The organism is Streptomyces sp. NRRL WC-3742, assembly GCF_000720635.1.
Classification (GTDB): domain Bacteria; phylum Actinomycetota; class Actinomycetes; order Streptomycetales; family Streptomycetaceae; genus Kitasatospora.
Map to the genome: position 1 here is coordinate 1 of NZ_JOCF01000055.1, position 54,209 is coordinate 54,209.

A 54,209-nucleotide genomic window follows, 5' to 3' on the forward strand; every position below is an offset into this window, starting at 1 on the left:
TCCCCCACCACCCCCCGCCGCTCCACCTCCGCCTCGTCCGCCGCGCGTGAACTCCTTTGCGCCACAGTCCCGTTCGCCCCTTCCGCCTCCCGGCCCCGGATGACAGGCTGGACGGACGACCAACGGGGGAAGGAGAACCACGGTGAACCGCACCATCGGCAGGACGCTCACTACCGCCGTGCTCGCGACGCTGGGCACGATCCTGCTCGCCGGACCCGCCATCGCCTCGAGCCACGGCGAGCTCGTCCACGAGAACCCGCGAACCACCGCAACGGCCGCCTCGATCGGCCCCGACGGCATCGAGTGGCCCGACGACTGACGCCCGACCACCCCGGCCCGGGCCGGGTAGACGAACGGCGCGCCCCGCAACCGCGGGACGCGCCGTTTCGCCCCGCCCCGCCGTCAGCCCTTCGGGCCGGTGGACTGGACGACGTCGAAGGACCAGAGGGTGGAGCCGGAGGCGGCGGGGCGCTTGGGGGCCTCGGCGTCACCGCCGTGCTGGTGGGCGGCCTTCATGGGGCCCTCCATCCACGCCTGGAAGGACGCCTCGTCGCGCCAGCGGGTGTAGACGAGGTACTGGTCGGTGCCCTCGACGGGGCGGAGGAGTTCGAACCACTCGAAGCCGTCGGAGTTCTCGACGGAGCCGGCGCGGGAGGCGAAGCGCTGCTCCAGCACCTCGCGCTGCTCGGCGGGGACGGTGAGGACGTTGATCTTGACTACGCTCATGGGCTCCATCCTGCCCCACCGAACAGCGGCGCGGTCAGGCGATCCAGGCCGGGAGGACGCGCTGGTCGTCGCGGGGGGCGAGGTCGCAGGCGCCGGGCGGGGTGACGGCGTCGGGGTTGTAGGCGTAGGAGGGGGACGGGGAGGTGACGACGGCGGTGAAGCCCTCGGCGGTGATGATCTGGCGGCGGACGTCGGCGGGCAGGACGAGGGTGTCGCCGGCGCCGACGGTGAGGGTCTCGCCGTCCAGGTCGACGGTGGCGGTGCCGGCGAGGAAGGTCCAGATCTGCTCGGTGTCCATGGCGTGGACCGGGCCCTTGCGGTCGGCGAGCATCTCGACCCGCCAGAGGGCGAGGGCGGTGGCGCCCTGGGTGGGCGAGGCGTAGGTGGTCATGACGCCGTTCGGGGTCTCGGTGCGGCGGGCGTCGTTGTCGCGGATGACGGTCATGGCTTGGCTCCCCCTAAGATGGTCAATGTCGTTGTCTATATAGTCAATGAGGTTGTCCATCGTGTCAACACCCGATCCCACCCCGCCCGGCTTCGAGCTGCCGCTGCGCCTGCTCCTCGCCTTCCGCACGATCATCGACGAGCTGCACGAACGCATCGCCCGGGAAGGCCATCCGGACCTGAGGCCGATGCACGGGTTCGTCTTCCAGGCGATCGGCCCGCACGGCACCACCGCCGCCGACCTGGGCCGCACGCTCGGGGTCTCCAAGCAGGCGGCGGGCAAGACGGTCGAGGCCCTGGAGAAACTCGGGTACGTCGAGCGCGGCAGCGACCCCGCCGACACCCGGCGCAAGGTGGTCCGCCTCACCGAGCGCGGGGTGGACTGCCTGGCGCGCTCGGCGCGGATCTTCGACGAGCTGCGCGCCGAGTGGGTCGCCACGCTGGGCGAGGAGCAGCTGCGCCAGGTGGAGGACGGCCTGCGGCGCCTCGCCCCCGGTGACCCGTTCCGGCTGGACACGCCCAGGTGGTTCGGCGGCTGAGGCGGTCAGAACGAGCGGCCCTCGCCGCGGTACGGCGGTTCGAAGGCGGGGCGGTCCGGCCGGTCCCGCCGGTCGGCGCAGAGGGCGCCGCTGAGCCGGGTGAGCAGGTCGGCGAGTTCGGCGTGCCGGCGCTCGTCCCAGTCGCCGAGCAGCTCGGCCAGCTGTTCGCGCCGCGCGGCGAGCAGCCGCAGCGCCGCCTGCTCGCCCGGTTCGGTGAGCCGCAGCGGCAGTCCACCGGTGCGAGCGGCCAGGCCGCGGCCCTCCACCTCCCGTACGGCCTCCTCCACCACCGCGACGGGGACGACCCGACGCTCGGCCAGTTCCGCCGGTTCGACGGACCCCTGGTGGTGGATCTGGAGCAGCAGCCAGCTGGAGGCGGGCAGCAGGTCGAGCCCGGCGGTGGCGGTGATCCGGCGGAAGAGGTCGCGGCGGGCCTCGCGGGTGCTGAGCACCGACAGGGCGCGGGCGATCTCGTCCAGGGAGGAGCGCTCCACCGGGTTGACGGCGATGGACTCGCTCAGGTCGGGCGCGGTGACGGTGGTGCGCAGCTTCTGCTCCCGCAGGAACAGCGACAGCACGAAGGCGACCACCGCGACGGGCACCGCGTACAGGAACACCCGGGTGATGGACTCGGCGTACGCGTGGTGGACGCCCGCCTGCGCGGCGGCCGGCAGGCCCGCGATCACGCGGGGGTCGGCGGCGACGGCCTCCGGCGAGAACCCTGGCGGCAGCGGCAGCCCGGCGAGGGCGTCGGCCATCCGGGAGCGCAGGCCGCTCGCGAAGACCGTCCCGAAGATGGAGACGCCGAAGGAGGCGCCGATGGAGCGGAAGAAGGTGGCGCCGGCGGTGGCGACCCCGAGGTCCTCGTAGCCCACCGAGTTCTGCACGATCAGCACCAGCACCTGCATCACCAGGCCCAGCCCGAGGCCGAACACCAGGAAGTAGAGGCTCATCTCGCCCGTGCCGCTGTGCTCGTCGAGCCGGGAGAGCAGCAGCAGGCCGACCGTCGTCACGGCCGTCCCGGCGATCGGGAAGACCCGGTAGTGCCCCGTGCGGGCGACGATCTGGCCGGAGCCGATCGAGGTGAGCAGCATGCCGAGCACCATGGGCAGCATGTGGATGCCGGACAGGGTGGGCGAGACCTGCTGGACCACCTGGAGGAAGGTCGGCAGGTAGGTGAGCGCGCCGAACATCGCGAAGCCGATGACGAAGGAGATCACCGCGACCAGGCTGAACGTCCGCGACCGGAACAGCCGCAGCGGCAGGACGGGCTCGACGGCCGTGCGCTCGACGAGGACGAAGGCGAGCAGGAGCACCAGCCCGAGCACCCCGAGGCCCACGATCTGCCAGGAGCTCCAGGCCCAGGTGGTGCCGCCGAGGGAGGTCATCAGCACCAGGCAGGTCGCGACGCCGGCGATCAGCGCGGTGCCGAGGTAGTCGATCCGGTGCTCGCGCCGCACCTCCGTGCCGTGCAGCACGGCGGCGATCACCACCAGGGCGACGGCCCCGATCGGCAGGTTGACGTAGAACACCCAGCGCCAGCTGAGGTGGTCGACGAAGAGCCCCCCGAGCAGTGGCCCGAGCACGCTGGTCACGCCGAACACGGCGCCGAAGAGACCCTGGTAGCGGCCGCGGTCCCGGGGCGGGACGAGGTCGCCGACGATGGCCTGGGAGAGCACCATCAGCCCGCCGCCGCCGAGGCCCTGGAGAGCACGGAAGGCGATCAACTCCCCCATGTTCTGGGCGATTCCGCACAGCACCGAGCCGAGCAGGAAGATCACGATGGACGCCTGGAAGAAGCGCTTCCGGCCGTACATGTCGCCGAGCTTGCCCCACAGCGGGGTGGCGGCGGTGGAGGCCAGCAGGTAGGCGGTGACCACCCAGGAGAGGTGCTCCAGGCCGCCGAGGTCGCTGACGATGGTGGGCAGGGCGGTGGAGACGATGGTCTGGTCGAGGGCGGCGAGCAGCATCGCCAGCAGCAGGGCGCCGATCGGCACCCAGAGCCCGGGGGTGACCGTGTCCGGCGGGCCGGGGTCGGGGGCCGGGCCGCGGTCGGAGGCGGCGAGCGAGTCCGTCATGGCGTCTCCGGCGGGTCACAGGTCACGGGTCACACGGCACGGGCGGATGATCACTCCCAGCTCACCATGCTGGCAGATATGTCCCGTTATGCGCCGCCCGATTGAGCCGAACGTAAGCGAACCGGGCGTCGGACGATCACCGGCGATTCACTCGGGGCCAAACGCCACCAACCGGCACAACACCCCCGCCCGGTACCGGACGCCCCTGTCCCGCCCCGGGAGCGTCCTGCATAATCAGGGCGCGTTCGCGCGCCGGGAACCGCCCGGGGCGCCGCGGAAACCACCCGAGCTCCGAGGAGGACCGGCCGATGCCGGACCAGCACTGCCCGACGTGCGGCGCCGCACGCTCCACCGGGTGCGGCTGCGTCCCCGGCCACGGTGTCCCCGGCCACGGCGCCCACGACGCCGACGGTGTCCAAGGCGTCCAGGGCGTCCAGGGCGTCCAAGGCGGCGTCCACCCTGACCCGGGCCTCGACGAGACCGCCGTCCTGCCGCACCTGGAGGGGCCGCCGCTGGTCCGGCCGTACGTGCCGGAGGTCTTCGGACAGGTCGCCGAGGAGCCCGCGGCGGACGCCGCCCCGGTCGTCGACCCGTTCGCGACCAGCGTGCTGCCGCCGGTCCCCCCGGGGCCGCCCGCAGGCCCGGCCGGTCCGGGAGGCGGGGAGGAGCTCGGCTTCTTCCCCTTCGACAACGCCCCGACCGTCCCGACCGCCCCGGAGGGCGGCGGCCGGGCCGCGAGACGGGCGGCCGAGCAGCGCCCCCTCGCCCAGCGCAAGGTACTGCTCGCCGGGGTCGGGGCGGGCCTGGTGGCGCTGACCATCGGCGTCGCCTACGCGGTGACGCCCTCCTCCGCGCCGACGCGCCAGGCGGAGCCGCTGCCGACCACCACCCTGGCGCCCGCCCCCTCCGACCCGCCCACTCTGGCGGCGCCGACCCCCTCGGCGCAGCCCACCGGCGAGGCGCCGAGCCCGTCGGCCACCCCGACGACACACAAGCCGAGCCCGACCAAGACAGTCACCCAGGCCCCGGCCCCGGTTTCAACGCCGACCCCCGCCCCGACTCCCACGCCGACCCCGACCCCGACGCTCACCACCACCACCCCGACGCCCGAGCCCGCGCCCACCCCGCCACGCGTGCTGAAGTACGGGATGAGCGGCCCCGACGTCACCGCCATGCAGCAGAAGCTCGCCAAGGTCATCTGCTGGGCCTACGTGCCGGTGAACGGCACGTACGACGACACCACCGTGAACACCGTCGCCTATTTCCAGGACATTCAGGGCGTCCGTGGCGACAAGCAGGGCGTCTTCGGCCCCAACACCCGCGCCGCGTTGGACGGCCGCCCCGCCGCCTGCTGACGGACCCCCGTCAGCCCGTGATCGCCCCCACGAGGCTGAAGCCCGCGAGCCCGACCATGATCGCCGCGGCCACCCGCACGATCCACTTCATCGGCACGACCTTCAGCAGCTTCTGACCGCCCACGATCGCGATCCCGCCGACCGCGCACAGGCCCAGCCACGAGCCGAGGCCCACCGCGAGCAGGTCGCCGTACTTGGCGGCCAGGTTGGCGGTCATGATCTGCGTCAGGTCGCCGAACTCGGCGATCGCGACCACGACGAAGCTCGTCCCGGCCACCTTCCAGAAGCTGTTCGAGGACGGCTCCTTGGCCCCGTGCCCGTCCTCCTCGTCACCCCCGCCGTGGAAGAGCAGCATCGCCGCGCCCACGAGGAACAGCGCGCCGGTGACGCCCTGCACCCAGCGGTGCGGCAGCAGTGAGAGCAGGTGCCCGGCGGCGAGGGCGATGACCACCTGGACGAGGAAGGCGGCGGCGACGCCCGCGAACACGTATCGGGCGCGGTACTTGGTGCCGAGCACCAGGCTGGCCAGCGCGGTCTTGTCCGGCAGTTCGGCCAGGAAGATGAGGCCGAAGGTGAGAGCGGCAACGGTCAGGCTCATGAATGGGGTCCTCGGTCGGGCTGCCGGGCTCCGGCGGCTCCCTCGGGGGACGCTTCGGCCCGACAGCACTGGAAATGGTCACAGCACTGCGGCCGAAGGTCTCGCCGACACCGCCCGTACGGATGCAGGTGCCCCGGGCGCCGGGCCCCGGGGGGCCAGTATGTCGACGGTCCGGTGGAGGGCTACTCCCCTTCAACGCGAACCAGCCTACCGGACGGTGCCGGGCTCCCCCGCCTGTACCAGTCCCCGCCCGACCAGCTCCAGCACCACCACGATCGCCACCGCCTCCACGGCCAGCAGCCCGATCAGCACGAACAGCTGCACCGCCCCGGCCTGTACGGGCGAGGCGCCGCCGATCAGCATGCCGACGAAGGCGCCGGGCAGGGTGACCAGGCCGACGGTGCGGGTCTGGTCCAGCGCGGGGACGAGCGAGGTCGCCGCCGCCGTACGGCAGATCTCCAGCCGGGCGTCGCGCCCCTCGAAGCCGAGCGCCAGCGCCGCCTCCACCTCGCCGCGCCGCTGCCGCAGCTCGTCGAGGGCGCGGCGGCCGGCCAGCGAGGTGGCGGTGAGCGCCCCGCCGATGAGGATGCCCGCGACGGGGATGACGGACAGGCCCTTGAGCGGCAGCAGGCCCGCGCCGAGCAGCAGGGCGAGCACCGGCAGCACTCCGGCGCCGATCGGGGCGGCCGCCCAGACCCAGCCTGGGCCATGGGTCATCCGCCGCCCGGCGGTGCGCACCGCGACGGAGAACATCAGCAGCACGAACAGCGCCGACCACCAGAGCGAGCCGACCACCCAGGTGATGACCGCCGCGACGCCGGCCAGCTGCACCACCGCCCGCAGCCCGGCCCGCAGGACGGCGTGGCCGTGGCCGAGCAGGCCCCACCCGGCGACGGCCACGGCGGCCAGCAGCAGCAGCGCGGTGACGACGCCGAGCAGCGGGGTGACGGGCAGCAGCTGCCCGCCCCCGGAAGCCGGGGAAGCCGAAAGGCGCATCAGATCCAGCTGGTGAACCACATCCGGTCCTGCCAGGACGACATCGGGATCACCTCCGCCGTGTACAGCGGGTAGAAGAACGCGAAGCAGCCGACGATCGCGAACACGATCAGCCCGGCGCCGATCGCCCCGTACCGACGGCGCTCACGGCTGCACCCGGGCGGGCCGAGGATCGCGCCGAGCAGCTGGGCGACGGCGAGGCACAGGAACGGCACCAGCACGACCATGTAGAAGGAGAAGATCGTCCGCTCCTGGTACTTGAACCAGGGCAGGTAGATCCCGGCGACGGCGCAGAGCACGGCGCCCGAGCGCCAGTCGCGGCGGAAGAACCAGCGCCACAGCAGGTAGGCCAGCGCGAAGCAGGCCGCCCACCACAGGAACGGGGTGCCCAGGCCCAGGATCTGCGAGGCGCAGCCGCCGGAGGCGGTGCAGCCGCGCTGGCCCTGGGGCACCTGCTCCCAGTACATGGAGACGGGGCGGCCGTCGACCAGCCAGGCGAAGGGGTTGGACTGGTAGGTGTGGGGCTGGACCAGGCCCGTGTTGAAGTCGAACATCTGCGCGTGGTAGTGCCAGAGGCTGCGCAGCGGCGCGGGCACCCAGCCCATCGGGACCTGCGGCAGCGGGATGCCGAGGAGGCTGTCCGGGGAGAGTCCGTCGCGGCCGTCCGCCCAGTGCCGGTCGTAGCCGCCGTCGGCCCCTCCCGAACCGCTGGCGAGCCAGCCGCTCCAGGAGCCGACGTACACCATGAGGGCGGAGCCGACCATGGCGAGGAGGGCGGGTCCGGCGTCCCGGCGCAGCATGGAGCGCCAGGGGCGGCGGGCGCCGGCTCCCCTGCGGCCGGACTGGTCCCACAGGACGGTCAGGACGCCGAAGGCGGCGAGGATGGGGGCGCCGTTCCACTTGACGGCGCAGGCGGCGCCGAGGAGCAGTCCGGCGGTGATGCGCCAGGGGCGCAGGCCGAGGCGGACGGTGTCGCCGTCGGTGTCGCCGTCGGCGGCCAGGGCGAGCCGGGCGCGGGCGTGGTCGCGGTCGATCAGGAGGCTGCCGAAGGCGGCGAGCACGAAGAACATCTGGATGCCGTCGAGCAGGCCGATCCGGCTCATGACCAGCTGGAGGCCGTCGACGGAGAGCAGCAGCGCGGCGGTGCAGCCGATGAGGGTGGAGCCGAAGAGGCGGCGGCCGATGCGGGCGAGCATCAGCACGGTGAGGGTGCCGAGCAGGGCGGTGACGAACCGCCAGCCGAAGGGGTTGAGGCCGAACAGCTGCTCGCCGACCGACATCACCCATTTGCCGAGTGGCGGGTGGGCGACGAACTCGGGTGCGGAGTTCAGGGGGATGCTCTGCGGGACGGCCAGGATGTCGGTGTTGGCGTGGTCGGGCCAGGTGCCCTCGTAGCCCTGCTGGAGCAGCGACCAGGCGTCCTTGGGGTAGTACGTCTCGTCGAAGACGAAGGAGTCGGGCTTCCCGAGGTGCCAGAAGCGCAGCAGGCCCGCGAAGAGGGCGACGGCGATCGGGCCGGTCCAGTCGGCGTGCCGGGTCATCCACGGGGGCAGTCGGCGCGGGGCCGGGGCCGGTGCTTCGGCGGCCGGGGCCACCGGGGGGTGCGTGAGCGCCGCTTGGGTCATTGCCTCGCCGATTCGCCTGTCTTCGCCGGGTCACGCCGGTCCGTGCCAGGGCCGGACGGGCGACAGGCACCGACACTATGTGCCGGTGCCCGGGAAACCAAGCGCGACGGGCTCCGACCAGGTGACCTGGTCGGAGCCCGTCTCGAACACCCTTGCGCGGGGTGCGGTCAGGCGGCGGTCACTCGGCGGTCACGCGGCCGTCTGCAGCTCGCGGACCTCGACCGCCGTGCGGACCACGGCCGGGGCCGCGTTGTCCTGCTCCGGCGTCAGGTGGGTGCGCAGGCGCAGCGCCAGCCAGACGATCAGCAGGGTGCTGCCCGCCATGGCCGCGAGGTAGAGCGGCCAGGTGCCGGAGCCGACCATCAGCACGCCGACGGCCGGGCCGACCGCTACGGCGATCTGCTTCACCAGGGCGTACCCGGCGTTGTAGGTGCCGAGCAGCCGGGACGGGGCGAGGTCGGCGACCATCGGGCCCATGGTGGGCGCGAGCAGCGACTCGCCGACGCCGAACAGGGCGTAGACCGAGACGACGGCGACGGTGGCGGCCATGGTCTCCGTGCGGATCAGTCCGGCGACCAGGGCCATCGCCCAGGCGCCGAGCCAGACCACGGCGGCGGCGGCCATCGCGGTGGTGCGGCGGCGGCGCGCGGTGATGCGCACCATGAACATCTGCAGGATCACGATGGTCAGCGCGTTGGCGCCGATCGCGAGGCCCAGGGTGGACGGGGCGGTGCCGACGGTGTCGGTGGCGAAGGCCGCGACGCCGGACTCGAACTGGCCGTAGCAGGTGAAGAAGATCAGCCCGGCGAGGATGCTGAGCCGCACCATCGCCTTGTCGGCGAGCAGGGCGCGCAGGCCCGTCGGGCCGCCCTTGTTCTCCTGGACGGCGGACAGCTGCGCCCGGGGCATCCGGGTGGTGCCGGTGATCAGGGCGAGGCCGAGGAACGTCGCCGCCTCGATGGTGAACAGCCGGGTGAGGCTGGCCGGGTCGTCGACGTTCACGATCTGGCCGCCGACCAGGGCGCCGATGCCCATGCCCAGGTTGACGAGGGTGAACTGCAGCGCGAAGGCGTGCGAGCGCGTGGCCGCCGTCGAGCTGCGGACGATCATCGTGGCGAGCGCCGGCTGGCAGGTGGTGACACCCGCGCCGAACAGGAAGGAGGAGACCAGCAGCGCCGGGGTGCCGGTGGCGTGACCGAAGGCGAACGCGCCGACGGCGGCCACGCCCGCTCCCGCGAGCAGCACCGGGCGGGGGCCGTACCTGTCGATGCCCCGGCCGGTGATCGGCAGCACGGCGAGCGCCGCGAGCGCGAAGACGGTGAAGACCATCCCCGCCGCCAGCGATCCGAGCCCGCGCACCTGGTCCACGTACACGAACATGTACGGCATCGTGAACCCGCCGCCGAACGCGCTGAGCGCGTTTCCGATCTGGACGCGGCGCAGCGGGCCGCCCGCTCCACGCTGCCGCCTCTGCTGCTTCACCGTGCCGATCACCGTGCACATCCCTTCCTGGTTCGTCCGGTGTTTCCCCTGGAACTCTTAACCCCAGAAGATTTCAGACCTAAACTGTGACGAGATAAAGTCTTAGCACCGGAAGAGTGCGGAGTCAAAGGCTTAAGGGGTGCACGCTCGTGCGACACTGGTCCGCATGACTACGGACAAGCCGGCGACGACGGCCGACAAGCCCGCGCCGGTCACCCCCCTGGAGTTCGGCATCGCGGAGCAGGTGGCGCTCTACCAGCGGGAGTTCCCGATGGTGGACCCGCAGGTCGAGACGATCGTGCAGACCCTCAACCGGGTCTCGCGGCGGATGGGCGTGGCCTACGACCGGCAGCTGACTGTGCTGGGGATCACCTCCGCCGAGTGGGAGGTGCTCAAGGCGCTCGTGGTCTCCGGCAGCCCGTACCGGCTGGGCCCCGGCGAGCTCGCCAAGCGGCTCGCGCTCACCCCGGCGGCGATGACCCACCGGATCGACCGGATGGTGGCGGAGGGCCTGGTCACCCGGGAGCGGGACGAGTCCAACCGGGTGCGCGTGATCATCGAGCTGACCGAGCTCGGCCGCGACAAGTGGCTGGAGTCGATGCGGATGGCGGCGGTCTTCGAGGAGGAGCTGCTCCAGGACATCGCCGGCGAGGAGCGCGCGGTGCTCTCGGGCCTGCTGGCCCGGATGCTGCTGCGGATCGAGGAGAGCGGGCCCGAGGCGCCGGGGCGCTCGGCGAACCTCTGACGAACGGAAGACGAACGGAAAAGGGTCCGGCCCGCCGGGGGTGATCCCCCGGCGGGCCGGACCGTTCACTGCTCAGGTGCGGTGCGAGGGTCCGTCAGCCCTCGGCTCCGGTGGGTCAGCAGGGACCGTTGTCGGTCCAGACGCCCCACTGGCCGCTCAGGCTCGGGTCCTCGCCCTGGGTCCACCACTTGTTGGTGTAGTAGTGGCCCTTCCACGAGACCTTGGTGCCGCCGGCCGCGTAGACGGTCGCGGAGTTCCAGGCCGGGGCGGCCGTGCAGGTCGGGTTGCCGGTGGGGGTCCCGGTCGGGGTGCCGGTCGGCGTCCCGGTCGGGGTGCCCGTGGGCGTGCCGGTCGGGGTCCCGGTGGGCGTGCCGGTCGGGGTGTCGGTCGGCGTCGCGGTCGGGGTGCCGGTCGGCGGGGCCGGGCAGCCACTGGCGGAGCCGTTGACGGCGGTCACCATCTTGTCGAAGAGGGTGGTCCTGGTCCCCAGGTCGTACAGCGAGAAGGCGAAGGCGCCGCCGAGGCCGTTGCAGTGGGCGTAGTCGATCTTGGCCTGGATCGAGCGGCTGTCCTCACCGCTCCAGAACGTGGTGCCGTCGTAGAAGTACGTGGCCTTGGCGTCGTCGTCCCAGAAGGTCTTGGACGGGTTGTCGACGAAGCCCGCGAGCTCCTTGTACATCTGGATGCCGGCGACGTTGCCCGAGTTCGCGGCACCGGTCGCGGGGCTGGCGGCGGGCTGGAAGAGGCCGTTCTTGCCGTTGTTCTGGACGCCGGTCCAGCCGCGGTAGTAGAACGGGACACCCATGTTGATCTTCTTGGCCGGGAAGCCGCCGGGGATGCCGTAGTCCGGGTCGCCGACCGTCCACGCCTTGATGGCGTTGTCGATCGAGTACTTGCCGTGGCCCGGCTTGGCCGGGGTGGACGGGTCGTTCGGGCCCGAGTACAGGGCGGACTGGTGGTTGGTCGGCCCCTGGGCGTCCCAGCCGCCGTGCAGGTCGTAGGTCATGACGTCCATGAACGTGAGGTACTGACCGATCTTGTCGGTCTCGACGTTCATGATCTTGTCCTGGCCCGCGCCGACGGCCGCGGTCAGGTCGTAGGTCTTGTGGTCCGTCTGGCCCTGGGCGTCGAGCTGCTTGCGGAACTCCGCCAGCAGCAGGGTGAAGTTCTGCTTGTCGGCCGGGCTGGAGAGGTTGCCGGTGTGGCCGCCGCCGCCCGGGTACTCCCAGTCGAGGTCGAAGCCGTCGAAGATGCCGGCCGCCGTGCCGGGGCCGCCGAAGCCGCCCTCGGAGGGGATGTTGCCCTTGATGAACATGTCGATGCAGGAGGACACCAGGTGCTTGCGCGACGCGTCGGTGGCGGCGGCCGCGGAGAAGTACTTGGAGTAGGTCCAGCCGCCGATCGACATCAGGACCTTGAGCTTGGGGTTCTTCGCCTTCAGCTTCTTGAGCTGGTTGAAGTTGCCCGCGACCGGCTGGTTCCAGACGTCGCCCACGCCGTCGACGGAGATGTCCGCGCCGAAGCTCTTCTGGTAGTCGGCGAACGAGTCGCCGGCGCCGTCACCCGCGTTGGGGTTGTTGTCGTTCCCGTCGGCGGCCTTGTTGGCCTCGAAACAGCCCAGGTCGGTCGGGTGGATGTTGGCGAACGAGTACTGCATGTAGTCCAGCTGGCCGGCGACGCCGGTGTCCTGGATGGTCTTCGGGTAGTACGCGTTCAGGTAGATCGACCACTGGTCGAAGTAGGCGACCTTGAGGCCGCCCGAAGTGGCCGGCGCGCCGGTGGAGTTGGTGGTGGCGGCGTTGGCCGAGCCACCGCCGGTCAGCGCGAGGCCCGCGCCGAGCAGCAGGGAGGCGGCGGTGCCGGCCGCGATGGCGGCCAGGCTCTTGGGACGGCGCCGGCGGCCGTCCTGGGGAGCCGGCGTCCCGGCCCTTTCGATGCGTGAGCGCAGCATGGGTGCGTGACTCCTGGTTGTGGGGGTGCCGTCGCCCCGGGGGCGCGCGTCCGGGGTGGGGCCGGACGACAGGGGCATGACAGATCAGGGGTGGGGAGTGGAGAGCGATCAGGTCTTGACGGACGGACATCGGGATGTGCCGAACCGGCGCCCCCGGCCGTGAGGCCGTTGACGCCGGTTCAGGGGCTCCCTGCACCTGGGCATAAAAATGGACTAGACCAACTCCCCCGTCAAGAGGTGCCGTTGGGCCTTGAGCCGGGCTTAAGGTTCCGCCCCGGCCCCGCCCCCGGCCCCATCCCCGCCCCCACCTGCGCCCACCTGCGCCCGGACAGGGCCAAGTGCCGGCCGGTCCCGGCCGGTCTCAGTAGCGGACGGCGTTCACGACCTCGGCCTTCACCGTGCCCGACAGGTCCCGGTTGCTGCGGGCGGTGGCCTGCGCGCTCTGGCCCGCCGCCACGTCGTTGACGGTCACCGCCGCCGCGTCGAGCACCTTGCCGGACTCGTCGGTGAAGTTCACCTGGATCACGTACCGGTACGACTGCTGCCCGTGGTTGGTGACGGTCAGCGCCGCCTGCGCCTTGCCGTCCGAGCCGGTGCTCACCGCCCCGACGGCCACGTCCCCCTTGGCGTCCAGGCCGCCCTTGATGCCCTCGATCGCCGAGGAGGCGGCCGACACCGCCGCCGAAGCCTCCGCCTGGGCCGAGGAGATCAGCGCCCCCGCCCCGCCCGCCGCCGAGGCCAGCGCGGAGGCGGCGGAGGCGGCGGCGCTCACGCCCTTCTCGATCTCGCCGATCGCCGAGGAGGCGGTACTGCTCGCCGTCTTGCCCGAGGAGCAGCCCGCCAGCACCGCCGCACCGAGCACCGCCGTGGCCAGCACCCCGGCGACGGCCCTTCGGCGGCGCAACACCGGTGCGTCCGGCGGCCGTTGGGTGACGCGCGGAAGGCGGGCCCGGGTGGGCGGCTGGCGGTCCATGTGGTCCTCGTTCCTTCGGAGACTGGTTGAACGCACGGGTGGCGAAAGGGAGTCGGCCGGGGCTGAGAAAGCCCGGCGCTACGAGAGCCCGGTGCTGCAAGAGCCCGGAGCTACGAGAGCCCCGAGCCCTCCTGCTCGTCCGCCTCCACGGCGGCCCGCTCCTCGCGCAGCCGCACCACGTGCCGGCGGCGGGCCACCACGCCGTACGCACCGGCGGCGCTGGCCAGGAAGGCCGCCAGGCCGACCCAGGGCCGGTCGAAGACGTGGCCGGTCAGGTGGTCCAGGGAGTAGCGGCCCGGGCCGGCCAGGCCGATCGCGAGCCCGGTCGCACCGAGGAAGGCCGGGTACTCGTAGCCGCCGCCCATGGCGAAGAAGCCCGCCGGGGCGTGCACCGCCACCGCGCCGGCCATCGTCCCGGCCACCACCGCCCCGGCCGCGGGCGTGGCCAGCCCGGCCACCAGCAGCGCACCGCCGCCCGCCTCGCCCAGGCCCGCCGCGATGGCGCTCTCCCGGGCGGGGTGGAAGCCCATGTGCTCCATCGCGGCGGTGGTGCCCTCGAGGCCGCCGCCGCCGAACCAGCCGAACAGCTTCTGGGCGCCGTGGGCGATCAGCACCCCGCCGACCGCGCCGCGCAGGGCCAGCAGGCCCAGGTCCTTACGGTTCAGGCACATGTCGCGTCCTCGTTTCCGTGCGTCCGTGCTTCCGTACCGGAGTCGTCCTGCCTCCATGGCACCCGAGCACGCCCACGCGTTCGACCTGGGGCCGCCATCCGGGCGAATCCGCCGCCGCACGGGAATGGACCGCCCGCCCCCGCCCCGCCCCGCCCAAGGGGCTTCCTCAGGGGGCTTCTCAGGGCCTTCTCAGGGGGCGACGACGGGGCGCCAGGGCACCGGGCTGGAGAGGATCATCGAGCTGGACGGCTGCCCGTAGCCGCCGAGCCGGTCGCACAGCGCCTCGAAGTCCGCCATCGTCGGCACCGCGACCAGCAGCACGCAGCAGGCACCGCCCGTGACCCGGTGCAGCTGCAGCACCTCCGGCCAGGTGGCCACGTCCGGGTCGCGCAGGACGCAGCGCGGCCCGTAGCACTGGATCTGCACCAGCGCGGTGATCGGCAGCCCGGCCCGGGTGAGGTCCACGTGGGCGTGGTAGCCGCTGATCACGCCGTCCGCCTCCAGCCGGCGGACCCGTTCGGCCACCGCGGGTGCGGACAGGCTCACCCGGCGGGAGAGTTCGTTGTACGAGAGCCGGGCGTCGCCCTGCAGCTCGGCCAGCAGGCGGCGGTCGACGGCGTCCATGAGGGGCTCCCTGAGGGTGCGGACCAGCGGTTTTTCCGTTCGTAAAGGGAATCCGCGAAACGCCTCGTGAACGGCAGCCCCGAGAGCGGTTGCGGTGCCCGTCGACCATTCAACCGGGGGGTGGGACCGCCGCACAATGGGCCTCGGTGGGAACCGGGCCGTCCGTCCGGTCCGCCGACGCCGGGCCATGGCGCCCGGACGGATCAGGAGGGATCGGGATGGGGCACGACACGGTGGAGACACCCAGCCTGTCATTCGGTCGGGGCGGCGAGCCGGGTCGGGGCACCCCGTACGCCCAGTACGTGCGACTGGAGGAGCTGCACAACCTCCAGCACCCGCGCAGCAAGGAGCCGGCCGAGCTGTCCTTCATCGTCACCACCCAGGTGATGGAGCTGCTCTTCGACCTGCTGCGGCACGAGTGGACGATCGCCCGGCAGGCGCTGCGCGAGGACGACCTGCCCTCCGCACTGGCCGCACTGCGCCGGGGCACCCACGCGCAGAACGTGCTGGTGGAGTCCTGGGACCTGCTGGCGACCATGACGCCGCAGGAGTTCAACTCCTTCCGCTCGCTGTTCGGCGAAGCCTCCGGCTTCCAGTCGGCCGCGTTCCTGCACCTGGAGTTCATGCTCGGCAACAAGAACGCCGCGCTGCTGGCGATGTACGCCTCCATGCCGGAGACGCAGGCCGGCCTGGAGGAGGCGCTGCGCTCCCCGGGCCTGTACGACGAGGCGCTGGCCCTGCTCGCCCGGCACGGCCTGGACGTGCCCGCGACGGCCTCCGCCGAGCGCCACCGCCCGTCCGAGGAGGTCGCCGCGGCCTGGCGCCGGGTGTACACCGAGCCGGAGTTCGCCGACCTGCGGCCGCTGGGCGAGGCGCTGCTGGACGTGGCCGAGCGGGTGACCCGCTGGCGCCAGCGCCACCTGTCCTCGGTGAAGCGGACGATGGGCGGCAAGCCCGGTTCGGGCGGCTCCAGCGGGCTGGCCTGGCTGCGCAAGTCCGCCGAGCAGGACGTGTTCCCGGAACTGTGGGCCATCCGGGACGAGCTGTGAGCGAGGGGAACGGGACCATGACGTTGACGACGCGGACCACGCGCGAGGAGTGCGCCGCACTGGACGCCGCCGACCCGCTGGCGGCGTTCCGGGAGGAGTTCGCCCTGCCGCCCGGGGTGATCTACCTGGACGGCAACTCGCTGGGCGCCCTGCCGGTGCGCACCCCCCAGCGGGTGGCGCAGGTGGTCGAGCAGGAGTGGGGCCACGACCTCATCCGCAGCTGGAACGACGCCGGCTGGTTCGAGCAGCCCTACCGGCTGGGCCGCCGGCTCGCGCCGCTGATCGGCGCCGGCCCGCAGGAGGTGGTGGTCTGCGACACCACCTCCGTGAACCTGTTCAAGGTGCTGTCGGCCGCGCTCGCGCTGCGCCCCGGCCGGCGCACGGTGCTGGGCGACGGCGAGGCGTTCCCGACCGACCTGTACATCGCCGAGGGCGTGACGGGCCTGGTCGAGGGCGCGCGCCAGGTGCTCGTACGCCCCGAGGAGCTGGACGCCCACCTGGACGCCGACGTGGCCGTCGTCGTGCTCTCGCACGTGGACTACCGCACCGGCGAACTGCTGGACATGCCCGGCATCACCGCCCGGGTGCAGGCCGCGGGCGCGCTGATGATCTGGGACGTGTGCCACTCCGCGGGCGCGCTGCCCGTCGAACTCGGCGCCGCGGGCGCGGACTTCGCGGTCGGCTGCACCTACAAGTACCTCAACTCCGGCCCCGGCGCCCCGGCCTTCCTGTACGTCGCCGAGCGGCACCTGGCCGCCGGGCCCACCCAGCCGCTGAGCGGATGGTTCGGCCACGCCCGCCCGTTCGCCTTCGAGCCCGGCTACGAGGCCAAGCCCGGCATCGGCCGGTTCCTGACCAGCTCGCCCTCCCTCCTCGGCCAGGCCGCCCTGGGCGTCAGCCTGGACGTGTGGGAGCGGGCCGACCTCGCGGCCATCCGGGCCAAGAGCCTGGCGCTGACCGACCTGTTCGTCTCGCTGGTCGAGGACCTGGACGGCGTGGAGGTGGTCACCCCGCGCGAGCACGCCCGGCGCGGCAGCCAGGTCGCGCTGCGGCACGCGGACGGCTACCCGGTGGTGCAGGCGCTGATCGCGCGCGGGGTGATCGGGGACTTCCGCGCGCCGGACCTGATGCGCTTCGGCTTCACGCCGCTCTACCTCTCGTACACCGAGGTCTGGGACGCGGCGCGGCACCTGGCCGAGGTGCTGGAGAGCGGCGAGTGGCGCGAGGAACGGTTCTCCCGCCGGGGCGAGGTGACATGACCGGAGCCGCCCGGTCCCGTCCGGCAGGTGACGTGACGGAGGTCATGGCCGTACGGTAGTTCGACGCCCATCACCCTTGGGAAACCTCCCTTCTGACCGTTCGTCGGCCACAGGGGAGGTTTCACCATGAAGATCGAACTCGGACCGCTCGGCCCGAAGCCCTCCGAACAGATCCTCGGGCTGATCCTGCTCTTCACGATGATGGCCTTCCTGGGCCTGCGCCTCCTGCCGCGCATCGAGCGCCTGCGGGCCGAGCGCTGGGACGCCACCGAGGGCCGGGTCGAGCGCGCGGAGGAGCTGCTCGCCGAGGCGGAGTCCGTCCGGCAGGCCCGGCTCGAGGAGCTCGTGGCCGCCCGGCACGAGGCCGCCCGCATCCGCCAGGACTACGCCGAGCAGGGCGCCGCCTCGATCGCGGCGGCCCGCGCGGAGGCCCTGCGCGACCGGGAGGCGCTGCTCGCCGCCACGCACGCCGCGCTCGACGCGGACCGTGTCCAGGCGAACGCCCGACTGCGGGAGGACGTCGGCGAGTTGGCCGTCACCCTGGCCGGCCGGGTGGTCGGCGAGCCGGTGCACGCGGTGGCCATCGAGCGCCGTACGGTGGACCGCTTCTTCGCGGACCGCTGAGGCCGCGCCGCTCGTCACGTCGCAGTGGAGGGCCTGGTCAGTTCGCCGACCAGGCCCTTCAGCACGTCGAAGGCCGGCTTGCGGGAGTAGTCGTCGCGCAGCAGCCCGAAGTGGTGGAACAGGTCCGCGCCCGCGCTGTCCGCGTCCCGCAGACCGAAGAACCCGTAACCGGTGACGCCGAGTTCGGCGGCGAGCCCGGCCACCGTCCGGACCACCAGCTCGACGACCTCGGCCTGTCGCGCCTCACTGCGCCCGGGGCCGGGGCCGGTGGGCCAGCCGTTCTCGCAGATCCGCACCGGGACGTTCGGTGCGATGCCCGCCTTCGGGAGCGCGTCGTTGCGGAAGCTCTCCACCAACCACCGGACGGCGCCCGCGAGTTGCTCGCCCGACACCGGCCGGAACACGTCGGGGAAGAAGTCCAGGCCGACGTAGTCCAGCGCCCGGTGGAAGCGCTCGTCGGCGAGTTCGCCGATCTCGGGCCAGAAGGTGTCGGCCGGGTCGAAGGCCGGCACCGCGTTGAACCCGACCGCCAGGTCGGTGAATCCGCAGGCCAGCGCCGCGTCCTTGGCCGCGACCACCCCCTCCACCAGGGCCCGGCGCACCCCCGGCACGCTGCCGTCCAGGACGGGGAGGTCCGCGTTGGGCTCCTCGCAGATCTGCAGGGCGGCGATCCGGGCGCCCTCGGACCGGACGACGGTCCGGATGAAGTCCAGCCAGCCGTCCAGCTCGCCGCCGGGGCCGCCGGGGCCGCGGTACTGGAGGACGAGGTCGAGCTTGCGGCCGTCGCCGAGGTACTGCTCGGGGCGGGCCGGGGTCGGGTCGTCGGCCGGGTAGGAGCGGTAGGCACGGACGGTGAACCGCGGTGCACCGCCCTGGAGTTCGCGCAGCGCATCGGTGATCCGCGCGGGGTCGTCGGGGCTGACGGGGTCGATCAGGCCGGTCTCGCTGCCGAGCCGGCCGCCGGGGTAGACGCCGAAGGTGAAGCCGTCGCCGAAGTAGGTCATGGCGACACCGTACTCCAGATTTTTGGTGTCACTGCAAGTTTGGAGTGACACCATGGATGGCGGATAGACTCCGGGCATGGGACTTCGCGAGACCAAGAAGCAGCAGACCCGGCTCCTGCTGGCCGACACGGCCATGGGCCTGTTCGCCGAACGCGGCTTCGACAAGGTCACCGTCACCGAGATCGCCCGGGCCGCCGGAGTCGCACCCACCACCGTCTTCAACTACTTCCCGACGAAGGAGGACCTCTTCTTCGACCGGGAGGACGAGGTGGTCGCCCGGCTCGCCGAGGCCGTCCGCCACCGACCGCCGGGCAGCTCCGCCGCCCGGGCCGTCCGGGACGACCTGCTGGCGGCCATCGCGAGCGGCGAGCCCACGGTGGGGCTCAACCCGGGGATCGCCACGTTCTGGCGGATCGTCGCCGACAGCCCCGCCCTGCGCGCCCGGCTGCTGGACCTCGGCGAACGAGCCGAAGCCGCCCTCGCCGAAGCCCTCGCCGAGGAGACCGGCACCGACCCCGCCGACCCCCTCCCCCGCCTCACCGCCGGCGCCCTCGCCGGCGCCCACCGGGCGGCGCTCGCGGAGATCCGCCGCGCCGTGGTCGGCGGCGAGGCGCCCGCCACGCTGCGCCCCCGGATCGAGGCGGCGGTGGAACGGGCCTTCGCCCTCCTCGGCGAGGGCCTCGCCGACTACCCGCCGGCGCGGCGCTGACCGTACGCAACGGCGCAGGCCGCCCGGGTCGGTGAGGACCCGGGCGGCCTGTGCGTTCAGCGTGTTACGGCCGGTCGGCTGTTACGGCCGGTCAGCTGTGGCGACCACGGCGGCGGGCAGCCAGCACGGCCAGACCACCGAGGGCGAGCAGACCCGCGCCCGCCAGGCCGAAGATCATCGGCGTGTTGCCCGCACCGGTGGACGGCAGCTCACCGCCGCCACCGTGGTGGTGGCTGCTCGGACCTGGGGCCGGGGCCGAGCTCGTGCTCGTGCTCGTGCTCTCACTCGCGCTCGGCGAGGAGGACGGCGAGGTCGACGGGCTCGGCGACGGGCTCGGGGAGGAGGAGGGGCTCGACGACGGGCTCGGAGAGGAGGACGGCGACGAGGACGGGCTCGGCGACGGGGAGGACGACGGGCTCGACGAAGGCGAAGGGCTCGGCGAGGAGGACGGGCTCGGCGAGGGCGAGGACGACGGGCTCGGCGACTCCGACGGCGAGGAGGACGGCGACGGGCTCGGCGACACCTTGCACTCCGGCAGGTCCCCGTCGAACGGGTAGCTGTGGATCTCGTACCCGCCCGTCCCCGTGTGGATCAGGTTGCCCGCGAGGTACACCCGCCCGTTCACGCCCGGCTGGGCGAGGGTCATCGTGCCGCCCGGGTTGCCCGCGAGCACCGACCCCTGGAACTGGGCGCTGCCGAGGATCTGGGCGTTGGTCGCGGTCGGGAAGTTGTACATCAGCTTCGAGCGCATGTCGGTGGTCTGGTCCCCGGCCAGGCCGGAGCCCGTGTAGGTGTTGATGATCGGGCTGTCCCCGAGCATGTTCACCACGACGGTGGCGCCGGCCGGGATGTTGTTGAAGACCAGGCCGATCTGCCCGCCGGTGGGCGAGGCGAGGTTCTGGGAGACGTTGAAGACCTGCTTCATGCTGGTCCCGTCACCGGTGAAGGTCGCCTGGCTGGAGGAGACGTCGACGGTGCCGGTCGCGGCGGCCCGCCCGACGCAGTCGGAGACCTCCTCGATCTGGGTGAGCACGGTCTGGTAGGGCGCGGCGGCGTTCGGGTCCTGGATGGACTCGCCGGTGGGGTCGATGCTGACGGTGCCGGTGACGCTGCCCGCGTGGCGCAGGTTGCCGAAGGCCGGGCCGTGCGAGTCGCTGCCGCCGATGAGGATGGAGTTGCCGGTCACGACGTCGACGTTGCCGCCGGTGGTGACGAAGTCGCTGCCGTTCGGCGGGACGACGCGCGAGCCGACGCCGACGACGCCCATGTTGTAGACGCCACCGCCGTTCTTGTCGACGGTCAGCTTCCCCAGGGTGACGATCTTTCCCTCGGCCTCGGCCGCGCGGCCGTTGACGGTGTAGTTGCCGCCGGTGAAGACGTTGATGCTGGCGTCGCGGCCGGTGAAGTCGCCGTTGTTGGGCCCCGGCCAGGTGGCCGGGCAGTTCGGGCCGGTGCAGGCGCCCAGCGGCGGGGCCAGCGGCGCGGCCGTACCGACGGACAGCACGGCGGCCATCGGCAGTGCCGCGACGGCGGTGGCCACGGCGACGCGGACGGCCCGGCGGCGCCCGGTGGCGGGCGCCCTTCTCGTAGCGGTGCTTCTGTGACCCGGCGTACCGGTGCGGCCCTGACCCATCGACACTTCCTCCGCGCATAGAAAAGGGCAGGCGCCGAAGACCTGCCGCATTCTGTGTGATCTGCTGTCGATCCCACAGATTCGGTGCATCCAACCTCAAAACGGACGAATCACACCCTACAGACCCTCAGGTCGAAGACGAAAGTCATTCGACCGGCGCAGCCGGGTCCCGGGCCCGGGCCGAGCCCGGGACGGCCCCGGGACGACCTCGGGACGGAATCCCCGCCCGAGGACGCGTCCGGCTAGGTTGGGGGCATGACCACCGAGGCCCAGGACCGGAGCGCCCCACTCGTCGCCGTCGCGTCCACCGACGCCGTACTGCGCCACCCCGAGGCGGGGGAACACCTGTTCACCGCCATGGAGCAGGAGCGCGCCGCCCGGTTCCGGCACGAGTCCGGGCGGGCCGACTACACCGCCGGGCACGTCCTCGTCCGGCTCTGCGCCGCCCGGCTGCTCGACGTCCCGGTGACGGCGGTCGTGCTCGCCCAGCAGTGCCCGGACTGCGGCCTCGCCGACCACGGCAAGCCCTACCTGCCGGACCACCCCGGGGTGGAGGTGACGCTCTCCCACACCAAGGGCGTGGTCGCGGCCGGGGCGGGCTTCCAGCCCGTCGGCGTGGACGTCGAACTGGCGGTGCGCGGCGGCTCGTTGCGCGCGGTCGCCCGCCGGGTGCTCACCGCCGGCGAACTCGCCGCCGTCGAGGCCGCCCCGGAGCCGGACCTCGCCTTCCTGCGGCAGTGGGTGCGCAAGGAGTCCCTGATCAAGATCGGCCGGGCCCGCCTCGACACCCTCGGCGAGATCGACCTCGCCGCCCTCCCCCTGGACGTTCCGCCGGGCGAGCCGCTCCGCAGCCGCTACGAGGACCTCCACCTGCTCGACTGGACGGACCCCGGGCACGGCGCCGCCGTCGCCGCCGTCTCCACGGCGGCCCCGCAGGTCGTGGACCTCGCGAAGGTCTGAGAGTCGAAGGTCTAGCGGAGCACCGACTCCAGGAAGTCGCTGCCGATCCGGACCACCACCGAGAGGTCCAGCTGGTGGAGGACGTAGCGGCCCCGGCGACGGGTGGTGAGCAGCCCGGCCCTGCGCAGCACGGCGAGGTGGCGGGAGACCTCGGGGGCGGTGATGGCGCAGGCGTCGGCCAGCTCGCTCGTCGAGCAGGCGCCGCGCGCCAGGTGGCGGCAGAGGTTCATCCGCATCGGATGGGTCAGCGCCTCCAGGCGCAGCTTCACCGCCTCCACCGACTCGGTGCCGCCGACCTCGTGGGCGGCGGCCGGGTACTGGATCACCGGCTGCCAGCCGGGCGCGTACAGGGCGAAGAAGTGCGGCCAGCCGAAGACGGTCGGCAGCAGGGTGACGCCGCTGCCCCGGGCCTCGGTGCGGCCGTGCACCAGCTTGTCGACGACGATGCGGCTGACCTGCCCGTCCTCCTCCAGGCTCAGCACCGGGGAGGCCGCGGCGAGCGCCTCCGCGAGGCCCTTGCGGCGCAGCAGGTCGGTCTTGTGCCGGGCGTCGGCGGCGAGTTGCACGTGGACGCGGCGCCAGGCGTCGGCGAAGAACGCCCGGTCGCAGTCCTCCAGGAGGCGCCGGATCCACACGCGGGTGCCGGTGGGATCGGCCAGCATCCGTTCGCCGAAGGCCGCCTGGCGCGGTCCCCGGGCGGCCGCCAGGTCCAGCGCGCGGCGCCGTGCCCGGTCGTCGGTCAGCGGGGAGGGCAGGCCCCTGCCGTAGAGGCTGCTGCTGCAGGAGATCTCCATGGCCGAGCCGACGAAGGTCTCGTCGTCCAGGCGGTCGAGGTCGTCCAGCTCTTCGGCGAGGGTCTCCCGGGGGTGGGCGGGCATCAGGACGTCGGAACGGGTGGAGCGCCACATGAAGTCGGCCTCGACCAGGCGGTCGGCGAGCTCCGGGTCCAGGGCGGCGGCGGTCGCCGTCGTCCAGGCGTGCAGCCGGGGGTGGTGAGCGGGCTCGGCCAACGCGTGCAGGGCGTTGCCGAGTTCGGCCAGCGGCGAGGGGCTGAAGACGATCCGCTCGGGCGGCAGTCCGGTGATGTCGATGGTCACGCTCACCCCACTATGGTGCCGGGTCGAGCGGGGGCGCTGTCACCACGTTTGACCAGGGCCGTCAATCGACGGGACGGGCGGGGCGCGGCGGGCCCAGGCTGAGCGGCATGAACGCACTGCAGCAGCACCTCCTCGACAGCCACCGCGCCGCCCGGCAGGGCGAACCGGCCCCTCCCCTGCCCGGCACCCACGACCTCGCCGTGCTGCGGGCGGTCGCCCGGCGGATCCGCCTGGCCCTGCGGGGCGAGCGGCCCTAGGCGGCTCGGGGACGGCGGATAAGCAGGTGTTAGCGTGCCTGGTCGCGGGCGCGCCCGCTCCTCTCCCCCGGACCCCGGATCGATCGAAGGTGCCCCGCCGTGGCCAAGTTCCTGCTGAGCCTGCACGTCCTCGTGTCGGTCCTGTTCATAGGCCCGGTCGCCGTCGCCGTCAGCATGTTCCCGCGCCGGGCGAAGGCCGCGCTCGCGGGCGGGCCGGACGCCGCCGGGGAGGCGGGCGTGCTACGCGTCCTGCACCGGATCACCCAGGTCTACGCGCTGCTGGGCGTCTCCGTCCCGATGCTGGGCATCGGCCTCGCGCAGGTCATGGACGTGCTCGGCCAGTCCTGGCTGATCGTCTCGATGGTGCTCACCGCCGTCGCGGGCCTCTCGCTGCTCCTCTTCGTCCTGCCCGGCCAACAGGCCGCCGTCGACGCGCTCGGGCTCGCTCCCGAGGACGAGCAGCACGGCAAGGCCGTGAAGGGCCTGCGGCTGCTGCCGATGACGGCCGGGGTGTTCAACCTGCTGTGGGCCGTGGTCGTGGTGCTGATGATCATCCGCCCGGGCTCCACCACCGGCGTCTGACCCCGGAGGCACCCTCCGCGGAGGCACCCTCCCCGGCACCGGGCCCGTTCGAGTACCGTCCTCGACCATGACGATCACGGTGGGCATGGGCGGCCCGACGGGGACGGGCGTCGGCCCGCTGCTGCGCGGCTGGCGCGAGCGACGGCACCTCAGCCAGCTGGAGCTGGCCCTGCGGGCGGACTCCTCCGCCCGGCACCTCAGCTTCGTCGAGAACGGGCGCTCCCGGCCGAGCCGGGAGCTGCTGCTGCGCCTGGCCGGGCATCTGGACGTCCCGGTGCGCGAGCGCAACGCCCTGCTGCTCGCGGCCGGTTACGCCCCGTACTACGCCGAGACGCCGCTCGGCGACCCGTCGATGGACGCGCTGCGCGAGGGCATCGAGCGGCTGCTCGCCGCCCACGACCCGTACCCGGCGGTGGTGGTCGACGGGTCGTTCCGGGTGCTAGCGGCGAACCGGGCGAGCGCCCTGCTGCTGGACGGTGTCGCCCCGCACCTGCTGGAGCCGCCGTTCAACGCGGTCCGGCTCGCCCTGCACCCGGACGGGCTGGCGCCACGGATCGTCAACCACCGGCAGTGGCGGCGGCACCTGCTGGAGCGGATGGAACGGCAGCTCGAGCTGGTCCGCTCCGAGCCGCTGCGGCGGCTGTACGAGGAGGCGCTCGGCTACCCCGAGCCGCCCGGCGACGATCCGGCGCAGGACGCGGGGTCCCCGTTCGCGCTGCCGCTGCGGCTTCGGCACGACGGGCGGGTGCTGTCCTTCCTGTCGACCATCGCGACCTTCAACACGCCGCTGGACGTGACGGTCTCGGAGCTGGCCATGGAGACCTTCCTGCCGGCGGACGAGCCGACAGCCGCCTACCTCCGCTCGGCAAGTCAGCCCTAGTGCCGCGTCAGGCAACCTTCGGGGAGGGCAAAGGTTGCCTGACGCGGCACTAGTCGGCGTCGCGGCGCCGCAGGGCGGTGAGTTGGAGGGCGACGAAGAGGGCGACCACGGCGGCCTGGGCGGGGATCCAGACGGCGCCGGCGGTGGTCGGCTCCAGCCGGGTGGCGAGGGCGACCAGGCTGAGGACCGTCCAGGCGGCGTTGAGGTCGACCACCGTCAGGACGGCGAGCCGGTGGGGTCGCGGGCGGGTGGCCAGGGCGGCGACCAGCAGGGCGTAGGCGGTGAGGAAGAGTCCGAGGCCGAGGAGGGTGGAGCGGCCGATGCCGAGCAGGTCGCCGAGGGGGCCGGAGAGGGCCAGGTAGGCCAGGCCGTTGCCGCCGGTCACCACGGCGTCCAGGGCGAGGGTGCCGCGGACGGTCCACGGCGAGAAGGCTGAGGTGGGGGCGGGGGACGGGGAGGTGCTGCGGGTGGTCGCGTTCGCGGACATGGCGGATCGCCTCCTGACACGGGTTCGGCTGGGGGCTGCCTCGGCAACGGCACTACGGATGTAGTCGCACTACTCGCGTAGTGCCGCCGCCGCGGCGGCACTACGGAAGTAGTGGCACTACTTCCGTAGTGCCCCCACCCTGCCGAGGTCCGGGGCGGGCGTCGATTACCTCGCGGGTAAGGGCGGGATCCTCCCGGTTCACGGCCGCCCCCTGAGCAGCACCCCCGCCCGCTTCACCGCGCGGGCGGTGATGGTGGTCTCGGCGCGGGTGACGCCGAGGGGGCCGAGGGTGTCGGTGAGGAAGCGGTAGAGGGCCGGGTGGTCCGGGCAGAAGAGCGTGGCCAGGAGGTTGGTCGGGCCGCTGGTGGCGAAGACGCCGTGGACCTGGGGGTGGCCGGCGAGGGCTTCGCCGACCTCCGCGAGGCGGCCGGGTGGGACGTCCAGCCAGAGGTTGGCGTCCACGGCCATGCCGAGCAGGCGGGGCTCGACGGTGACGTGGGTGCGCAGCAGCCCCAGCCCGTCCAGCCGGTTCAGGCGGCGGCGGACGGTCGACTCGGGCGCGCCGGTCGCGGCGGCCAGAGCGGCGTGGGACTGCCGGGCGTCCTCGCCGAGGCGGTCGAGCAGGGCGCGGTCCAGGTCGTCGACGGGTGGCCGGACGGCGGGGCGCGGCGGCCGGGGGCGGGCGAGGGCGGCGGCCTCCTGCTCGGTCAGGTACCCGGCCTGCCACTGGGAGGCGTCCGCGAAGGCGTGGAGCACCGCGTGGGCGGTGGTCTCGGTGACGGCGCTGGTCGCGGGCAGCTGCCCGTACAGGAGGCGGTCGCGGGATCCGGCGTCGGTGAGCATGACGGCGCCGATCTCCTGGCCGCCGAGGAGGATGTCGACGAAGGGCACGTCGGGCCGGTCGGCCAGGGCGCGGGCGACGGCGTCGACGGTGCCGCTCAGCACCCGTACGCGCAGCAGCAGGGCGCCGACGGCGTCGTCCTCGACGTCCGGGAGGCGGACCACCCGCAGCACGCCCGTCTGCCGCATCCGGCCGAGGCGGCGGGTGACCGTCCGGGCGGAGACGCCGAGCACCTCGGCGAGGCGGCCGGGTTCGGCCCGTCCGTCGAGCTGGAGGGCGCAGACCAGGCGGCGGTCGAGGGTGTCCAGGATGCTGTCCGGATCGGTCACTGAAAGGTCCATGGTGTCCGTTCTCCGTCGCATCGGCGGCATCTGACGTCCTGATCGGCAGGGGGAACGGTACTCCTTGTCCTGTGAGTAGCGGAGCGAAGGAGACGGCGATGGACCTGTGGACGATGGCGGAGGGCGTGGAGGCGGCGGTGCGCGCGGTCGGCGCGGGGCTGGCGGCGCGTCGGCCCGTCGAGCCCGTTCAGGCGCGGACGGCCGAGGAGGCGGCCGCGGCCTTCGCGGCGGTGGACGGCCCGGCCGCCGCCGAGTTGCGGGAGCTGCTCACCGCGCTGTACCCGACGGCCGGTTGGCTGCCCGAGGAACTGGACGGCTCGGTGCCCGCCGAGGGCGAGTGGTGGATGTGCGACGCGACGGACGGCGCGGTGCAGTACCTGCTCGGGCAGCCGCACTGGGCGGTGACGGCCACGCTGGTGCGCGACGGCCGGGCGGTGCTGGCCGTCGTCCACGCCCCGGAGCTGTTCGGCCGGGGCCGCACCTACCGGGCGGTGCTGGGCGGCGGCGCCCAGCTGGACGGGCGGCCGATCGCGCCGGTGGAGCGGGAGTTGGCGATCACCGTCGCCGCGACCAGCCAGCCGCCGCTGGTCGCGAAGGACCCGGCCGCCCTGCGCCGCGCCGGGGAGTCCCTGTCCGCGATGGCGGGCGCGGTGCTGGCGGTGCGCAACCTCGGCCCGACGGCCCTCCAGGTGGCGCAGGTCGGCTCCGGGCACCTGCCACTGTTCTGGCAGTACGGCGTGGACGCGGGCAACCTGCTGCCCGGGGCCCTGATCGCGCGCGAGGCGGGCGCGGCGGTGACGGACGCCGCCGGGGCGGCCTGGACGGCCGGTTCCGACAGCTTCCTCGCCGCCGCGCCCGGGCTGCACGCGCGGGCGGTGGAGGTCCTGCGGGCGGTCAGCTGAGGCCGGGGCCGAGGTTGACCCCGAGGTTGACCCCGAGGCCGAACAGCTCGGCCGCGTTGTCGTGGCAGACGGCCCGCAGCCACTCCTCCCCCAGCCCCAGCCCGGCCAGCGCCTCCAGCTGGTGGACGTACCGGTAGGGGATGTTGGGGAAGTCGCTGCCGAGAAGCACCCGTTCGCGCAGGGCGCGCAGCCGGGGCAGTTCCTCGCGGGGGAAGGGCTGCTCGGCCTCGACGAAGTCGGTGAAGGCCATGGTGGTGTCCAGCCGCACGGCGGGGTGGCGTTCGGCGAGGTCGAGGAACTCGCCGTACTCGGACATGCCGAGGTGGGCGACGACGAGCACCAGGCGGGGGTGGCGCTTGAGCACCTCGCCGATCGGGCCGGGGCCGGTGAACCGGCCCGCCACCGGCCCGGAGCCGCAGTGGGTGACCACGGGGGTGCCGCTGTCGGCCAACAGGCCCCACACCTCGTCGAGTTCGCGCGCGGCCGGGTCGTAGCCGCCGACCTGGAGGTGGGCCTTGAACACCCGGGCGCCGTCCTCGACGGCCCGGGCCACGTAGGCCCCCGCCCCGGGTTCGGGGAAGAAGGTGGCGGTGTGGAGGCAGTCGGGGGTGCGGGCGGCGAAGTCGGCGGCCCAGGCGTTGAGCCAGGCGGCCATGCCGGGCTTGTGCGGGTAGAGCATCGAGGTGAACGCCCGGACGCCGAACTCCCGCAGCCGCTGGACCCGTTCGGCCTCGGCCTCGCGGTAGGCGATGGGCCAGGGGCGGCCGATGAGCGGGCCGGCCGCGTCGAAGTAGGCCCACACCTTGTCGAGGACGTTCTTGGGCATGAAGTGGGTGTGCACGTCGATCAGCCCGGGCAGGCCGAGGCCCTGCCAGAACTCCCGTACGGCCGCCGATTCCTGAGTGCTCACGCGGGCACCGGCCGGGCGCGGTCGATGACGGCGGCGGTGTCGACGCCGGTCGGCAGGGTGCCGAAGGCGGAGCCCCGGTCGCCGGCGAGGCGGGTGGCGCAGAAGGCGTCGGCGACGGCCGGGTGGCCGTACCGGACGAGCAGGGAGCCCTGGAAGGCCAGGGCCATCGCCTCGACGAGCCGCCGGGTGCGGTACTCGATGTCCGTCAGGTCACCGAGCTGCGCGCGCAGTTCGGCGACGGCCGCGTCCAGTCGGCGGTCGGCTCCGGCGGCGGCGTCGAGTTCGCCGAGGAAGGCTTGCACCGCCTCGGGGCGCCGGGCCATGGCGCGCAGCACGTCCAGGGCGGCGACGTTGCCGGAGCCCTCCCAGATCGAGACCAGGGGCGCCTCGCGGTAGAGCCGGGGCATGCCGGACTCCTCGACGTAGCCGTTGCCGCCCAGGCACTCCAGGGCTTCGGCGGCGTGGGCGGGGCCGCGCTTGCAGACCCAGTACTTGGCGGCGGCCAGGCCCAACCGCCGTACCAGCGCCTCGGTTTCGTCCCCGGCGAGGGCGAGGTCGGTGGCCCGGGCCAGGCGCATGGCGACGATCGTGGCGGCCTCGGACTCCACGACCAGGTCGGCGAGGACGTTGGCCATCAGCGGCTGCTCGACCAGCGCCTTGCCGAACGCCCGCCGGTGCAGGGCGTGGTGGACGGCCCGGGTGGTGGCCTGGCGCATGCCGGAGGCGGCGCCGATGGTGCAGTCGAGGCGGGTCATGTTGACCATCTCGATGATGGTCGGCACGCCCCGGCCCTCCTCGCCGACGAGCCATCCGACGGCGCCGTCGTACTCCAGCTCGGCGGAGGCGTTGGACTTGTTGCCGAGCTTGTCCTTGAGCCGCATCAGCTGGAGCCGGTTGCGGCTGCCGTCGGGCAGGACGCGCGGCAGCGCGAAGCAGCTGAGCCCGCCGGGGGCCTGGGCCAGGGTGAGGAAGAGGTCGGACATGGGCGCGGAGGTGAACCACTTGTGCCCGGTGAGGCGGTAGGTGCCGTCGGGCTGGGGGGCGGCGACGGTGGTGTTGGTGCGGACGTCCGAGCCGCCCTGCTTCTCGGTCATCGACATGCCGGCGATCAGCCCGCGCTTGGTGCGCGGCTCGCGTAGCCCGAAGTCGTACTCCTTCGAGGCCAGCAGCGGCTCCAACTCGGCGGCCAGGGACGGATTGGCGCGCAGGGCGGGGACGGCGGCGTAGGTCATGGAGACGGGGCAGGTGTGGCCGGCCTCGACCTGGCCCCAGACGTAGAACTTCGCGGCGCGGGCGGAGTGCGCGCCCGGCCGTTCCTCGCGCCAGGGCGCGGCGTGCAGGCCGTGGGAGACGGCGGTGCGCATCAGCTCGTGCCAGGAGGGGTGGAACTCGACCTCGTCGATGCGGTGGCCGAAGCGGTCGTGGGTGCGCAGCACGGGCGGGTGCTCGTTGGCCAGGCGGCCGTGTTCGGCGGCCTCCTCGGAGCCGGCGAGGCGGCCGAGTTCGCGCAGTTCGGGTTCGGCCCAGTCGGCGCCGGCGCGGTGCAGGGCGTCGAGCAGGGTCGGGTCGGCGGCGGTGTCGTGTCCGTACGGCAGGGGCACCTGGTTGGTGACCTCATGCGTCGCTGTCATCGCGTCCTCCCAGGGCACGAAGGGTGAAGGAGACCAGGGCGGGGACCACCTCGGAGGCGGCCCGGTCGGTGGGGTCGGCGAGCGGTCCGGCGAGGGCTTCGCCGACGGCGCCGACGAGGGCGGCGGCGGTCAGCACCGGGTCCTGCTCGGGGAGTTCGCCGGCGGCGAGGGCGGCGGCGATCTCGGTGGCGATCACGTCGCGGAAGGCCCGCCGGAAGACGAGGCGTTCGCCGTCGACCACGGCGTCGGCGGGTTCGACGAGCAGGGCGTACGCGAGGCGGGGGACGCGCAGGGCGCGGGCGGCGAAGGTCTCGACGACGGCGGCGACGCGGCGTTGCGGGGTGTCCTGGCGGGCGAGGGCCTCGTGGACGGCGGCGATCTCCCGGTTCACGACACGGCGGAACAGCTCGACGGAGAGCTCGGCCTTGTTGGCGAAGTGCTGGTAGAGGCTGCCGGTGGCGATCCCGGCGCGGTCGGCGACGGCGGCCATGGTGCAGCCGCCGTAGCCGCGGTCGGCGAGCAGGAGTACGGCCGACTGCAGCACGGTCTCGCGCTGGGCGTCCAGGCGGGCTTGGACGGCGGGGGTGCGTCGGTAGGCCATGGAAAGCATTGAAGCACCGATTCAACGCTTCAGGAAGACGCACTTCAGGAAGGACGCGCTCCAGGAAGGGCACACCTCGGAAACGACCCGGGAACACGAGGAGGCCACCCCCTCGCCCGGGGGTGGCCTCCTGTGCGAGAACGCGGCGCCCTACAGCGGGCGGCGCTCCTCATCCAGCTTCTGGCCCTCGACATCGAGCGGGCCGAACGCCGGGATCAGCTGCGGGGACTTGGTCAGCGAGCGGGCCGCGGGGGCCTGCTCGCCGAGGCCGGCCCACTCCAGCACCTTGGCGGTCGCCTCGGCCGACTGCGCGGCGGGCAGCTTGCCGATGTTGGAGCCGTGGTTGCCGCCGGGCACGGTGTAGACGTAGCTGTCGTTCTCCTCGTCGGGGCGGAACGGCTTGGCGCCCCACGGGTCGTTGCCGCCGTAGACGTAGATGATCCGCTCGGCGTCGCGCTTCACCCAGCGGTCGATGTCACGCATCGCGTACGGGTTGAAGCCGGGGACGTTGACGTCCTTGGAGATGTAGGAGCGGGCGGAGTACAGCTCCTTGTAGTCGCAGTGCAGCAGGTCCTTGATGTTCGAGACGTCGAAGAACGGCTGCCCCAGCTCGGTGGCCGCCTGGTAGTAGTACGCGGTGTACTTCGCCAGGCCCTGGTCGCTGTTGCCGGTGGCGCCCACCTGGGCGTCGTACCAGGCGAACAGCTCGTCGTCGGTCGCGGTGGCCGCGACCGGGACCTTGGCGCAGTCGGCCTCCAGGCTGTACTGCCAGAACGACCAGACGGTGTCCAGCACGCCGCCCTCGTAGGCGCGGTCCGCGCTGCCGACGGTGGTGAAGGTGGAGCCGGCCGCCTTGTTCGCCGCGTCGAAGCGGGTCTCCATGCGGTCGCGGCGCACCAGCAGCTCGCGCTGGGCGGCCGAGAGGCGGTTGCGGCACTCGGGGGTGCCGACGGTCTGGAAGAACTTGCTGTAGGCGGAGTAGTCGTCCACGTCGGTGTTGTTCGGCGCGACGTAGGCGACCGTGCCGGCCATGTCGTCCGGGTAGAACCGGCGGTAGTAGGTGGAGGACATGCCGCCCTTGCTGGCGCCGGTGGAGAGCCACTCCTGGTCGTAGATCCGCTTGAGGGCGGTCACCAGCTTGTGGGAGTCGGCGGCCTGCTGGCGGATGCCGGCCTTGGTCCAGTCGGCGGGCTCGGGGCGCGAGGGGGTGAAGAAGCGGTACTCGATGGAGACCTGGTTGCCGTCCACCAGCCGGGTGGGCTCGGTGCGGGAGGGGTTGGTGCCCAGGGTGTAGCCGTTGGTGTAGAAGACGGTCGGGCGGTCGTAGCCGCGGTGCAGGAGGGTGAACCGCTGCTGGAAGCTGCCCAGCCAGGGGCGGAAGTGGTCGATCGGCTGGGTGTACGTGGCGACGAAGTAGCGGTGGCCGGTGGTGGTCGGCTTCTCCTCCGTGACGGTGACGCCGGGGATCGCCGCGAGGCGGTCCTTGATGTCGGCGTTCGGGTCGTCGGCGGGGCTGTGGCCGTGGGCGGCCGCGGCCGCACCGCCGTCCGCCGCCAGCGCGGGGCCCGCCAGACCGCCGCCCATCACCAGGACCGGGGTCAGCGCGGCGGCGACCAGCAGACCTCTGAACCTGGCTATCGACTTGGTGCTCATCAACTCTCCATCTGATCAACGGACATGACAGGTGTGCTACGGGCGGGGCAGGGCGCAGCCGGCCCTCGTCAGGTCGAGCCGGTTGCCGGGGCCGAAGCAGGCGGGGATGCCGTAGGTCTCCTGGGCGTAGCCGATGCCCTGGTGCACCGTCACGTTGCCGGACTGGTCGACCTCGCACGGGTTGTTGAGGGTGCAGCTCTCGCCGCTCTCGTTGATCGTGTTGTTGACCGCGACGAGCAGGCCCGTCGAGGCGTCGACCACCGGGGAGCCGGAGGTGCCGCCGATGACGTTGCAGCCGGAGGTGTAGCGGACGGAGTCCTTGAAGGTCCAGTCCGCTTCCTTGAGCCGGTAGGCGAAGCCGTCGACCGAGCAGGAGTAGATCTTCTTCCAGTACCCGGAGACGACGCGGATGTCGGCGCCCCGGACGGGGTGGGTGTCGGCGACGGTCAGCGCGGAGATGCCGTACTTGGACTTGATCGCGGCGTAGGTGGTGCTCAGCTGGTAGATCGACACGTCGGTGTCGGTCATGGCGCCGTAGACCACCTTGGTGGCCCGCAGCGTGGCGAGCTTGCCACCGCCGGCACTGAGGAGGCTGAAGGTCCGGCTGGAGGGCTGGTTGGTGACGACCTGCCCGGGGCCGGGCATGCCGGACTCCAGGCAGTGGCCGTTGGAGAGCACCAGCGCCGGGTCGGTCGGGGCCGAGTTCGGCATCCGGACGACCGAGCCGGAGCAGTTGCTCAGGGCCACCGTCCCGGCGAAGGAGACGGCACTGAGCGGGGCGGCGCTGACCTGGTCGGCACTGAGCGGGGCGGCGTCGACCTGGGCGGCGCCGGCCGGGGCGGCCTGGGCGGGGGCGGCTCCTGCCAGGGCGGTGCCTCCGGCGAGGGCGAGCGCGGCGAGCGTGCCTATGAGCGGCTTCTTCATGAGAGACCTCTCGGTGATGTGGGGGTCCGCCAAACCTGGCGCGGACATGACCCGCTGTCAAGAGTCACCACGTGACCTGGACGCCGCCCCCGCCGGACGGCGGGTGGCCCGTCGGAGTGAAGGCGCCGGTCAGCGGCACACCTCTGCCGCCGACCGGCGCCTTCGGGTTCACGGGCGGGGCAGGGCGCAGTTGGGCAGCGTCAGGTCCAGCTGGTTGCCCGGGCCGAAGCAGGCCGGGATGAGGTACGTCTCCTGGGCGTAGCCGATGCCCGGGTGCACCGTCACGTTGCCGGACCGGTCGACCTCGCACGGGTTGTTGAGGGTGCAGCTCTCGCCGCTCTCGTTGATCGTGTTGTTCACGGCGACGAGCAGGCCCGTCGAGGCGTCGACCACCGGGGAGCCGGAGGTGCCGCCGATGACGTTGCAGCCGGAGGTGTAACGGACGGAGTCCTTGAACGTCCAGTCCGCCTCGTTGAGTTGGTAGGCGAAGCCGTCGACCGAGCAGGAGTAGATCTTCTTCCAGTACCCGGAGACGACGCGGATGTCGGCGCCCTGGGCGGGGTGGGTGTCGGCGACGGTCAGCGGCGCGATCCCGTACTGCGCCTGGATCGTGGCGTAGTCGGTGTCGAGCTGGTAGATCGTCACGTCGGTGTCGGTCATCGCGCTGTAGACGACCTGGGTCGCCGTCAGGGTCGCGAGGTCGCTGCCGTCCGGGTTGAGCAGGGTGAAGGTCCGGCTGGACGGCTGGTTGGTGACGACCTGCCCGGGGCCGGGCATGCCGGACTCCAGGCAGTGGCCGTTGGAGAGCACCAGGGCCGGGTCGGTCGGGGCCGAGTTCGGCATCCGGACGACCGAGCCGGAGCAGTTGCTCAGGGCCACCGTCCCGGCGAAGGAGACGGCGTCGACGGGGTCGGCGTGAGCGGGGGCGGCGCCCGCCAGGGCGGTTCCTCCGGCGAGGGCGAGCGCGGCGAGCGTGCCGATGAGCGGCTTCTTCATGAGAGACCTCTCGGTGTGGGGGTCCACCAAACTTGTCGCGGACATGACCCACTGTCAAGAGTCAATACGCGCCCCGGACGCCGTCCCCACCGAGCCGCTCACACCCCTTCCGGCACGAACCGGAATGCCTCAACTCCCCTGCCAGTGGCGCCGACCGAGGCTGATCAGGCGCAACTGCATCCGGGCGGTGGCGGCGATCCGATCGACCCGCCCCGGATCGGACTCCGACGCCTCCAGCCCCTCCAGGAAGGCGGCGGCCGTGGACACCATGTGGTCCACGTACAGCTCGGCGAGCATCCTCAACTCCTGCGGACCCCAGCCCGGCAGCGCCGGCTGCAGCGCCAGCGCCTCGCCGACCTCGGTGGCGAACCGGCCGAGTTCGGCGTCGATGGCCTCGCGCACCCGCCGCACGCCGCCGTGCCGCTCACGCGCCAGGAACCGTACGTGCGAACGGTGTTCACGCACGTGCAGCTCGATGACCGCCACCGCGCGGTCGATCATCTCCTCGGCGCCACCGGCCTCGGCGAGCACCGAGCGGATCATCACGTGCAGGCTGGCCAGCGACTCCTCGACCAGGGCGACGCCGAGCGCGGCCAGGTCGGGGAAGTGGCGGTAGAAGGCGGCCGGGGAGAGCCCGGCCTCGCGGGTGACCTCGCGCACGCCCAGGCTCGCCAGGTTCTGATCGGCCAGCAGGTGCAGGCCCGCGTCCATCAGGGCGCGCCGGCTCTGCTGCTTCTGGGCCTGCCTGGGCCCCACGGTGTGACTCACGCCATTCAGTAAACAGTCGTTTGCCGAAATTGGCCAGCGGGCGTACAGTGAGGGCCGAACTCAGTGAACACTTGTCAACCGAAACCGGCGGCCACCGACCGCCGCTTCGGCACCGGCACCCCTGGAGGAGTCAGCCGTGATCCTGCTCTCCGCCCTCGTCGCCATGGGCGTCCTGATCGGCACCGCCGCGCACACCTCGCTCCCGGTCTTCCTCACCGCCTCCGCCGCCATCACCGCCTGGCTGCTCGCCTTCGGCGCCCGCGAGGGCATCGCCCGCCTGCGCCGCCACTGAGAGGACCCCACCATGAGCACCGTCGCCGCGCCCCGGACCCGCCCCGACTCCGCCGAGGCCGACGGCCTGGCCGTCGCCTCCTTCCTGCTCGGCCTGCCCGGGCTGCTCCTCTTCAACATCGTCCTGGGCCCGCTCGCCATCACCCTGGGCACCCTCGCCCTCGTCCGCGGCACCCGCCGACGCGCCCGGGCCGTGCTCGGGCTGGCGCTCGGCGTCGCCTCCCTGGCGATCCTGGCCGTCACCACCCTCACCTCGCACGGCGTGCTGATGGACTTCCACTCCTAAGGCCCTACTCCTTCACCGGAGTTCACGCCCGCGAACCGTACGCGTCGTAGGGTGGCGGGGAGACGGCCTGGTGACCACAGGGGGCGGCAGTGACGACCGAGGACCACAGAGACGCGACGCCGGCGGACGGCGGCGGGCGGCTGCTCGCGGTGAGCGACCTGCACATCTCGTACCAGGAGAACCGCGACCTGGTCGAGAAGCTCCAGCCCGGCCACCCCGAGGACTGGCTGATCGTCGCCGGGGACGTCGCCGAGCACTCCGCCAGCATCGAGTGGGCCCTGGGCCTGCTCGCCGAGCGCTTCGCCCGCGTCATCTGGGCGCCCGGCAACCACGAGCTGTGGACCCACCCCGAGGACGCCGTGCAGCTGCGCGGGGTCGCCCGCTACGAGCACCTGGTGGAGCTCTGCCGCCGCCTGGGCGTCCTCACCCCGGAGGACCCGTACCCGGTGTGGACCGGCGCCGGCGGGCCCGTGCGCGTCGCGCCGCTGTTCCTGCTGTACGACTACTCCTTCCGCGCGCCCGGCACCACCACCAAGGAGGAGTCGCTGGCCGCCGCGTACGAGAGCGGCATCGTCTGCGCGGACGAGCGGATGCTCCACCCCGACCCGTACCCCGACCGGGACTCCTGGTGCCGCGACCGTGTCCGCCTCACCGAGGAGCGCCTCGCGGCCTGCGACCCGTCCGTCCCGCTGGTGCTGGTCAACCACTACCCGCTGGTGCGCACCCCCACCGAGATCCTCTGGTACCCGGAGTTCGCCCAGTGGTGCGGCACCGAGCTGACCGCCGACTGGCACCTGCGCTTCCCCGTCGCCACGATGATCTACGGCCATCTGCACATCCCGCGCCGGACGGTCTACGACGGGGTGCCCTTCGAGGAGGTCTCGCTCGGCTACCCGCGCGAGTGGCGCAAGCGGGGGCTGCCCGATCCGCTGCTGCGCGAGGTCTTCCCGGGGGCCTGACCCGGACGCACCCCCCGCGACGGCGGGGGGTGCGACCTCGGGGGATCAGGCGTTCGCCTCCTCGAAGGCCGCCGAGGGCTCCGGCCGGGCCAGGGTGACGGTCAGCTCGCCGTCGCTCACGTCCGCGATCAGGGTGTCCCCCTCGCGGACGGTGCCGTCCAGCAGCAGGTTGGAGATCCGGTTGTCCAGCTCCGACTGGATCGTGCGGCGCAGCGGCCGGGCGCCGAACTCCGGCTGGTAGCCGCGGTTGACGAGGAACTCCTTGGCCGCCTCGGTGACGTCCAGCCCGATGTCCTGGGCCCGCAGGCGGCGCCGGCTGCGCTCCAGCAGCAGGTCGACGACGGAGAGCAGGTCCTTGCGGGTGAGGGCGTGGAAGACGATCACCTCGTCGATCCGGTTGAGGAACTCGGGCCTGAACTGCCCGCGCAGGTCCCGCATCAGGTCGTCCCTGATCTCGTCGACGTTCCCGGAGTGGTCGAGGATGCGCTGCGAGCCGATGTTGCTGGTCATGATCACCACGGTGTTGCGGAAGTCGACCGTGCGCCCCTGGGAGTCGGTCAGCCGGCCGTCGTCCAGCACCTGGAGCAGCAGGTTGAAGACGTCCGGGTGTGCCTTCTCCACCTCGTCGAAGAGCAGCACGCTGTACGGCTTGCGGCGCACGGCCTCGGTCAGCTGCCCGGCCTCCTCGTAGCCGACGTACCCGGGCGGGGAGCCGACCAGCCGGGAGACGGTGTGCTTCTCCTGGAACTCGCTCATGTCGAAGCGGATCATCCGGTCCGGGTCGCCGAAGAGCAACGCGGCCAGGGCCTTGGCGAGTTCGGTCTTGCCGACGCCGGTCGGGCCGAGGAAGAGGAAGGAGCCGGTCGGACGGTCCGGGTCCCCCATGCCGGCCCGGCCCCGGCGCACGGCCTGGGCGACGGCGGTGACGGCCTCGTCCTGGCCGATCACCTTCTCGTGCAGGTGGTCCTCCAGCCTGAGCAGCCGCTCCTTCTCCGTCGCGTTCAGCTCCGCGACGGGGATGCCCGTCCGGGAGGAGAGCACCTGGGCGATGTCGTCCGCGGTGACGTCCACCACCTCCTCGCGGGACTCGGCGATCGCCGCCAACTCGTCCTCGGTCTGGCGCAGTTCGGTCTTGAGATTGGCTGCGCGGACGAACTCCTCGTCGGCGACGGCCTCGTCCAGCTCGCGCTTGAGCTTGGTGATGCGGTCGTGGACGCCGCTCGCCTCGGTGGAGCCGCTCAGGCTGCGCAGCCGCACCCGGGCGCCGGCCTGGTCGAGCAGGTCGATCGCCTTGTCGGGCAGGAAGCGGTCGCTGACGTAGCGGTCGGAGAGGGTTGCGGCGGCGTCCAGCGCCTCGTCGCTGAAGCGCACCTGGTGGTGCGCCTCGTACGCGTCGCGCAGGCCCTGGAGGATCTCGATCGTCTCCTCCACGCTCGGCTCGGGCACCAGCACCGGCTGGAAGCGGCGCTCCAGCGCGGCGTCCTTCTCCACGTGCCTGCGGTACTCGTCCAGGGTGGTCGCGCCGACCACGCTCAACTCGCCCCGCGCCAGGGCGGGTTTGAGGATGTTCCCGGCGTCCATCGAGCCCTCGCCGCCACCGCCCGCGCCGACCACGGTGTGCAGCTCGTCCAGGAAGAGGATCACGCTCTTCTCGGCGGCGGTGACCTCGTCGATCACGTTCTTGAGCCGCTCCTCGAACTCGCCCCGGTACTTGGAGCCGGCGACCAGCGCGGTGAGGTCGAGGGAGACGACGCGCTTGTCCGCGAGGCTCCGCGGCACGTCCCCGGAGACGATGCGCTGCGCCAGGCCCTCGACGATCGCGGTCTTGCCGACGCCGGGCTCGCCGATCAGCACCGGGTTGTTCTTGGTCCGGCGGGAGAGGATCTCGACGGTCTGCTCGATCTCCTCGGCCCGGCCGACCACCGGGTCCAGCCGGCCCGAGCGCGCCTCCTCGGTGAGGTCGCGGCCGTACTCGTCCAGGGTCGGGGTCTCGCTCGGGTTCGCGCCCGTGCTGCTGCGCTCCCCGCCGACGCCCCGGCCGTCCAGCACCGTCTTCAGCGCCTCCTGGGAGGGCGCCGCGTTGCGCAGCGCCGCGCCGCCGCCGGAGCGCTCCTGGTCCAGCAGCGCGCCGAGGAGGTGCTCGGGGCCGATGTACGAGGCGCCGGCCGCCTGGGAGCGGGCGTGGGCGGACAGCAGGGCGCGCTTGGCCGCGGGGGTGAGGGCGGGCTGCCCGTCCACCTCGCCCGGGCCGGTGGGCAGGGCGTGCTCGAGGTCGCCGCCGAGCTGGTCCGGGTCGATGCCCGCGCGCTCCAGCATCCGGCGCGAGGGCTCCACCCGGGTGGCCGCCCAGGCCAGGTGGGCGGTGTCCAGGTCGTTGGTGCCGTCCTCCGCGGCGCGCTGCGCGGCCAGCGCCAGCAGTTCCTGCGAGGACTCGCTGAGCAGCCGCCCGATCGGCACCCTCTGCACGGCGGGCGGGGAGGCCAGCGGGCTCATCCCGAAGAACCGGCTGAGCAGGTCGGAGAACGGATCGTTCGATCCGAACGGGGGCATGGTCACGGCGTTTCACCTCTCCCAAGCGGTTTGCTGCCACACAAACACAGGGCCGCAGCGGCCGCCTGTCGAGCAGGCCCCGGGCTCACCCCCAGTGCTCACCCCGTGCTCACCCCGGGCTCACCCCGTGAGGCTGTCCAGCAGCACGCCGCCGCTGTACGTCACGGCCATCGCCAGCAGCCCGCCCAGGACGTTGCGCAGCACCGCCCGCCCCGCGCCCGCGCCGCCGAGGCGGGCGCTGGCCCAGCCGGAGAGGGTCAGCGCGGCGACCACGGCGGCCACCGTCGCGGGCAGCCGCCACGACTCGGGCGGCAGCAGCACCGCCAGCAGGGGCACCACCGCGCCCAGGGTGAACGCGGCGGCGCTGGCCAGGGCCGCCTCCCAGGGGTTGGTCAACGCCTGCGGGTCGATGCCGAGTTCGCTCTGCGCGTGGGCGGCGAGCGCGTCCCGCTCGGTGAGCGCCACGGCGACCTCCCGGGCCAGCGGGTCGCCCAGGCCACTGCCCCGGTAGTAGTCGGTCAGCTCGTCGAGCTCGCCCTCCGGGTCCTCCGCCAGCTCGCGCCGCTCCTTGGCCAGCGCGGCCCGCTCGGTGTCGCGCTGGGTGCTGACGGAGACGTACTCGCCCGCGGCCATCGACATCGCCCCGGCCAGCAGCCCCGCCACCCCGGCCGCCAGCAGCGCGGTGCGCGAGCCCGCGGCGCCGGCCACGCCCGTCACGATGCCGGCGGTCGACACCACGCCGTCGTTGGCGCCCAGCACCGCCGCGCGCAGCCAGTTCAGCCGTGACGCCAGCTGCGCCCGCGACTCCCCCGTCCGCTCGGCCATCGCGCGCTCCTCGGGGTCGGCCGGATCGTCCCGATCCTCACCCGGCGGCCTCCCGGCCGCCAGCTGAGGGGCGGCGCACCCCATCGGCCCAACCGGCCGCCCCGAGCGCCCGCCTCAGGTCCTCGGGCTCCCGGTACAGGACCCCGGTCATGCCGAGGGCGCGGGCGGCCTCGACGTTCTCCTCGCGGTCGTCGACGAACAGGCAGCGGTGCGCCGGGACGCCCGCGCGTTCGGCGGCGAGCTCGTAGATCCGCCGGTCGGGCTTGGCGCAGCCCACCTCCGAGCTGTTCACCACGGCGTCCGCGAGGTCGGTGAGGCCCATCAGCGCCAGGTCCTCGTCCAGCCAGCGCGTCGCGTTGGTGACCAGCACCACCGGGCCGTGCTTCCGCGCCCGGCGCAGCACTTCCACCACCGCCGGGTCCGCCCGGAACGGCGAGTCCGCGAACGCCCGGGCCAGCCGCCGCGCCCGCCCACCGTCCACGCCCGGCTCCAGGCCGCGCGCGATCGCCTCCACCCACTGCGCCTTGGTGATCCGCCCCAGCAACAGCGGCAGGTCGACCCCGGGCGCGAACCCGACCGCCGCCGTGCTGCCCTCCGGCAGGCCCGCCTCCCGCTCCAGCTCCGCCACCCCGGCCCCGTCGAAGAACCGGATCACGCCGTCCACATCGCACAGCACCGCATCGAATCCCCTGGTCACCGCCCCTTCGTACCACCACCGCCGGGTCCGCGCGGCGGCGGGGTCGCGGGCGGATGTTCGAGACGGCAGTCGCCGCGGGAACCATGGCAGTTGATGAACCGTCACTCCGGGGGCGAGGACCCACCGAACATGACAGGAGGGAGCCGGGAATGCTGCCCGAGGAGCTGAGCGCGCTGGCTGCGGCCACGGCCACGGGGATCGTCCAGGCCGCCGGGACGGACCTGTGGTCGGCCGTACGGGAGCGGGTGGCCCGGCTGTGGCGCCGGGGGCGGTCGGGGGCGGAGCAGGAGGACCGGGCCGAGCGGGCCACGCGGGAGCGGCTGGAGGAGACCGGCCGGGAGCTTGCCGCCGCCGAGGACCGGGCCGCCGCCGACGGGCACTGGCAGGACCGGTGGAGGACCAGGCTGCAGGACTTCCTCGAGGACCTCCCGGTGGAGGAACAGGAGGCCGCCGTCCGCGAGTTGCAGGCGATGCTCGCGGAGACGGGCGCGCAGCCCTCCCCCGGGGTACGGGCCGACCACGGCGGTGTGGCCGCCGGGGGGAACATCCACAACGAGCGCGGTGTGATCGCCGGGAGCATCGAGGGCGACGTCACGATCGGGGGCAACGAGCACGCGGGCACCGACCGCCCTACCCCGCCGGGGCCGGCCCCACGCTGACCGGCTCCGGAGACGAGCACGACCCCGCCGGACCGGCGGGCCAGGCGCACCCCGGCACCTCCCCCGGCCACACCGTCAGCCCCGGCGGGGACATCTCCGTCGACGGCGGCGTGGTCGCGGGCAGCGTCGGCAGCCTCCACCTGCACGGACTCGCCGCGCCCGCGGCCTCCGGCCGTCCCGTCCAGCTCGGCACCGTCCCCGCGCCCGCCGACTGCTACCGCCACCGCCCGTCCGTGGACGGCCGCCTGGCGCAGGGCGGTTCGGCCCTGCTGAGCGGCCCGGCCGGCACCGGCAAGACGCAGGCGGCCGCCCACCACGTCCATCTTGCCCTGCAGGCGGGCGAGTTGGACCTCGTCCTGTGGATCGACGCCTCCAGCCGGGCCGCCATCCTGCGCGCCTACGCCCTCGCGGCCGGGCGCCTGGGCGAGAACGCCCCCGCCGAGGAGGCGCCCGACCGCCTGCTGGCCTGGCTCAACACCACCGACCGCCGCTGGATGGTGGTCCTCGACGGCCTGGCCTCCGCCGGGGACCTCGCCGAACTGCGCCCGGCCCCCTCCGCCACCGGCCGGGTACTGGTCACCACCCGCAGCAGCTCCCAGCGGCTGCGCATGCGCCGCCAGAGCCACGTGCCGGTGGGCCACTTCACCGCCGCCGAGGCCCTCGGCTTCCTGGGCGACCGCCTCGCCGTCCACGATCTCCACGCTCCCGCAGCGGAGTTGGGCACCCTCGCCGAGGGCGAGGAGGGCCACCCCGGGCGGCTGAGCGCGCTCGCCGACCGGCTGGTCGACCTGGCCGCCGCGCCGCCGCCGCACCCGTACGGGCTGCGCCCCGGCCCGGCGGGCCCGGTCCACAACCGCTCTGCTGCCGACTGCCCGCTGTGCGCGCCGCCCGGCGCGGCCGGTACCGCCATCGCGCTGCGGTACGCGCCCGAGGACGTGGTCTGGGCCCGCTGGGTCGACGCCGTCCTGACCCGGGCGGGGCTCCGCACCGTCGCCGAGCCCTCCGACGCACCCGAAACCAGCACCGGCGGCCCCCGCAGCGGGGCCCCGGACCGTACCGTCCTGCTCGTCTCCCCCGCCTCGCTCCGCTCGCCCAGGCCCGCGCCCGCCCCTGCCACCGGCCACGTGGTGGTGGCGAGGATCGACGGCGTCTCCCCGCTCGCCGCCCACCGCGAGCACCCGGGTGTCCCCCTGAGCGGTCCGGACGGCGCCCGCGCCGCCGCCGCGCTGCTCGACGCCCTCGGCGGCGCCCCGCACCCGCCCGACCTCACCGGGCTGCGCTGGCCCGGCTCGGGCGCCGCGCACTTCAAGGTCCCGCTGCGCTACCCCGCCTTCACCGGCCGGCGCGAGGTCCTGGACCGCCTGCACCGCCGGCTCGGCGGCGGGGTGGCCGCCGTGCTGCCCAGCTCGCAGAGCCTCGTCGGGCTCGGCGGGATCGGCAAGACCCAGATCGCGCTGGAGTACGCGCACCGGTTCAAGGCCGAGTACGACCTGATCTGGTGGATCGACGCCGAGCAGCCCGAGCTGATCCCCGCCGCGCTGGCCAACGTCGCCCGCGAACTGCGGCTGCCCGTCGGGGACTCCGTCACGGAGGCGTCCGACGCCGCCCTCGCGGCCCTGCGGCGCGGGGACCCGGCCGAGCGCTGGCTGCTGGTGTTCGACAACGCCGACGCGCCCGCCGACATCGAGCCCTTCCTGCCCGGCGGCTCCGGGCACGTCCTGGTCACCTCCCGCAACCCCGGCTGGACCTCGATGGCCGAAGCCTTCGCGGTGGACGTGTTCACCCGCCGGGAGAGCGTCGAGCACCTGTGCCGGCGCGCCCCGAGCCTGACCGCCCGGGACGCCGACCGGGTCGCGGACGAGCTCGGCGACCTCCCGCTCGCCGTCGAGGTCGCCGCGGCCTGGCTGAACGCCACCGGCATGCCCGTCGACGACTACCTGGTGCAATTGCGCATCGCCGCCTCCCGGGTCCTCCTCCTGGACCGCCCCATCGGACACCCGGCCTCCGTCGCCACCACCTGGAGCGTCTCCATCACCCGGCTGCGCACCGAGGCCCCGGCAGCGGCCAGGCTGCTGCAGCTGTGCGCGTTCTTCGCCCCCGAGCCCATCGCAATGGGGCTGCTCTACAACGAGCAGATGATCGAGGCGCTCGCCCGCTACGACGAGCGCATCGACGGCCTGCTCGCCGTCGCCGAGGCGATCCGGGCGATCGGCCGCTACTCGCTCGCCCGGGTCGACGCCGCCCGCCGGACCGTCCAGCTGCACCGGCTCGTCCAGGCCGTCATCCGCTCCGAGATGACGGAGGACGAGCAGCGCGCCGCCCGGCACGACGTCCACCTCGTCCTGGCCGGGGCCCGGCCTGCCGACGGCGACGACGCCGGCCCCGCCCAGTGGCCCGTCATCGAGGAGATCTGGCCGCACCTGGGCGCCTCCGGCGTCGAGACCTGCGACCTCCCCGCGCCCCGCCAGCTGATGATCGACCGGGTGCGCTACCTGTGGCGCCGCGGCGACCACCGCCACGCCGACGAGCTCAGCTCCGCACTGCTGTCCCTCTGGGCCGGACGGCTCGGCGAGGACGACCCGCAGCACCTGCGGCTGCGCTTCCAGCGCGCCAACGTCCTGCGCTCCCTGGGCCGTCACGGCGAGGCCCTCGCCCTGGACGAGGCCGTCCTCGTCGGCCAGCGGGCCGTCCTCGGCGAGCAGCACCGGCACACCCTGATGACGGCCGGCTCCCTCGCCGCCGACCTCCGCTGCCTCGGCCGCTTCGAGGACGCGCTCACCCTCGACCTCGACACGTACGGCCAGTTCCTGCGGCTCTTCGGCGTCCGCAACGACCGCACCCTCGCCATGGGCCACAACCTGGCCATCGACTACCGGCTCGTCGGGGACAGCCAGGCCGCCCTCGACCTCGACCGGACCACCCTGGAGGGCCGCATCGCCGTCCTCGGCCCGCTGCACCCGTGGACGCTCGTCACCAAGTACTGCGTGGCCAGGGACCTCAGGGACCTCGGCGACTTCCCGACCTCGATCCAGCTCCTGCGGGAGTCCGGCGAGGGCTTCGCCGGCATCCAGGACCCGGAACTGCCCGAGAACCTGCGCAACACCTCCTCCCTCGCCGTCTCCCTGCGCCGCGTCGGCCGGCTGGAGGAGGCCCGCGCCGCCAACGCCGTCACGTACGAGCGGCTCCTGCGCCGCTACGGCGACCACGCGCCCGACACCCTGATCTGCGCGATCAACCTCGCCGCCGACCACAGCGCCGCCGGGGACAACGAGGCCGCCCGCGCCCTCACCGTCCGGGTACAGGCGGCCCACCACCGCCTCTTCGGCCCCGACCACCCCTTCTCCCTACTGTGCGCGGCCAACCTCGCCCTCTACCTGCGCACCAGCGGCGAGGCCCGGGAGGCCGTCGAACGCGGCGAGGAGGTGGTCGCCGCGCTGCGCGAACGCGTCGGCGCCGGACACCCGCTCACCCTCAAGGCGGTGATCAACCTCGCCAACGCCCACAACGACGTAGGCCGCCACAGCGACGCCCTCGCCCTGCAACGCCAGGCCACCACCGCCCTGCACGCCCGCTACGGCCCCGACCACCCCGACGTCCTCGTCTGCACCGCCAACCTCTCCCTCACCCTCCACGCCCTCGGCCACCCCGACGACGCGGCCGCGCTGCACACCCGCGCGCTCGCGGACCTCACCCGGCGCCTTGGCCCCGACCACCCCGACACCCTCACCGCCCGCGCCCACCGCCCGATCGACCGCGACCTCGAATCCCAGCCCGTCTGAGAATCCCGGCCCGGCTGAATTCTCCGTTCCCGACCGATTCGAATTCCTCGGACTCAAGGTGACACGAAGTCGTGGACGGCGGAGGCCGGCAGTACCTGATGGAGTTCCGGCAGCGGGTCGACCACGCCGACCACGCGAAGGGGACGTTCCAGCAGCGGCTCAACCTGGTGCACCGGTTCTTCGCCTCCTCGACGCCGTCCCCGCCCGACTGGGGCACGCTCACCGTCCGGCAGTCGGCGGACGACTACCACGCCGCGGTGTCCGCGCTGAAGCGCCTGTACCGGGGCCCGTGGATCGGCACCGGCTGGAGCAAGGACGGCATGGCCTCCGCCTACCACCGGCGCTTCTACCCGCAGGACGTGGCCGGCACGGTCGCCTACGTGGCGCCGCACGACCTGGACCCCTCCGACAACGGCGCCTACGACCGGTTCCCGGCCACCGTCGACGAGCCGGTGTGCCGGGCGGGCGTGGATCGGGTGAGCCGCCAATTACTGCAGCACCGGGACGAGTTGGCGTCCCGCCTGGACGCCTGGACGCCTGGGCGAAGGCCCGGTCGTTCACCTTCACCCGGACGTTCACCACCACCGACCGGGCGGTGGAGTACCTGGCCATGGAGTCCGTGTTCTCGTACTGGATGCTGTGGGGCGACGCCCGGTGCGGCCTGGTGCCGGTGCCGGAGGCCACCGTCGACACCCTGCCCGCGCCCTCCTGAGCCGCCCCGCCCTGCTGCTGCTCGACGAGCCCACCGCCAGCCTGGACAGCGAGAACGAGACCGCCGTCATGGCCGGGCTGCGCCACCTCCCCGAGCACACCGCCGTCCTCGTCGTCGCCCACCGGCTCTCCACCGTCCGCGACGCCGACCGCATCCTCGTCCTGGACGAGGGCCGGATCGCGGCCTGCGGCGACCACGAGGAACTCGTCCGCACCAGCCCGCGCTACCGCCTGCTGCTCGGCGACCAGATCGACGCCGGCCTCTCCAGCCCTCCCGGAGCAGCCCAACCGTGACCGACGACCTCGCCACCCACCAGTTCGCCGAAGCCGTCAGCGGACTCGCCCCCGCCGCCCTGCGCGCCGCCGCGACCCGCCGCCTCGCCGACCACATCGACGCCGGCCACGACCGCCTCCCCGCCCTCGCCGAACGCACCGGCACCGACCCCGACCTCCTGGAATGCCTCCTGCGCTTCCTCGTCTGCCGCGAGGTCTTCGCCGAGCCCCACCCCGGCGAGTACGGGCTGACGGGCCTCTCCGCCGCCCTCCTCGACGCCCTGATGCGAGCCCGCCCCCACCTGCGCACCACCCTGGTCGACCTCCCCGACGCCGCCCACGCCGCGAACGACCGCCTCACCGCCGCCGGCCACGGCGACCGCTTCACCACCGTCGCCGGCAGCTTCTTCGACCCCCTGCCACCGGGCGCCGACGTCCACACCCTGGTCAACGTCCTCCACAACTGGAACGACGCCGACATCCTGCGCATCCTCCGCCGCTGTGCCCAGGCCGCCGGCCCCCACAGCACCATCCCCGCCTACCGCTCCCTCGCCACCACCGCCACCCTCACCCACACCGCCACCACCCCCCTTCCCTCCGGCCTGCGCGTCCTCACCCTCACCCCCGCCCGATCCGTCTCCCGGGCAGAATGAGGACATGCCCCGGGACACGGATCGCCAACTGCTGCACACCGCGATCGAGGAGGCCCGCGCGGGCCTCGCCGAAGGCGGGATCCCCATCGGAGCCGCCCTGTACGGCCCCGACGGACAGGCCCTGCTCGGGCGCGGCCACAACCGCCGGGTCCAAGACGACGACCCCTCCACGCACGCGGAAACCGCCGCCTTCCGCGCGGCCGGCCGCCTGCGCTCCTACCGGGGCACGACCATGGTCACCACACTGTCGCCCTGCTGGTACTGCAGCGGCCTGGTCCGCCAGTTCGGCATCTCCCGCGTCGTCATCGGCGAGGCCAGAACCTTCCGGGGCGGCCACGACTGGCTCGCCGAACACGGCGTGGAGATCGTCCTCCTCGACGACGAGGAATGCGTCTCCCTGATGACCGCCTTCATCACGGCCCGCCCCGACCTCTGGCACGAGGACATCGGCGCCTGAAGCACCCGAGCGACGGGACCACACATGACGAATGCCCCGGACCGACCTCGGTCCGGGGCATTCGTTCCACGTGGGCGCGGACGGTTTCGAACCGCCGACATCTGCTTTGTAAGGCTTGGCGTGCGCCCCCTGCGCTGACCTGCACCGCGCCCAGCCTGCCCGTTCCCCGGCCACCGCGCCGCCGGCGCCCGCAACTGACCGCCACGTACCGCCCGATCTGGCACGCCTGTGGCACGGTGTCAGGCATCCCTAGGGCACTACCCCTCAGCCGCCCGACATGCGGCAGCGTGACAAGGCTCCACATCATACAGAAATCACTAGATTAGGTGACATATTTCCCCTTGGAGACCAATCGCCACCAACTCGGACTATCTTCCGATCACCCGTCGACCAGTGCGGTCGCACCGAGTAATCGAACGCATGCCCCCTGGTCACTATTGAGGAACGTTTGGATCAGACAACTTCCCGCTTCCCTCGTCCTGACCCAAGATCAGACCAGACCACGATGTCAGTGCGGTCGGCCACACTTGCCCGTGTCAGCCGTAGGGGGTTCTTCTTGGAGACTTGGCCCGACAACTTCCCTGAAGCCTGCCCCCCAGTCGACGCTGTCCCGGCAACAGGGCAGTTCTATCGGCTGGTGGATCAAGACCCACCAGCCAGGGAGGACTTCCTCAACCATCATGAGATGCTCACAGCCGGCCGCGTACGGTCTCGCTTCTGGACGGACGACTGTGCAGCCGCTGGACTGAGCGTCTTCGCTGACGCGGCAGACGCGGCGAGCACCCGGGCAGCCGTAGGGCCACTCAGGAAGAAGAAGATCGCAATTGGAGACATCACCGGGTCGGGAAGACTAAAGCACACGCCGCGGCATCCGAAGTGCACTCACCACACGTGGTGGCGCACTCTGAATGATGCGTCGTGGGAAGGGTTCGAGGTAGCACCATGAATTGGGTGCCAGAGAAGACAATTCTTGGCGATCTCAAAATCCTAGAAACTTACGTCTTCTACGATGGCCCTCGCGTCTTCAGCTGCATCTCTCTGACCGATCAAATCTATCTCGCCCTATGGGCCGCCGAGGGAGCCGACGGCGATGACTGGCTGTACCTTCCCATCTCTAAATCACGGCTAGAAATGGTCAGATCTGGCGGTATCGCCCTGAGGGCCGCTGTCGAATGGCCAGAGGGATTCACATTCCGAGTATTCCTCCCCCATCGCCCGGGCAGTCTAGACTCGGTGGAGCCAATTTCCTCTTCAGAGATCCCGGAAGAGTGGCTCCCAGAGGAGGGGTACTGCCTAGATCTCGCAACCCACACCCTGCCCCTCGCTGATCCTGAGAGCGTCATCGAGACGAAGGCTCGGCAAGAGAGCCGCACCCGGCTAAGACTCCGCGTCAAGTTGCCAAAGTTCTCCCGCAGCGAGGCTCCCGCCCGCGCCATCGGGGCACTACTCCTACAGACCCAGGCCGTATACGACAACCTCGGCTACGCCCTGCGCGAGATCACCCCATCTCAGCGAGGGAAGATCCCTGCCGATGTCACAGGCCAAACCGCCATCTCCATGGTCGGTGCCTCTGCAGCCAGCTTCATGCTTGAGATGGCATCCAATGAACTCGATGATCTCCTGGGAGAGTCCCTATTCGTCCAAGTGACGGAAAAGCTAATCGAACTCCTGGACATGAACCTGGAGTACTCAGAACTTGCAAGCAAGCTTGCAGAGATTAAGCCTCGCGCCGCAAAGAGCTTCAGGCTCCTGGTCGAGAAGTTTGTAGAAACAGGTGGCGATGTCACAGTCGCCGCAGCTGGCGCACACATTCCTTACTCGAAAAGGGAGCTCACCTCAGAGAAGCTGCATGAGTTCGCCAAGACCCTGAACCGGCTCGTTCCCGAAGACCAATCAATTGAGATCCGGCGCCGAATGGTGCTCTACAAGATCGACACCGAACGCAGGACCTTCGGATTCCGGGACGAGTCATCGAACCCTGCGGATGACTATGAAGGAAAGATCGACGATCTCGCTTGGCCTCAAGCCTCCCACGCGACCGTACAAGAGCACTATGACGTACTCATCGTCGGCACGACAGTAATTGATGAGACCGTTGGCGAGCGCAGAACGAAGTATCGGCTGATGCAGATCTCCCATATAAGCGGGGAAGTGCGGTAGGACCCTCTGGGCACGCGGGCGGTGGAGCGGTTTTGGCCGGTGTCCTGCCTGGTTTGGGATCGAGCATGATCGGGGGGCCGTAAGCTGTTGCGACTCGGTCAGGGCTTTTGGGCCTGACCGCAATTTGGCCGAGTGGCCCCCCGTTCTTGCTCGACTCGGGTCCCGAGCCTGGGAGGTGGGTAAAACCGTGGAGCCGCCCGACCCCAGCCACGACGGGCTCTAACCTCGGCTACTCTCCCGGCCGCACGTTCGACGTGCGCGGCCGGCCGCCGACGGAGCGGGGCGTAAGACAGGAGCGACGGCGAGCGGCTGGGCCGCGCGCTGGCGCGCTGTGCGCGCCCTTGAACCCGTAGAGAAGATTTTTACTCACTCCCCACTCCTCCACCCCTCACCCCACCCCGCCTCTTCTCACCGCCCACCTGCCTCCGGGCCCGTCGGCCATCTATCATCGGCAGGTTCAGATCTGACTGCTGTTCACATCGCCGGTGCGGGGGCCATGGATACGATCACCCAGCTAGTGACCACCGCCGCTGTCGTGCTCGGTGGGTTGACCACCTACGTGACGAACCACCTGATAGAGCGGAGCAAGCGCAAGGACGGCCTGCGGCTTCGCTGGGATGAGAAGAAGCTCGACGCGTACGCGGACTACGTCGGGCGGGTCCGGACCTCGATCCACATCGCAGTACTCCTGTACGAGGTGCGGGAGGAGATTCGGCAAATGCCCCGCACAGAGCATGAGTTGTCAATGGAGCTGACCGAGGCCGGCGGCGCCCAGGCAATGGCGTTCGAGCGGATCATGCTGCTCGCCGGGGACGAGCAACCGCCGTGTCACCCGCTGCCCGTCGTGCGCCGAAACCGTATCGCCGCGACACCTACCACCTGATCACCGCCGGACTCGTCGGCGGCAAAGGCACTCCGGAGACCGTGTCCGCCCACCCCCGGGTGTTCGCCACCTTCACCGCGCCCGGCTTCGGCCCAATCCACAACCGGCCCGGCTTCGGCCCAATCCACAACCGGCCCGGCTCCGGCACCTGCCGCTGCGGCAGCACCCATCCGGCCGACGACCCACTGCTCGGTTCACCTCTCGACCCTGAGAGGTACGACTACGAGGGCGCCGTCCTGTGGAACGCCCACGCGGGCAAGCTATGGGCCCGGTTCACGATCCACCTGCGCCGAGAGATCGCCAAGCTCGCCGGACTCTCCCAGCGCGCCTTCAAGGACGTCGCCCGAGTCTCGTTCGGCAAGGTCGCCGAGTACCAGAAGCGCGGCGCGATCCACTTCCACGCCGTCATCCGCCTCGACGGCCCCGAAGGCGGCGACACGCCCCCCCGCCAACCTGGGCGACCGCCGACCTTCTGACCGACGCTATCCGCGTCGCCGCCCGCCGGGCCGATATCCCCGGTCCGCTGGTCGACGGTCGACAGCACCGCTTCGCCTTTGGCCGGCAGCTCGACATCCGGACGATCCGCAACGCCGACTTCACCGGCCCAGTCCAGATCACCGAACGGGCCGTCGCCGCCTACATCGCCAAGTACGCGACCAAGGGGGCCGAGACCGCCACCGGCACGTTGGACCGGCCCGTACGGCTGCTCGCCGAGATCGCCCAGCACGACATCCCCGAACACGCCCGCCGACTCATCCGCACCTGCTGGAACCTCGGAGTCCGCCCCGAACTCGCAGAACTCCGTCTTCGGGCCTGGGCCCACATGCTCGGCTTCCGGGGCCACTTCTCCACCAAGACCCGCAGATACTCGACCACCCTCGGCGCCCTCCGTGACGCCCGTACTGCCTGGCGCCGCGCCCAGACCCTCGAACACCTCCACGGCCCCGACACCCCGGTCGCCGAGGAGAACACGCTCGTCCTCGCCCACTGGGTCTTCGCCGGCCTCGGCCTCACCCGCGGCGAAGCCTGGCTCACCCAAGCACTACAACCCGCACCCGGCACGGAAGGAGAACCGACCCATGACTGACCGCCTGTTGACCGCCGCACAGGCCGCCGAACTGCTCGGCACCTGGGAGACCAGCGGGGAACGGTTCCCTCGCCGGCTGATCGCCGAACGACGCATCGCTTACGTCAAGGTCGGCCACCACGTACGCATACCCGCCTCGGCCATCGACGCATTCATTACCGAACGGACCGTGCAACCGGTGACCGCCCGCCGTCGGCCACTCCGGAAGGTGGCGTGATGGCCAACTCCAGGGGAAACCGCCGGCGCTTCGGCTCAGTCCGCCAACTCGCCTCCGGTCGGTGGCAGATCCGCTATCCCGACCCGGTCACTGGCCTGATGCGGCCTGGTGAGCAGACCTACCCCACCAAGACGGACGCCGATGTCGCGCTCACGCTCATCGAAGCCGACATCAAGCGCGACCGGTGGGCCGACCCGGACGCCGGAAGGGTCAAGCTCGGCGACTTCGCCGCCGCCTGTCTGCGGGATCGCAAGCTGGAGGAGAGCACGCGCGAGCGGTACGCCATCACGCTCCGCCAGTACATCGAGCCCGGGTTGGGGCATCGGTCGCTCGCCGAGATCACTCCGGCCCGGGTGCGCTCCTGGCGGTCCGCGCTCCTGGAGAACGGAGCGCGAGCCGTCGGTGGTCAATGCCTATCAACTGCTGCGGGCCATCATGAACACCGCCGTGGATGACGAGGTGATCCAGCGCAACCCGTGCCGGATCAAGGGCGCCGACACCTACGACGTGCCGGAGCGGCCCGTTCCCTCCGTCACCGAGGTGTTCGCCGTCGCCGACGCGATCGGGCCGCGCTGGCGGGCGCTGGTGCTGCTGACCGCGTTCACCACGCGCCGGTTCGGTGAGTTGGCCGCGCTCCGCCGGCGGGACGTCGACCTGGCGAACCGGCTCGTCCGGGTGCAGCGCAATCAGGCGGAGCTCAACAGCGGGCGCCTCTACGACAAGGCGCCCAAGAGCCGGGCGGGCTTCCGGCCGGTGGCCTTCCCCGCCGAGATCGTCGATGACCTGGCCCACCATCTCGACCGGTACGCCGGCCCCGGCCCGGACGGGCACCTGTTCATCGGGCCCCGCGGCGGCAAGCTCCGGCGGAACAACTTCCGGGACGACTGGATCCGGGCCCGGACGGCCGCCGGGGTCAGTGCGGACGCCCACTTCCACGACCTCCGCCACACCGGGAACACCCTCGCATCGCAGAACGGGGCCAGCACCCGGGAACTCATGACCAGGATGGGCCACAGCAGCACCCGGGCCGCGCTGATCTACCAGCACATGACCAGCGACCGGGACCGCGCCATTGCCGACCGCATGGGCGAAGCCGTCCGCCAGGCGCTCCGGCGCGACGACCCGGCTACGGAAGCCGGTCAGTAGCCATCTCACTCAGCGCAGCCGGTTCGGCTCTCTCCCGACCGGCTGCGCTTCTTTGTCCCCCGCGATCCCGCCCCGGTATCAGCCGGTGATCGTGCCCGCGAGAAACTCCCTATTCGCACACACGTACTGCCCGCCGCCCAGAACGGAGCCCGCGCACGTGCCCGCCTCCAGCACACCCTCCCCGCAGACCGAGCAGCCCGCAGCAGCGTTCGACGAGCTGACCGATGTCGATCTCCACCTCGACGCGTTCTATCCGGGTGGCACCAAAGGCAATATCTCGGACGATCCAATCAACAAGCTGGTCCCGAAGGTGGGCAACCAGGGCGGCTTCCGGCTCGCCGGTTCGCCCTGGAATCAGGACGTCCGCCTGGCCGTCCTCTACACGACCGGCCGGGAGCGCGACTGGCCGGACGCTCTCGATCCGCAGACCGGAACGTTCACCTACTACGGAGACAACAAGAAGCCCGGACACGAGCTGCACGGGACGAATCCCGGCGGCAACCTCCTTCTCCGAAATGTCTTCGCCGCCTCCCATGCGGGTCCGGAGGAGCGGCGCCGAATACCTCCGTTCCTGCTCTTCGAGAAGGCTGGCGCCACCGGCCGCGGCGTCCGGTTCCGCGGACTGCTCGCGCCGGGAGGCCCGGCTCTCACCTCCGATGACGAACTCGCCGCCATCTGGCGCACAACCGGCGGTGAGCGCTTCCAGAACTACCGGGCCCGGTTCACCGTGCTGGACCAGGCCGTCATTCCACGCAAGTGGATCCAGCACCTCATCCACGGTGGGAACTCTCTGGAGGGCGGCTGCCCCAACGCGTGGCGCACCTGGGTCGAAACCCGCTCCTATCTTCCACTCACTGCCCCGGCGACGACCGTCATCCGCAGCCAGGCGGAGCAGCTGCCTTCTGACCCGAACTCCCGGGAGATCCTGGCAACAATCCGCGAGCACTTCCGCGACCGGGAACACGACTTCGAGCCGTGCGCGGTGGAGCTGTGGCGCCTTCTCGCACCGGCGACCGGCCAGGTTGAGGTGACCCGCCGTAGCCGCGATGGAGGGCGCGACGCCGTGGGGCAGTACTACTTGGGCCCTCCGGCCGACCGGATCGCCATCGACTTCGCCCTGGAAGCCAAGTGCAAGTCGCCCGACCAGGCGGTCGGCGTGAAAGAGGGAAGCCGACTGATCTCACGGCTGCGGCACCGAAACTTCGGGGTCCTCGTCACGACGTCCTACTTCAACCAGCAGATGCAGAAGGAGATCCGTGACGATGAGCACCCGGTAGTCCTGATCTGCGGCCGCGACATCGTCGAACTCCTCCGCCAGCACGGATACACGTCCAAGACTGCGGTCGAGGAATGGCTAGCCAAGAGGTACCCCGCGCCTGCATCTGGCACGCGGGTGGCACGGGACGAGTAAGACCGCGGAAACGATCTAGGGCCAGTTCGGGAGGATCACTCCTCCGAACTGGCCCTTCTCTGCTGTGGGCGCGGACGGTTTCGAACCGCCGACATCTGCTTTGTAAGAGCAGCGCTCTACCGCTGAGCTACGCGCCCCCCGTCGTGGGCCGGTGGGCGCACGACGAGCGTCTAGGGTACCTGGTTCGCGGGGGTGGTGCGTGCGGGTGCTCGGGGAGTGGGACGGGAGTGGGACGGGGGTGGGACGGGGG

Annotated in this window: 53 protein-coding genes, 1 tRNA gene and 2 pseudogenes; 29 read left to right on the plus strand and 27 right to left on the minus strand. The window is 72.3% G+C overall.

The window, feature by feature from the left end; all coding sequences use genetic code 11:
• The first annotated feature begins 142 nt into the window (after positions 1–142).
• Positions 143–319: a hypothetical protein gene (locus IH61_RS47190; protein WP_158845336.1), complete on the plus strand. Its 177-nt coding sequence runs from the start codon at positions 143–145 to the stop codon at positions 317–319.
• Between the two features lie 83 nt (positions 320–402).
• On the opposite strand, the gene IH61_RS0127140 is transcribed toward IH61_RS47190, so the two are convergent.
• Positions 403–726, minus strand: a complete 324-nt coding sequence (locus IH61_RS0127140; protein WP_031074433.1) for an antibiotic biosynthesis monooxygenase family protein — start codon at positions 724–726, stop codon at positions 403–405.
• A 34-nt stretch (positions 727–760) separates the two neighbouring features.
• Positions 761–1,171 (minus strand): cupin domain-containing protein, encoded by a 411-nt coding sequence (locus tag IH61_RS0127145; RefSeq protein WP_031074435.1) that lies wholly within the window; start codon positions 1,169–1,171, stop codon positions 761–763.
• Between the two features lie 61 nt (positions 1,172–1,232).
• Here IH61_RS0127145 and IH61_RS0127150 point away from each other — a divergent pair, with 61 nt between their 5' ends.
• The gene (locus tag IH61_RS0127150) at positions 1,233–1,709 is read left to right on the plus strand and encodes a MarR family winged helix-turn-helix transcriptional regulator (protein ID WP_031074438.1); all 477 of its coding nucleotides are present in this window, start codon (positions 1,233–1,235) and stop codon (positions 1,707–1,709) included.
• Positions 1,710–1,714: 5 nt separating this feature from the next.
• On the opposite strand, the gene IH61_RS0127155 is transcribed toward IH61_RS0127150, so the two are convergent.
• Positions 1,715–3,787, minus strand: a complete 2,073-nt coding sequence (locus IH61_RS0127155) for an MDR family MFS transporter (protein WP_031074439.1) — start codon at positions 3,785–3,787, stop codon at positions 1,715–1,717.
• Between the two features lie 308 nt (positions 3,788–4,095).
• On the opposite strand from IH61_RS0127155, the gene IH61_RS47195 reads away from it, so the two are divergent.
• Positions 4,096–5,142: a peptidoglycan-binding domain-containing protein gene (locus tag IH61_RS47195; RefSeq protein WP_031074442.1), complete on the plus strand. Its 1,047-nt coding sequence runs from the start codon at positions 4,096–4,098 to the stop codon at positions 5,140–5,142.
• Between the two features lie 10 nt (positions 5,143–5,152).
• Here IH61_RS47195 and IH61_RS0127165 read toward each other — a convergent pair whose 3' ends face one another.
• The 4 genes from IH61_RS0127165 to IH61_RS0127180 form a co-directional block, all read right to left on the minus strand.
• On the minus strand, positions 5,153–5,740 hold the full coding sequence (locus IH61_RS0127165) for a TMEM165/GDT1 family protein (protein ID WP_031074443.1): 588 nt from the start codon (positions 5,738–5,740) through the stop codon (positions 5,153–5,155).
• 207 nt (positions 5,741–5,947) lie between these two features.
• Positions 5,948–6,736: an ABC transporter permease gene (locus tag IH61_RS0127170; protein WP_051838088.1), complete on the minus strand. Its 789-nt coding sequence runs from the start codon at positions 6,734–6,736 to the stop codon at positions 5,948–5,950.
• Positions 6,736–8,277: a dolichyl-phosphate-mannose--protein mannosyltransferase gene (locus tag IH61_RS0127175; RefSeq protein ID WP_051838108.1), complete on the minus strand. Its 1,542-nt coding sequence runs from the start codon at positions 8,275–8,277 to the stop codon at positions 6,736–6,738. The genes IH61_RS0127170 and IH61_RS0127175 overlap by 1 nt, the downstream gene beginning before the upstream one ends.
• Positions 8,278–8,550: 273 nt before the next feature.
• Positions 8,551–9,855, minus strand: a complete 1,305-nt coding sequence (locus IH61_RS0127180; RefSeq protein WP_234327348.1) for an MFS transporter — start codon at positions 9,853–9,855, stop codon at positions 8,551–8,553.
• Between the two features lie 154 nt (positions 9,856–10,009).
• Between IH61_RS0127180 and IH61_RS0127185 the strand changes: the two genes are divergently transcribed.
• On the plus strand, positions 10,010–10,588 hold the full coding sequence (locus IH61_RS0127185; protein ID WP_078911425.1) for a MarR family winged helix-turn-helix transcriptional regulator: 579 nt from the start codon (positions 10,010–10,012) through the stop codon (positions 10,586–10,588).
• Between the two features lie 115 nt (positions 10,589–10,703).
• On the opposite strand, the gene IH61_RS0127190 is transcribed toward IH61_RS0127185, so the two are convergent.
• From IH61_RS0127190 to IH61_RS0127205, 4 genes are all read right to left on the minus strand, one after another.
• On the minus strand, positions 10,704–12,539 hold the full coding sequence (locus IH61_RS0127190) for a glycosyl hydrolase family 18 protein (protein WP_078911426.1): 1,836 nt from the start codon (positions 12,537–12,539) through the stop codon (positions 10,704–10,706).
• A 361-nt stretch (positions 12,540–12,900) separates the two neighbouring features.
• Positions 12,901–13,512 (minus strand): FxLYD domain-containing protein, encoded by a 612-nt coding sequence (locus IH61_RS0127195; protein ID WP_051838091.1) that lies wholly within the window; start codon positions 13,510–13,512, stop codon positions 12,901–12,903.
• A 110-nt stretch (positions 13,513–13,622) separates the two neighbouring features.
• A complete protein-coding gene (locus tag IH61_RS0127200) occupies positions 13,623–14,183 on the minus strand; it encodes a DoxX family protein (protein ID WP_031074459.1) in 561 nt (186 codons plus the stop codon).
• Between the two features lie 189 nt (positions 14,184–14,372).
• Positions 14,373–14,807 carry an Lrp/AsnC family transcriptional regulator gene (locus IH61_RS0127205; protein ID WP_031074461.1) on the minus strand — a complete coding sequence of 145 codons (435 nt, stop codon included), beginning with the start codon at positions 14,805–14,807 and terminating at the stop codon, positions 14,373–14,375.
• A 218-nt stretch (positions 14,808–15,025) separates the two neighbouring features.
• Here IH61_RS0127205 and IH61_RS0127210 point away from each other — a divergent pair, with 218 nt between their 5' ends.
• From IH61_RS0127210 to IH61_RS0127220, 3 genes are all read left to right on the plus strand, one after another.
• Positions 15,026–15,856 (plus strand): tryptophan 2,3-dioxygenase, encoded by an 831-nt coding sequence (locus IH61_RS0127210; RefSeq protein WP_031074463.1) that lies wholly within the window; start codon positions 15,026–15,028, stop codon positions 15,854–15,856.
• Positions 15,857–15,873: 17 nt separating this feature from the next.
• Complete coding sequence (kynU, locus tag IH61_RS0127215) at positions 15,874–17,115, plus strand: kynureninase (protein ID WP_031074466.1); 1,242 nt, start codon at positions 15,874–15,876, stop codon at positions 17,113–17,115.
• Between the two features lie 126 nt (positions 17,116–17,241).
• The gene (locus IH61_RS0127220) at positions 17,242–17,739 is read left to right on the plus strand and encodes a hypothetical protein (protein WP_031074469.1); all 498 of its coding nucleotides are present in this window, start codon (positions 17,242–17,244) and stop codon (positions 17,737–17,739) included.
• Between the two features lie 14 nt (positions 17,740–17,753).
• Here IH61_RS0127220 and IH61_RS0127225 read toward each other — a convergent pair whose 3' ends face one another.
• Positions 17,754–18,743, minus strand: coding sequence for a hypothetical protein (locus tag IH61_RS0127225; protein WP_031074470.1), 990 nt, complete (start codon positions 18,741–18,743; stop codon positions 17,754–17,756).
• Positions 18,744–18,819: 76 nt separating this feature from the next.
• Between IH61_RS0127225 and IH61_RS0127230 the strand changes: the two genes are divergently transcribed.
• Positions 18,820–19,452, plus strand: coding sequence for a TetR family transcriptional regulator (locus IH61_RS0127230; protein WP_037973422.1), 633 nt, complete (start codon positions 18,820–18,822; stop codon positions 19,450–19,452).
• Between the two features lie 91 nt (positions 19,453–19,543).
• On the opposite strand, the gene IH61_RS0127235 is transcribed toward IH61_RS0127230, so the two are convergent.
• Complete coding sequence (locus tag IH61_RS0127235; protein ID WP_158845339.1) at positions 19,544–21,085, minus strand: choice-of-anchor A family protein; 1,542 nt, start codon at positions 21,083–21,085, stop codon at positions 19,544–19,546.
• 255 nt (positions 21,086–21,340) lie between these two features.
• On the opposite strand from IH61_RS0127235, the gene IH61_RS0127240 reads away from it, so the two are divergent.
• A complete protein-coding gene (locus IH61_RS0127240; protein WP_031074476.1) occupies positions 21,341–22,045 on the plus strand; it encodes a 4'-phosphopantetheinyl transferase family protein in 705 nt (234 codons plus the stop codon).
• Between the two features lie 11 nt (positions 22,046–22,056).
• Here the strand turns inward: IH61_RS0127240 and IH61_RS0127245 are convergent, their stop codons facing one another.
• Positions 22,057–23,148, minus strand: a complete 1,092-nt coding sequence (locus IH61_RS0127245) for a DUF5937 family protein (RefSeq protein ID WP_031074477.1) — start codon at positions 23,146–23,148, stop codon at positions 22,057–22,059.
• Between the two features lie 101 nt (positions 23,149–23,249).
• Between IH61_RS0127245 and IH61_RS47865 the strand changes: the two genes are divergently transcribed.
• The 3 genes from IH61_RS47865 to IH61_RS0127260 all read left to right on the plus strand — a co-directional run bounded on the left by IH61_RS47865 (position 23,250) and on the right by IH61_RS0127260 (position 24,861).
• Positions 23,250–23,399, plus strand: a complete 150-nt coding sequence (locus IH61_RS47865) for a hypothetical protein (RefSeq protein ID WP_199823393.1) — start codon at positions 23,250–23,252, stop codon at positions 23,397–23,399.
• Between the two features lie 99 nt (positions 23,400–23,498).
• Positions 23,499–23,981, plus strand: coding sequence for a DUF2269 family protein (locus IH61_RS0127255; protein ID WP_031074480.1), 483 nt, complete (start codon positions 23,499–23,501; stop codon positions 23,979–23,981).
• Positions 23,982–24,048: 67 nt separating this feature from the next.
• The gene (locus IH61_RS0127260) at positions 24,049–24,861 is read left to right on the plus strand and encodes a helix-turn-helix domain-containing protein (protein WP_031074481.1); all 813 of its coding nucleotides are present in this window, start codon (positions 24,049–24,051) and stop codon (positions 24,859–24,861) included.
• 49 nt (positions 24,862–24,910) lie between these two features.
• On the opposite strand, the gene IH61_RS0127265 is transcribed toward IH61_RS0127260, so the two are convergent.
• Both IH61_RS0127265 and IH61_RS49700 read right to left on the minus strand, forming a co-directional pair.
• Positions 24,911–25,348: a hypothetical protein gene (locus tag IH61_RS0127265; RefSeq protein ID WP_031074483.1), complete on the minus strand. Its 438-nt coding sequence runs from the start codon at positions 25,346–25,348 to the stop codon at positions 24,911–24,913.
• Positions 25,349–25,546: 198 nt separating this feature from the next.
• The gene (locus tag IH61_RS49700; RefSeq protein ID WP_031074485.1) at positions 25,547–26,530 is read right to left on the minus strand and encodes an Lrp/AsnC family transcriptional regulator; all 984 of its coding nucleotides are present in this window, start codon (positions 26,528–26,530) and stop codon (positions 25,547–25,549) included.
• A gap of 98 nt (positions 26,531–26,628) precedes the next feature.
• Between IH61_RS49700 and IH61_RS0127275 the strand changes: the two genes are divergently transcribed.
• Positions 26,629–27,432: an inositol monophosphatase family protein gene (locus IH61_RS0127275; protein ID WP_031074487.1), complete on the plus strand. Its 804-nt coding sequence runs from the start codon at positions 26,629–26,631 to the stop codon at positions 27,430–27,432.
• On the opposite strand, the gene IH61_RS0127280 is transcribed toward IH61_RS0127275, so the two are convergent.
• The 7 genes from IH61_RS0127280 to IH61_RS0127310 form a co-directional block, all read right to left on the minus strand.
• Positions 27,425–28,342, minus strand: coding sequence for an amidohydrolase family protein (locus tag IH61_RS0127280; RefSeq protein WP_051838092.1), 918 nt, complete (start codon positions 28,340–28,342; stop codon positions 27,425–27,427). The genes IH61_RS0127275 and IH61_RS0127280 overlap by 8 nt on opposite strands.
• The gene (locus IH61_RS0127285; protein ID WP_031074491.1) at positions 28,339–29,973 is read right to left on the minus strand and encodes an acyl-CoA dehydrogenase family protein; all 1,635 of its coding nucleotides are present in this window, start codon (positions 29,971–29,973) and stop codon (positions 28,339–28,341) included. The genes IH61_RS0127280 and IH61_RS0127285 overlap by 4 nt, the downstream gene beginning before the upstream one ends.
• Positions 29,957–30,574, minus strand: coding sequence for a TetR/AcrR family transcriptional regulator (locus tag IH61_RS0127290; RefSeq protein WP_031074493.1), 618 nt, complete (start codon positions 30,572–30,574; stop codon positions 29,957–29,959). The genes IH61_RS0127285 and IH61_RS0127290 overlap by 17 nt, the downstream gene beginning before the upstream one ends.
• Before the next feature lie 150 nt (positions 30,575–30,724).
• Positions 30,725–32,227: a S28 family serine protease gene (locus IH61_RS0127295; protein ID WP_234327349.1), complete on the minus strand. Its 1,503-nt coding sequence runs from the start codon at positions 32,225–32,227 to the stop codon at positions 30,725–30,727.
• A 36-nt stretch (positions 32,228–32,263) separates the two neighbouring features.
• On the minus strand, positions 32,264–33,151 hold the full coding sequence (locus IH61_RS0127300) for a S1 family peptidase (protein WP_031074497.1): 888 nt from the start codon (positions 33,149–33,151) through the stop codon (positions 32,264–32,266).
• Between the two features lie 168 nt (positions 33,152–33,319).
• Positions 33,320–34,147 carry a S1 family peptidase gene (locus tag IH61_RS0127305; RefSeq protein ID WP_031074499.1) on the minus strand — a complete coding sequence of 276 codons (828 nt, stop codon included), beginning with the start codon at positions 34,145–34,147 and terminating at the stop codon, positions 33,320–33,322.
• 129 nt (positions 34,148–34,276) lie between these two features.
• Positions 34,277–34,915, minus strand: a complete 639-nt coding sequence (locus IH61_RS0127310) for a TetR family transcriptional regulator (RefSeq protein WP_031074502.1) — start codon at positions 34,913–34,915, stop codon at positions 34,277–34,279.
• A gap of 136 nt (positions 34,916–35,051) precedes the next feature.
• On the opposite strand from IH61_RS0127310, the gene IH61_RS47200 reads away from it, so the two are divergent.
• The 3 genes from IH61_RS47200 (at position 35,052) to IH61_RS0127325 (ending at position 36,451) form a co-directional block, all read left to right on the plus strand.
• Positions 35,052–35,207, plus strand: a complete 156-nt coding sequence (locus tag IH61_RS47200) for a hypothetical protein (RefSeq protein WP_158845343.1) — start codon at positions 35,052–35,054, stop codon at positions 35,205–35,207.
• A 12-nt stretch (positions 35,208–35,219) separates the two neighbouring features.
• Positions 35,220–35,492, plus strand: a complete 273-nt coding sequence (locus tag IH61_RS0127320) for a hypothetical protein (RefSeq protein ID WP_051838093.1) — start codon at positions 35,220–35,222, stop codon at positions 35,490–35,492.
• An 89-nt stretch (positions 35,493–35,581) separates the two neighbouring features.
• Positions 35,582–36,451 carry a metallophosphoesterase family protein gene (locus tag IH61_RS0127325; RefSeq protein WP_051838094.1) on the plus strand — a complete coding sequence of 290 codons (870 nt, stop codon included), beginning with the start codon at positions 35,582–35,584 and terminating at the stop codon, positions 36,449–36,451.
• 45 nt (positions 36,452–36,496) lie between these two features.
• Here IH61_RS0127325 and IH61_RS0127330 read toward each other — a convergent pair whose 3' ends face one another.
• The 3 genes from IH61_RS0127330 to IH61_RS0127340 all read right to left on the minus strand — a co-directional run bounded on the left by IH61_RS0127330 (position 36,497) and on the right by IH61_RS0127340 (position 40,523).
• Positions 36,497–39,001: an ATP-dependent Clp protease ATP-binding subunit gene (locus IH61_RS0127330; protein ID WP_420714003.1), complete on the minus strand. Its 2,505-nt coding sequence runs from the start codon at positions 38,999–39,001 to the stop codon at positions 36,497–36,499.
• Positions 39,002–39,121: 120 nt separating this feature from the next.
• Positions 39,122–39,826 carry a VIT1/CCC1 transporter family protein gene (locus IH61_RS0127335; protein ID WP_031074511.1) on the minus strand — a complete coding sequence of 235 codons (705 nt, stop codon included), beginning with the start codon at positions 39,824–39,826 and terminating at the stop codon, positions 39,122–39,124.
• Positions 39,827–39,863: 37 nt separating this feature from the next.
• Positions 39,864–40,523, minus strand: a complete 660-nt coding sequence (locus IH61_RS0127340) for an HAD family hydrolase (protein ID WP_031074514.1) — start codon at positions 40,521–40,523, stop codon at positions 39,864–39,866.
• 149 nt (positions 40,524–40,672) lie between these two features.
• Here IH61_RS0127340 and IH61_RS0127345 point away from each other — a divergent pair, with 149 nt between their 5' ends.
• The 13 genes and pseudogenes from IH61_RS0127345 (at position 40,673) to IH61_RS0127415 (ending at position 53,959) form a co-directional block, all read left to right on the plus strand.
• On the plus strand, positions 40,673–41,182 hold the full coding sequence (locus tag IH61_RS0127345) for a hypothetical protein (protein WP_051838097.1): 510 nt from the start codon (positions 40,673–40,675) through the stop codon (positions 41,180–41,182).
• Positions 41,183–41,292: 110 nt separating this feature from the next.
• Positions 41,293–44,961, plus strand: a complete 3,669-nt coding sequence (gene fxsT, locus IH61_RS41465; RefSeq protein WP_051838099.1) for an FxSxx-COOH system tetratricopeptide repeat protein — start codon at positions 41,293–41,295, stop codon at positions 44,959–44,961.
• A 167-nt stretch (positions 44,962–45,128) separates the two neighbouring features.
• A pseudogene (locus tag IH61_RS50380) lies at positions 45,129–45,431 on the plus strand (S28 family serine protease); the annotation flags it as partial.
• A gap of 184 nt (positions 45,432–45,615) precedes the next feature.
• The gene (locus IH61_RS48880; protein WP_234327350.1) at positions 45,616–45,966 is read left to right on the plus strand and encodes an ABC transporter ATP-binding protein; all 351 of its coding nucleotides are present in this window, start codon (positions 45,616–45,618) and stop codon (positions 45,964–45,966) included.
• Positions 45,963–46,598, plus strand: a complete 636-nt coding sequence (locus IH61_RS48885) for a methyltransferase (protein ID WP_031074520.1) — start codon at positions 45,963–45,965, stop codon at positions 46,596–46,598. The genes IH61_RS48880 and IH61_RS48885 overlap by 4 nt, the downstream gene beginning before the upstream one ends.
• A gap of 4 nt (positions 46,599–46,602) precedes the next feature.
• Entirely contained in the window at positions 46,603–47,055 is a 453-nt protein-coding gene (locus IH61_RS0127380) for a nucleoside deaminase (protein ID WP_031074522.1), read from the plus strand.
• A 951-nt stretch (positions 47,056–48,006) separates the two neighbouring features.
• Positions 48,007–49,215 (plus strand): DUF6575 domain-containing protein, encoded by a 1,209-nt coding sequence (locus IH61_RS43225; RefSeq protein ID WP_051838101.1) that lies wholly within the window; start codon positions 48,007–48,009, stop codon positions 49,213–49,215.
• A gap of 496 nt (positions 49,216–49,711) precedes the next feature.
• Positions 49,712–50,098, plus strand: a complete 387-nt coding sequence (locus tag IH61_RS50020) for a hypothetical protein (protein WP_051838102.1) — start codon at positions 49,712–49,714, stop codon at positions 50,096–50,098.
• A pseudogene (locus IH61_RS41470) lies at positions 50,041–51,185 on the plus strand (replication initiator). The gene IH61_RS50020 and the pseudogene IH61_RS41470 overlap by 58 nt, the downstream one beginning before the upstream one ends.
• Positions 51,178–51,402: a helix-turn-helix domain-containing protein gene (locus IH61_RS0127400; protein WP_031074529.1), complete on the plus strand. Its 225-nt coding sequence runs from the start codon at positions 51,178–51,180 to the stop codon at positions 51,400–51,402. Before IH61_RS41470 ends, IH61_RS0127400 begins: the two are co-directional and overlap by 8 nt.
• A complete protein-coding gene (locus tag IH61_RS50025) occupies positions 51,402–51,857 on the plus strand; it encodes a hypothetical protein (RefSeq protein WP_324607623.1) in 456 nt (151 codons plus the stop codon). The genes IH61_RS0127400 and IH61_RS50025 overlap by 1 nt, the downstream gene beginning before the upstream one ends.
• Positions 51,805–52,548 carry a site-specific integrase gene (locus IH61_RS50030; protein ID WP_324607624.1) on the plus strand — a complete coding sequence of 248 codons (744 nt, stop codon included), beginning with the start codon at positions 51,805–51,807 and terminating at the stop codon, positions 52,546–52,548. Before IH61_RS50025 ends, IH61_RS50030 begins: the two co-directional genes overlap by 53 nt.
• 157 nt (positions 52,549–52,705) lie before the next feature.
• Positions 52,706–53,959 carry a restriction endonuclease gene (locus tag IH61_RS0127415; protein ID WP_051838104.1) on the plus strand — a complete coding sequence of 418 codons (1,254 nt, stop codon included), beginning with the start codon at positions 52,706–52,708 and terminating at the stop codon, positions 53,957–53,959.
• Positions 53,960–54,024: 65 nt separating this feature from the next.
• On the opposite strand, the gene IH61_RS0127420 is transcribed toward IH61_RS0127415, so the two are convergent.
• Positions 54,025–54,096: transfer RNA gene (locus tag IH61_RS0127420), tRNA-Val, on the minus strand.
• Between the last annotated feature and the right edge of the window lie 113 nt (positions 54,097–54,209).

Excerpts from the sequence above, each read along its gene's own strand:
- IH61_RS0127140 (WP_031074433.1), bottom strand. The coding sequence starts at position 726 with ATGAGCGTAGTCAAGATCAACGTCCTCACCGTCCCCGCCGAGCAGCGC.
- IH61_RS0127145 (WP_031074435.1), bottom strand. The coding sequence starts at position 1,171 with ATGACCGTCATCCGCGACAACGACGCCCGCCGCACCGAGACCCCGAAC.
- IH61_RS0127155 (WP_031074439.1), bottom strand. The coding sequence starts at position 3,787 with ATGACGGACTCGCTCGCCGCCTCCGACCGCGGCCCGGCCCCCGACCCC.
- IH61_RS47195 (WP_031074442.1), top strand. The coding sequence starts at position 4,096 with ATGCCGGACCAGCACTGCCCGACGTGCGGCGCCGCACGCTCCACCGGG.
- IH61_RS0127165 (WP_031074443.1), bottom strand. The coding sequence starts at position 5,740 with ATGAGCCTGACCGTTGCCGCTCTCACCTTCGGCCTCATCTTCCTGGCC.
- IH61_RS0127170 (WP_051838088.1), bottom strand. The coding sequence starts at position 6,736 with ATGCGCCTTTCGGCTTCCCCGGCTTCCGGGGGCGGGCAGCTGCTGCCC.
- IH61_RS0127175 (WP_051838108.1), bottom strand. The coding sequence starts at position 8,277 with ATGACCCGGCACGCCGACTGGACCGGCCCGATCGCCGTCGCCCTCTTC.
- IH61_RS0127185 (WP_078911425.1), top strand. The coding sequence starts at position 10,010 with ATGACTACGGACAAGCCGGCGACGACGGCCGACAAGCCCGCGCCGGTC.
- IH61_RS0127190 (WP_078911426.1), bottom strand. The coding sequence starts at position 12,539 with ATGCTGCGCTCACGCATCGAAAGGGCCGGGACGCCGGCTCCCCAGGAC.
- IH61_RS0127195 (WP_051838091.1), bottom strand. The coding sequence starts at position 13,512 with ATGGACCGCCAGCCGCCCACCCGGGCCCGCCTTCCGCGCGTCACCCAA.
- IH61_RS0127200 (WP_031074459.1), bottom strand. The coding sequence starts at position 14,183 with ATGTGCCTGAACCGTAAGGACCTGGGCCTGCTGGCCCTGCGCGGCGCG.
- IH61_RS0127205 (WP_031074461.1), bottom strand. The coding sequence starts at position 14,807 with ATGGACGCCGTCGACCGCCGCCTGCTGGCCGAGCTGCAGGGCGACGCC.
- IH61_RS0127210 (WP_031074463.1), top strand. The coding sequence starts at position 15,026 with ATGGGGCACGACACGGTGGAGACACCCAGCCTGTCATTCGGTCGGGGC.
- kynU (WP_031074466.1), top strand. The coding sequence starts at position 15,874 with ATGACGTTGACGACGCGGACCACGCGCGAGGAGTGCGCCGCACTGGAC.
- IH61_RS0127220 (WP_031074469.1), top strand. The coding sequence starts at position 17,242 with ATGAAGATCGAACTCGGACCGCTCGGCCCGAAGCCCTCCGAACAGATC.
- IH61_RS0127225 (WP_031074470.1), bottom strand. The coding sequence starts at position 18,743 with ATGACCTACTTCGGCGACGGCTTCACCTTCGGCGTCTACCCCGGCGGC.
- IH61_RS0127230 (WP_037973422.1), top strand. The coding sequence starts at position 18,820 with ATGGGACTTCGCGAGACCAAGAAGCAGCAGACCCGGCTCCTGCTGGCC.
- IH61_RS0127235 (WP_158845339.1), bottom strand. The coding sequence starts at position 21,085 with ATGGGTCAGGGCCGCACCGGTACGCCGGGTCACAGAAGCACCGCTACG.
- IH61_RS0127240 (WP_031074476.1), top strand. The coding sequence starts at position 21,341 with ATGACCACCGAGGCCCAGGACCGGAGCGCCCCACTCGTCGCCGTCGCG.
- IH61_RS47865 (WP_199823393.1), top strand. The coding sequence starts at position 23,250 with ATGAACGCACTGCAGCAGCACCTCCTCGACAGCCACCGCGCCGCCCGG.
- IH61_RS0127260 (WP_031074481.1), top strand. The coding sequence starts at position 24,049 with ATGACGATCACGGTGGGCATGGGCGGCCCGACGGGGACGGGCGTCGGC.
- IH61_RS0127265 (WP_031074483.1), bottom strand. The coding sequence starts at position 25,348 with ATGTCCGCGAACGCGACCACCCGCAGCACCTCCCCGTCCCCCGCCCCC.
- IH61_RS49700 (WP_031074485.1), bottom strand. The coding sequence starts at position 26,530 with ATGGACCTTTCAGTGACCGATCCGGACAGCATCCTGGACACCCTCGAC.
- IH61_RS0127275 (WP_031074487.1), top strand. The coding sequence starts at position 26,629 with ATGGACCTGTGGACGATGGCGGAGGGCGTGGAGGCGGCGGTGCGCGCG.
- IH61_RS0127285 (WP_031074491.1), bottom strand. The coding sequence starts at position 29,973 with ATGACAGCGACGCATGAGGTCACCAACCAGGTGCCCCTGCCGTACGGA.
- IH61_RS0127290 (WP_031074493.1), bottom strand. The coding sequence starts at position 30,574 with ATGGCCTACCGACGCACCCCCGCCGTCCAAGCCCGCCTGGACGCCCAG.
- IH61_RS0127295 (WP_234327349.1), bottom strand. The coding sequence starts at position 32,227 with ATGAGCACCAAGTCGATAGCCAGGTTCAGAGGTCTGCTGGTCGCCGCC.
- IH61_RS0127300 (WP_031074497.1), bottom strand. The coding sequence starts at position 33,151 with ATGAAGAAGCCGCTCATAGGCACGCTCGCCGCGCTCGCCCTCGCCGGA.
- IH61_RS0127305 (WP_031074499.1), bottom strand. The coding sequence starts at position 34,147 with ATGAAGAAGCCGCTCATCGGCACGCTCGCCGCGCTCGCCCTCGCCGGA.
- IH61_RS0127320 (WP_051838093.1), top strand. The coding sequence starts at position 35,220 with ATGAGCACCGTCGCCGCGCCCCGGACCCGCCCCGACTCCGCCGAGGCC.
- IH61_RS0127330 (WP_420714003.1), bottom strand. The coding sequence starts at position 39,001 with ATGCCCCCGTTCGGATCGAACGATCCGTTCTCCGACCTGCTCAGCCGG.
- IH61_RS0127335 (WP_031074511.1), bottom strand. The coding sequence starts at position 39,826 with ATGGCCGAGCGGACGGGGGAGTCGCGGGCGCAGCTGGCGTCACGGCTG.
- IH61_RS0127345 (WP_051838097.1), top strand. The coding sequence starts at position 40,673 with ATGCTGCCCGAGGAGCTGAGCGCGCTGGCTGCGGCCACGGCCACGGGG.
- IH61_RS0127380 (WP_031074522.1), top strand. The coding sequence starts at position 46,603 with ATGCCCCGGGACACGGATCGCCAACTGCTGCACACCGCGATCGAGGAG.
- IH61_RS50020 (WP_051838102.1), top strand. The coding sequence starts at position 49,712 with ATGGATACGATCACCCAGCTAGTGACCACCGCCGCTGTCGTGCTCGGT.
- IH61_RS0127400 (WP_031074529.1), top strand. The coding sequence starts at position 51,178 with ATGACTGACCGCCTGTTGACCGCCGCACAGGCCGCCGAACTGCTCGGC.
- IH61_RS50025 (WP_324607623.1), top strand. The coding sequence starts at position 51,402 with ATGGCCAACTCCAGGGGAAACCGCCGGCGCTTCGGCTCAGTCCGCCAA.